The organism is Pontibacter chitinilyticus (assembly GCF_039748935.1).
In the GTDB taxonomy this organism is placed as follows: domain Bacteria; phylum Bacteroidota; class Bacteroidia; order Cytophagales; family Hymenobacteraceae; genus Pontibacter; species Pontibacter chitinilyticus.
Map to the genome: position 1 here is coordinate 1 of NZ_JBDIZJ010000016.1, position 57671 is coordinate 57671.

Here is a 57671-nt window from a genome sequence, read left to right on the forward strand (position 1 = left end):
AAATCACAACTCGGTGGCTGTCGGGTCCGTGGTCGTGATGACTTTATACTTTAAATCTCTGAAATCAAATCACAACTTCTGCACGCTCTGGAATCTTTTGGGCTTACTTTATACTTTAAATCTCTGAAATCAAATCACAACTTGGCCTCGTCTTCTGTACTGAAGATGAAAACTTTATACTTTAAATCTCTGAAATCAAATCACAACACTTCTACAAGGGCAACGGCACCCACCACCACTTTATACTTTAAATCTCTGAAATCAAATCACAACAATACCTCATCATCATTGAAGCACTTTATAACTTTATACTTTAAATCTCTGAAATCAAATCACAACTGCTCGAACTCCACGAAGTTGCGCAGCAGACTTTATACTTTAAATCTCTGAAATCAAATCACAACCGAAACAGGTCGTTAGGGCGATACCATCGCACTTTATACTTTAAATCTCTGAAATCAAATCACAACGCATAGTGTGGAGAATCGCACCTGCCGGCAACTTTATACTTTAAATCTCTGAAATCAAATCACAACGCGTGGAGTTCTACAACCAGTTCCGCCGCGAGACTTTATACTTTAAATCTCTGAAATCAAATCACAACTGGTATAGGTGTGGTTATGTGTTTTTCACTACTTTATACTTTAAATCTCTGAAATCAAATCACAACAAGCTCTCATGACTGGCAATAGTACCGAAGACTTTATACTTTAAATCTCTGAAATCAAATCACAACTCATGCCATGCAGGGGTGCCGAAATGCTGTACTTTATACTTTAAATCTCTGAAATCAAATCACAACACTCTACTCACTGCCTCGCTGCTGGGAACAACTTTATACTTTAAATCTCTGAAATCAAATCACAACTAGCGTAAGCACGTATCCGTCTCGCTCGTAACTTTATACTTTAAATCTCTGAAATCTCAATATATCAAATAACATTAGACCTCCATCAGTTGGTTGTCTGCCCCTCAATATAGTTTAAAAACATATAAATACAAATACTCGAATTATTCAGCTTCCCGTTTAACGCATCTTAGCTGTTACCCTTGCCGCACCGTGTGGAAAGGCACCAGCAACTTTTCTTTTTCCAGCGCCTAATTTTTTTCACCTACACTCAACAGGCACCAACTGCTCGTCGTTATACTACCAATATAATCTTTAAAGTTGAAGGACTATGAACACCCTCCCCGTCAACTGGCTTACCGAAGGGCTCATTGATTTTGAGTATAAAAAGTATTTGCTGCTGGCCTACCTGCAGGCTGCCCGGAATGAGTTTGGCAAGCAGCGCCTCTACCCTATCTTTTCGGACCTGATTATGCATTACCGTAACCTGCTGCAGGTAAAAGAGCACAAGCAGCTGGTATACGAAGCTTTTCCGCAGCGCATCAGCCGCGCCGACTTTGAAAAGCTGGAGCTGGTATATGAAAAGATCGTGCAGGATGATGAAACCATGCAGCAGATCGAAGAGATCATCCAGTTTGCCGCCCCCCTTTTCAACAACATCCTGGAAACAGGCAAGGAACTGTACGACTTTGTGGAGCGCCACCTCGAGATCAGCCCGGTTGGGATCACCCCGATGTACCGCAACGAAGGCTACCTGTTCCTGGAGGCATTTCCGGGCAAGGAAACCCAGGTATACGTGTACCGCATCACCGTATTTGAGAATACCTACGAAAAATACCGGGGTATTAATACTGAGCTCCTGCAGACGGTGCGCCGCGGTCTGGCGCTTACACATGAGCACCTGAAGGTGCAACTCTTGCGCGAGCGCCTGGAGTTGCCTAACCCGGCCACCTTTGTTGCCATCTCAAAAATTCCTGTCCCTTTAGAGCAGTCGCTGCTGCCCATTGCCAAGCGTTCGCTGGTAAAATACGTGACGCGGCTGGCCGCCTGATGCCGCTTTAGTAGCTGGATTCCAGCGCCTGCCGAACTTATTAGCACCTACTTAACGTATAATCCCTAGCAGCCATATAGAGTTTATATATTTTTATGCCTTCTGTATGGGATGAATCGTAAAAACTTGTACCTTTGTATTTCACAGAGTACAAGGACACGTTAACGTCTAAAGAAATTTATAAAGAAGAGGCGAGAGACTAGGCTCCCGGACCCTCTGGCAACCACCTTGGCGGGAAGGTGCCACATCCTAGCCCGGATTTGCCGGGACATATAAATTTTATACGCAATGCAAATTACCTCCAACACATCGCCATCAGTCTCGGGTAGTCACACACATACGGCTACCGCCTCTTTGCTATCTTTTCCGGTACATTACCTGCGCGCACAGCAGCAATGCTGTTGTTGCTGTTGTATGTGCTGATCGGCCAGTGCAGCACACCTTCGGATAACTTACCTGGGCCCTCCCGATGCGGCACCAGGTTATAGCACAGCTGTGTGAGGGCAGCGCCGCCCTGCTGCGACGCCACTTTCCTGAAGAAATTCATAACCCATACTAGCCTTGCATCCGGAAGTATAATTTTCAGCATTTTAATTTATTCCATAGATGAGCCAATTACTTGCTTTAGAAACCAGAATCCCGGCTTTGCTGGCCGACCTGCAAGGTCTTTCGGCAGCAGCGGGCTTACGGTACCTGGCTACAGAGTTTGCAGACACGATCGCCTTCTCTTCCAGCTTGGGCATCGAAGACCAGGTGCTCACGCATTATATCTTTGAACAGGAGCTGCCGGTGCGCGTTTTTACGCTGGACACCGGTCGGCTTTTCAACGAAACATACAGCCTGCTGAACCGCACCAACGAGCGCTACGGCAAAAAGATAGAAGTATACTTTCCGAAGCACGAAGCGGTAGAGCAACTGCTCAATACCAAAGGGCCGATCAGCTTTTACGAATCGCTGGCGAACCGCAAAGAGTGCTGCTTTATCCGCAAGGTGGAGCCGCTGAAACGTGCTTTGCAAGGCGTGGAAGTATGGGTGACCGGCATCCGGGCCGACCAGTCGGACAACCGCCAGAGCCTGCAACTGCTGGAGTGGGATGATAACTTCAAAGTGATCAAGTATAATCCACTGCTAAACTGGACGCTGGATGACGTGCGAGCGGAGATCAAAGCGCATCACATTCCTTACAATTCCCTGCACGACAAAGGCTTTGTAAGTATCGGCTGCGCCCCCTGTACCCGCGCTATTCGTGAGGGCGAAGATTTCAGAGCCGGCCGCTGGTGGTGGGAGGACAACTCCAAGAAAGAATGCGGCCTGCACGCGAGGTAAGCTAAGGAGTTAAAAAGTTAAAGGGTTAGAGAGTTAATGGCTGTATAGATCTTCTAGTTGGTTTGACCGGGAATTTAAGTTTCCTTCAAAGATCAATTTAACCATTCAGCCATTTAACTATTGACCAATACAGCAATTGAACAATTAAAATATGAGTAAGCAGTATCTTGATTACCTCGACCAGTTGGAGGCAGAAGCCATCCACATCATGCGCGAGGTAGCGGGGCAGTTCCAGAAGCCGGCGCTGCTCTTTTCGGGTGGTAAAGATTCGATCACGTTGGTTCGGCTAGCTGAAAAAGCTTTCCGGCCGGGCAAGTTCCCTTTCCCGCTGGTGCACATCGATACCGGCCATAACTTTCCGGAGGCCATCCGCTACCGCGATGAGCTGGCGGAGCGCCTGGGCGAAAAGCTGATCGTGCGCCACGTGGAGGATACGATCAAAAAGCAGAACCTGTCGGAGCCGACCGGCCGCTATGCCAGCCGCAACGGCCTGCAGACGTATACGTTGCTCGAAACGATTGAAGAGTTTGGCTTTGATGCCTGCATTGGCGGTGCCCGCCGCGACGAAGAGAAAGCCCGCGCCAAGGAGCGCATTTTTTCCGTGCGCGACGAGTTTGGCCAGTGGGACCCCAAGCGCCAGCGCCCCGAGTTGTGGAACATCTACAACGGCCGCATTGGCATGGGCGAAAACGTACGCGCCTTTCCTATCTCTAACTGGACAGAGCTAGACGTGTGGAATTATATCAAGCGCGAGAAGATCGCCCTGCCTAACATCTACTATACCCACGAGCGCGAGTGCCTGGTGCGCGACGGCAAACTGATGGCCTGGTCTGACTTTATTTACCGCGAGCCGGAAGATGTGGTAGTGAAAAAGCAGGTACGCTTCCGCACCGTAGGCGACATGACCTGCACCGCCGCAGTGGAATCTGTTGCGTTCGACATTGACGGCGTGATTGCCGAAATTCTGGAGTCCAAAATAAGTGAGCGAGGCGCCACCCGCATCGACGACAAACTGTCGGAGACAGCGATGGAAGACCGCAAGAAAGGAGGCTATTTTTAAGATGGATATATTACGATTTATAACAGCAGGCAGTGTAGACGACGGCAAAAGCACCCTGATTGGCCGGCTGCTTTACGACACCAAGCAGATTTATCTGGACCAGTTAGAGGCTATTGAAAGCTCCGGCCGCGTGAACGAAGACGGCGAAGTAGACCTCTCGCTGCTGACAGACGGCCTGAAAGCCGAGCGCGAGCAGGGCATTACGATTGATGTGGCCTACAAGTATTTCAATACGCCCCGCCGCAAGTTCATCATTGCCGATGCGCCGGGCCACATTCAGTATACCCGCAACATGGTAACGGGTGCATCCAACTCCAACCTGTCCATTATCCTGGTAGATGCGCGCAAGGGCGTGCAGGAACAAACGCGCCGCCATTCTATCATCTCTTCCTTGCTGGGCATTCCGCACCTGGTGATCTGCATCAACAAAATGGACCTTGTCGATTTTGACGAAGCGGTATACAACAAGATCGTAGAAGATTACCGGCAGTTTTCCAAGAAGCTGACGTCGAAAGATATCACGTTTATACCTGTCAGTGCACTCAAGGGCGATAACATTGTAGACCGCTCCGAAAAAATGCCGTGGTATAGTGGCCCCAGCCTTCTGGAGCACCTGGAGCAGGTGCCCGTATCGCAGGATTTCAATTTAGAGGATGCCCGCTTCCCGGTGCAATACGTGATCCGGCCGCATACGCACGAGCACCACGACTACCGCGGCTATGCCGGCAAGATCATCAGCGGCACTTACCGCAAAGGCGATAAGATTAGTGTGCTGCCTTCCGGACAGACCTCGACTATCAAATCAGTAGAATTGGGCGGCAAAGAACTGGAGGAAGCTTTTGCACCGATGTCGGTGGTACTGCAATTGGAGGATGCAGTAGATATTAGCCGGGGCGATGTACTGGTAAAGGAGGGCGAAGACCTGGATGTGACCAAAGAGTTTGAGGCGTTGGTATGCTGGATGAACACCAAGCCGCTAAAGGCTGGTGCCAAACTGCTGCTTCGCCACAACGTAACCGAAACCCGCGCCGTAATCCGGCAAATACAGTATAAAGTGGACGTCAATTCGCTGGACTACCTGGAGGACGTGGAGCAGGTACAGCTGAATGATATTTGCCGTGTACAGATCAAAACAGCCACGCCCCTGCTGCTGGACAAGTATGCCGACAACCGCGCGAACGGTGGCTTTATCCTGATCGACGAAACCTCGTTCTCTACTGTTGGAGCTGGCATGGTGGCCGCCGTTACACACGAGAGCGAGCTGAACTATATGATTTAGCCGCATCCGAAGAAGCTTACAAGTAATCCCACGGCAGCCACAGTGTTGTTCGTGGGATTATACTTTTATACCTTTGGAAAGAGAGATTGCTCATGCTGTTCCGGAGTTCTTAATGCGGAACCTATACTGCAGCGCATTTCCTAATCCGCGTTAGCAGCAACACGGAGATTAGGAAATCCCGGACAAATGCTTTCAGACCAGGAAGTCCGAAAGAGCAATATAGGAAATACTGCACGAGAACCGGTCTTTCGTCTTTTGTCTAACATCTTTTGTAAAAACATATGCAGGTAAACTTAACACGTGTAGACCAGGATTACCATTTTCAGGCGACAGGTTCCGCCAATGTCGCCATCAACATAGACGGCTCGCCGCAGATAGGCGGCCATAATGCCGGTGCCCGCCCGATGGAGCTCCTGCTGATGGGCCTGGGCGGCTGCAGCGCTATCGACATCATTCAGATCCTGAAGAAACAACGCCAGCAGATTGATGCGTTTAACATTAAAGTAGATGCCGAACGGGCAGAAGGCAAAGAGCCATCTGTTTTTAAAACTATCCATATCCATTTTATACTTGGCGGCCCGCTGGATGCGGAGAAAGTACGCAAAGCCATCAACCTGTCGCTGGATAAGTACTGCTCGGTAGCAGCTATACTTGATAAAACAGCCACCATCACGCACTCTTTTGAGGTGAACCCGGCCTAAGCTGTTCAAGTATTACAGGCGCAAAAGGCTTTTATACGTTAGTAGCGGTGCCTCAAAAGACATTGCAGCGTTTTATCCTTCTACTTTCTCCAGGGCCTGCGTAATGTCTTCGATGATATCGTTTATACTTTCTAGTCCCACGGAAACACGAACCAAGCCGGGTGTGATACCGGTAGCCTGGCGTTCTTCTTCCGTTAGCTTTGAGTGCGTGGTGGAGGCCGGATGCGTTACGATGGTGCGGGTGTCGCCGAGATTGGCACTGATGCTTACCAGCTGCAGGTTATCGATAAACTGCTTCGCCGCTTCGTAGCCACCTTTTACAGTAATGGTGATGATGCCTCCCCCCTGCCGCATTTGCTTTTTAGCCAGTTCATACTGCGGAAACGACGGCAGAAACGGGTAGCGCACCACTTCCAGGGCAGGATTTCCCTCCAGCGTCTGTGCCAGCTTCAGCGCATTTTCGCAGTGCTTCTCTACGCGCAACGCCAGTGTCTCCAGACTCTTGGAAAGTATCCAGGCATTAAACGCCGACATGGCCGGTCCGGTGTGACGCGAAAAGTAACGGATCTCCGCTATCAGCGCTTTGCTGCCTACCGCAATGCCTCCCAGCACACGCCCCTGCCCGTCGAAGTATTTAGTAGCCGAATGTACCACTACATCAGCCCCGTAATCCATAGGCGTTTGCAGGACAGGCGTGGCAAAGCAGTTGTCTACCACCAGTATTAAATTATGCTTCCGCTTCAGCTCTCCCAGCCACTCCAGATCGATCAGTTCCAGGCCCGGGTTGGAAGGAGTTTCAATCAGTATAAGCTTAGTGGCGGGCGTGATCAGCCCCTCCCACTCTTCGGGTTTGCTGGCATCGGCATACGAATACGTAATGCCCCACTTGGCCAGGATATTGTTGAGCAGCTGGTGCGTAGAACCGAACACGGCGCGGCACGACAGCACATGGTCGCCGGATTGGAGCAGTGCCGCTAAACTGGCGAAGATAGCGCCCATACCAGAGGCAAAGGCAAAGCCAGCTTCGGCGTGCTCCAGGTAACATACTTTCTCGATGAACTCATCTACGTTCGGGTTGGCATAACGGGAGTATACATTGCCTGCTTCTTCTTCGGCAAAGACGGCCCTCGCCTGTTCTGCATCATCAAATACAAAACTGGAGGTTAAGTATAGGGGCACAGAATGTTCGCGGTTTTGTGAGCGTTTTGCCTGTATCCGGATGGCATTTGTTTCTTTATCAGACACGTTTCTAAATTTTGAAAACCTTAATTTTAAATAACTGAATGCAGGAAACGGAAAGTCCGGTATCCTGCATTACAATACGCAAAGCCCCTGCTCAGAGCGGGCTTTGCGTCGTTTTTAGCGCACCTTGCAGTTCATATACGACAGTAGGGAGGCACTAAGATTGCTGTTATAATAAAGCCATGATGATCAGGCGGAGGCTGGCAGCAATTACCACGCAGCCCACAATCAGCATAGTTGTTTTTATCGGCAGCTTACGGGAGAGCATTGCCCCAATGGGTGCTGAGACCATGCCACCAAGCACCAGCCCGAGAATTACTTGCCAGTGCGAGATGCCAGCCAGCGAGATAAAGGTAGCAGAGCTGGCGAATGAAACAAAGAATTTGGCCATGTTTGAGGAGCCAATTGTATAAAGCGGATGCCGCCCTTTGGCAATAAGCGTGGAAGTAACAATTGGGCCCCAGCCGCCGCCGCCAATGGCATCTAAAAAACCACCAACGCCCGCCAAAACGCCCACCCGTTTCATCGGCTGCTTTTTGGTGCGCTTGCGCATAGTCTTCCGAAGGATCAGGATACCCAGCACCAGCGTATAGCACGCCACAAATGGTTTGACCAGGTGTAGGAATTCGCCGAGGTTGTAGAGCAGCACCGCACCGAAAACTGCACCACACATGCCCGGCAGCACCAGCGTACGCAGGAGCTTGCCGTTTACGTTACCCAGTTTGCGGTGCATCAGGCCTGAGGCACCGGAGGTAAAGATCTCAGAGGCATGCACACTGGCGCTGGCCACCAAAGGTGTCAGGCCCAGGCTCAGCAGAAACGTGGTGGCGCTTACGCCGTACGCCATACCCAGCGCGCCGTCGATCAGCGCGGCGACAAAGCCTGCCAGCACATACAGCAAGATACCGGCGTTCAGCTGCCCGCTTACATACTGCACAAAATCAGCCACCGGCACATAGCTGAACAGCAAATGGCCCATCACCATAAAAGCAAGTGCCGCTGCCAGCATCACCAGCACCAACCGGGGGCTAAATCGGGCAACTTTCTTAGGTACAGGGCTTACAAGCACCTCGGTTACTTCGTTCAGCCGCTTTACTTTAGAGGCGAAATCTCCGGTGAGCTGCGCACGAATTTTTGTTAGATTATTTAACACCTGCTCCAGCTCGTCGGGCAGGGCCTCGTTCAGCACTTCTTTGATGCGTTTGGCTACTGTCGGTGATTTGCCGTTGGTAGAGATCGCCAGCTTCAGGCTTCCCCGCTGCACAATGGAGCCGAGGTAAAAATCGCATTGCGTTGGCGTGTCAGCTACGTTCGTCAGTATCTTACGCGATTTGGCCAGGTCACGGATGGCGCGGTTCAGCACCGCATCATCTGTCGCTACCAACGCGATGTCCTTGCCTGCCAGGTCCTCTTCCCTGAACTCACGGTGCAGGAGTGTGAGGCCGACATGCGCCTGCGCCAGCACATAAATCTCTGGCAGAATTTCAGGGGCTACCAGCGTAACAGTTGCCTGCGGGCTGTTGCGCAGGATGGCGGTCAGCTTCTCCAGGCCCACCGCGCCACCGCCCACAACTAAGGTTTGTAGTTCCTCCAGCTTTAAGAAGATGGGGAACAGCGGGTTTAGCACCGGCGCGGCAGCACCTGCTACAGAAACTTCTGCTCCGGCTGCAGGCACGGGTATGGCCTCGTTATACTTGTCTTTAGACTGCGACACGCTGCTGGGCTTTCAGATTGAAATCCAACGTATAGCGCAGCGACGGATGGTAAGCCACCACCTCGCCCACCACGATGATAGCAGGCGCACCCACCTGGTTCGTCTCCACGCGCTCTACAATGTTGTGGATATTGCCAATGGCGATCTTCTCGTTGGGCAATGAGCCGTTCTGTATCACGGCTACCGGTAAATCAGCACGGCCCGCCGAAGTATAGATTTCCGCGATCTGCGCCAGTTTGCTCAAACCCATCAGGATGATCACACTGGCACTGGATTGTGCTGCCAGCCGAATATCTTCGGAGATCTCGCCAGAGCTGGTAGTGCCCGTAATCACCCAAAAGCTTTCATTTACGCCCCGTATCGTCAGCGGAATCTGCTGCAACTCCGGCACGGCAATGCTGCTGGAAATTCCCGGCACTACCTCCGTAGCAATGTTATACTTGTCGGCATAGGCCAGCTCTTCGTAGCCGCGGCCAAACACAAACGAGTCGCCCCCTTTCAGGCGCACCACATGGCCGTGCGTTTGGGCAAAGTTTACGAGCAGGCTGTTGATCTCACTTTGTTTGTAGCTATGCTTTCCGGCGCGCTTGCCTACGCATATTTTCAGGGCTGCCGCTGGCGCATGCTGCAGCAGTTCCGGGCTTACGAGCGCATCATACAGCACTACATCAGCCTGCTGCAGCGCCTTTACGCCTTTCAGGCTGATCAGGTCCGGATCGCCTGGGCCGGCGCCTACCAGGGTTATGCGGGGCTGTACTGGAGCCGTTGCTTGTACCGAAGCTTTTGTGTCGTCCTTTATTTCTTTTCTTCTTGATGCCATTTCAGTTTCATTGTGAAGGAGCGCATACTGCAACCATTGCCTGCGGTATGCTTCCCTTCTGGTAAGCGAATTATTTTGCCGCCGTTAAGGCTGACTGGGTGCGCTGCTGCTGCCGGTAACTGGTCGCCTCCTGCAGAAACAGCAGGGCTTTGCTGATATACTGGTTAGCAAAAGCCTCGTCCGGCTCGTGCTGGTTAAGCTGCAACACCTCTGTTTTAAAGTCCGGCTTAAAATCAAACAGGCCTTCTGCTACAAAATGCGTGTCAAAGTCTTGGATGATACCGGCCTGGGTATTACACTTCACATCCTTATCGAGCAACAGCGCTTTGGCAGTGCTGATGTAGGCGCCGTAGGCATAGTAAATGGCATCTGCAAAGCGCTTGTCCGCCAATGCTTCTGCTGCCCACTCCAATTTCTCGTCCGATTCATATAGCAGCGTAGCGACCAGGTCGATCATCACGCCGGCGCACTCGCCCACGCCGATGGCAGTGGAGAACGCCTCCTGGTGCCCCCAGTCGATCAGCTCATCTGCCGTTAAGCTGGTCAGGTCGGCCAATGGCTTCAGCATCTGGTAAAAGTAATCTTTGCCATTCCGGTCGAAGTACTCGTTAAAGCGCTCGTTCTCCAGCTTGTTGGCCTGGTAATCGTTAATGACATAGCGCATCACTTCCGGGCCCCGCTTACTGGGCACTTTCAGCACTTTTTGTGCAATGCGGCCTTCGCCGTTTACCACGGTACCACCGCCCAGCAGCACCTGCAGCGCTGGCACTACATTTTTACCGCTCTTCAGCGAAGACCCGTGGAAGCCGAGGTTTGCCAGGCCATGCTGGCCGCAGGAGTTCATACACCCGCTTATTTTTATTTTGATGTCGGTATTGAAAAGCAATTCGGGATACTCCTGTACAATCACGCTTTCCAGCACCTTGGCGGTGGTCATGCTGTTCGAAATGCCCAGGTTACAAGTGTCGGTACCGGGACAGGTGGTGATATCCCCCACACTGTTAAAGCCGGGCTCCGCCAGCCCCAGGGCATCTAGCTCGGAGAACACATACGGCAGCGCTTCCGCACGCACATACTTGAGCAGCAGGTTCTGACCTTGTGTTACCCTGATCTCATCCGCCGCAAAACCGCGCACCAGCGGTACCAGCGCACGTGCCGTATCACTGCTGATGTCGCCGATCTGTACTTTTATGTAAATGCCATAGTAGCCCTCCTGCTTCTGCTGGAACACATTTGTTTGCAGCCACTGGTTATACTTGTCAGTATCCTCCACTATAAAATCAGGGATCTCGCTTGCTTCCGGAATAGATGGAGTAAAGGAAACTTCTTTATCAATCTCAAACACGTGCGACTTGAGAGCCTTGTACTCTTCGTTTACCAGGCGCATCACTTCCTCTAAGCCTATCTTCCCGATCAGGTACTTAAAACGGGCTTTGTTGCGGTTGTTGCGCTCGCCATAGCGGTCAAAAACGCGTATTACGCCTTCAATAAACGGAATGACTTTGTCTTCGGGCAGGAACTCGTACGCTGTGTGCGCCAGCGCCGGCTGGGCACCCAACCCACCGCCAATCATCACTTTAAAGCCCCGCACAGGTACGCCATTCTCTTCCTGCACCTTTGCAATAAAGCCCAGGTCGTGCATGTAGGACATGGCCGTATCGGAATCGCTGGAGGAGAAGGAGATCTTGAACTTGCGGCCCATTTCCTGGCAAATGGGGTTGCGCAGGAAATAACGGAAGGTCGCATCCGCATACGGTGACACATCAAACGGCTCCTTCGGGTCAATACCAGCTTCAGGAGAGGCCGTGACGTTGCGCACCGTATTGCCGCAGGCTTCCCGCAGCGTTATATCATCCTCCTGCAGCTTGGCCCAAAGTTCCGGCGTCCTGTCTAAGCTCACAAAATGTATCTGAATGTCCTGGCGCGTGGTCAGGTGCAGGTTGCCGGTAGAGTATTCATCAGAAATTGCCGCAATGCGCAGCAGCTGCTGTGTGGTTACTCTGCCAAAAGGCAGCTTGATACGCACCATCTGCACACCCAGCTGCCGCTGGCCATACACGCCACGTGCCAGGCGCAGGCTCTTAAACTTGTCTTCCTGCATTTTACCCTCGCGGTAGAGGCGAATCTTTTTCTCCAGGTCGATGATATCTTTCTCGACAATCGGGTTCTCTATTTCTGATCTGAAACTTTGCATGTTCTGTTTTAAGTTAAGCGGCTTTTCAATTTCTATAAAACCTATAAATCTACTAGAGATTCCGAAACCTGGGAATGCCGCTACAGCGATAAAGTATTATGAGTAAAACATAGCCGGTTAAACGGCCTTGTGAGGTAATGGATCAGCAGGCTAACTTGATATGGATGCTATGCCTGCGGCAATGAAGCGCAGCAGGCGCAGGAGCCAGTATGTTACAATAGGGAGTTAGCGTGGCGCTTTGGCCAGGGCTGTTAACGGATGGGAAATCCTTAACAGGAGCAACAGCAACAACAACAGCAGGGCATCAGGTAAGATGCGGCAGTAGCAGCGGAAAAACGGTGAAAGGAAAAAGGTGTTCCGAAGCGTAAAGTACTGTTTTGTTCGTTCATGATGTTGTAATTTATATTTCCCCTTTGTTTGTTGGGCAGGACTTGGCACCTTTCCAAGCGGATGGTTGCCAGAGGGTCATAGAGCCTGTTCTCTCGCCTCTTCGTCTATAAATTTCTTGCGGTTAGCAATAGTATTCGTTACAAAAATAGAAAAGAAATCAACAAGTATCCTCATAGATGTTAATTTTTTTCAGTAGTAGGTCTGACCGACCTGGTGAAAAAAGGTTTTGCCGCGCGAAATAGTTCCACCACTGCTGTTCGTTTGCGGATTGCCCCGGCGCAACTCACAACCAGCAACAAAGCCCCACAGCTGATCGGGTTCCTGTGCCTCTTTATATGGAAAAGCATCGTGTTGGTATAATCTATTTTAGCAGTTCCTTCCAGCCGCTTTACTTTGTTTTCTGTAAAGTATAAACCCGCACGCTCCGTGCAGCAAGTATGGCTAAAAACGTACCCGATCATCACGCAAATCGAACAATCGCTAACTCTATGAAAAAAAGTTTTCTGCTGGCCCTGCTGGGGTTGAGCACCGCTGTGGTACACGCCCAGGCTCCTGCTGGCACCCCGGGTAATCCGCAGCAACACCAAGCCATACCCGGCACTACTGCCCCACGCGGCAACGCCAAAATATCCGGCATAGTACTGGATGCGGCAACCAAACAACCGGTAGAATTTGCCACCGTGGCCCTGATCAGCCTGAGCACCGGCAAACCGGTAGATGGCACGATGGCCGATGACAAAGGGCGGTTTACCATCAGTAAAATAGCCGCCGGCGAGTATAACCTCCAGGTTTCGTTTCTGGGGTATCAGTTGCAGAAAGTAGAGCATGTCCGTGTTGCGACGGATAATGCGGAGGTAACAGTAGGCACCATTACGCTTGTCTCCGATGCCAAAAAGCTTAGTGAAGTGGTAGTAACCGGCGAAAAACCACTAGTAGAAGAGAAGATAGACCGCACCGTATATAATGCAGAGAAAGACATCACCAATGCCGGTGGCAACGCGGCCGACGTGCTGCAGAAAGTGCCCGCCCTCTCCCTAGACACCGACGGCAACGTGCAGCTGCGCGGCAGCGGCAACGTGCGCATCCTTATCAACAACAAGCCCTCGTCTATTATAGCGGGCAGCGTGGCCGACGCGCTGAAACAGATCCCGGCCGACATGATTAAATCGGTGGAGGTGATCACGAGCCCATCGGCCAAGTATGACGCGGAGGGAACGGCGGGCATCATCAACATCATCACCAAAAAAGAGGGTCTGCAGGGCGTAAACGGATCGGCCTCGCTCACGGCGGGCACGCGCTCCAGTAACGGCAACGCCAGCCTGAGCGTGCGCCGCGGCAAGTTCGGCGTAAACGCCAACTTCGGGGCTAACATGTTCTACAACCACGGCGACATGACCAACACCATCCTGGTGCCTGCCCTGGACAGCGCCAGCTACCAGAGCGGCAACACCGAGATTAACGGCATGTTCCGTAACAGTCAACTCGGCTTCGACTATGACATTACGCCTAAAAACAGCCTGTCGGGCAGCGTGCGCCTGAACGGCGGTACTTTTAAGATGCAGAACGACCAGCGATCGTTTGACCTGGTGGGCGGCGAGGAGAAAAACGACTTCCTAAACGACATCCACAACCGCAACCAGCGCCAGGGTGTGGACTACAACCTCGACTTCACGCACCAGTTTGCCAGGCCGCAGCAGGAGCTCACGTTCCTGTCGCAGTACTCCACCACCGACACCAAAACGAAGAACTTCCAGGACAGGTATAACGCAGGCGAGGAACCGTTCCTGCTGCAGCGCAACACCAACGATGGCAGCAACAATGAGCTGACTTTTCAGGTGGATTACACGCACCCGTTTGAAAACAACACCACGCTGGAGGTTGGGGCGAAATCGATTTTCAGGGATGTGGAGAGCGACGGCCTGCGCCGTATGCTGTTATCCGATCAGACGCTGATGAGCGACAGCAGAACTGTGTTCGACTACGGGCAGGACGTGTACGCCTCGTACCTGACCTATGGCTTTATGCTGAAGAAAAAGCTGAATGTAAAGCTGGGCGGCCGCTACGAGTATACTGACATCAGCGCCGACCTGGTTTCCGACAACCAGCGGTTCTCCGACAGCTACGGCAACTTCATCCCAAGTATAGCCTTCTCTTATTCGCTAAAAGACAAGCATACGTTTAAGGCCAACTTCACGCAGCGCATCCAGCGGCCGTCGCTGTTTTACCTCAACCCGTTCCGGCAACAGCAGACCTCCAACACGGCCGTGCAGGGCAACCCGAACCTCGACGCGGAGCTGACCAACCTGTATGAGTTGGGCTACAGCACTTATTTCAAGACCACGTCCATCAGCGCCAGCTTGTACATGCGCCAGACCGACAACGCCATCGAAACGATGCCGTACCTGGAGGACAGCACCACGGTGATCACCTTCGCTAACATCGCGAAGAACAAGACCTACGGCATCAGCCTCTTCGGCAACACCAAGCCTACCAACGCCCTTACCGTGGGCGGCAGTGCCAACGTTTACTTCGTAGACCTGCACAGCCAGGACTACGCCAACAGCGGCTGGATGTACAACATCAATTTAAACAGCTCCTACGACTTCGGCAAGGGCTTCAGCGCCCAATTCAACGGTGGCTTCAACTCGCGGCGGCTTCAGTTGCAAGGCAGCTTCGCCTCCTTCTCCTACCATACGCTGGCGTTTAAGAAAGAGCTGTTTGATAAGAAAGGCGGCATCAGCGTGGGACTTGATAACCCGTTTCGGGCCAACATGCGCATGAAAAATGACGTGTATGCGGCGGAAACATCTCAAAACCCCCGCGCCTACGAGCAGCACATCCGCATCAACAACTATAACCGCGGCATGCGCGTGACGCTGGATTACCGCTTCGGAAAGATGGACCAGCGCAAGCCGCGCCGCAAAAAGACCATCCGCAACGACGATACCAAACAGGGCGACAGCAACGGAGTAGGATAATACGCTCCTTCTTCCCCGTTTTACGCGTACGCCTCTCCCCAGCCGGAGAGGCGTACGCGTTTCTGCCTACTTATACTTATACTTATACTTATACTTATACTTATACTTATACTTATACTTATACTTATACTTATACTTCTGGCTGGGCTCTCCGATTTGCCTTGCGCCTGCTTGTGCAAACAGGTACTATAGGGCCTGACTTGAGAAAATTGCAGCAAATAGAAGTATGGGAAATTCTTTTTCTCGATTATACTGCCTATTTTGAGAGGCTATCTGCTTTAGCTTTATCTGACAATCTTGTTACACACACTTATGGCACAGAACACCACCATTCCTAGATCTGAAGTGACGCAGGACACGCACGACAGCGGGTATATGCGTTCGATGGTTATTATTGGCGCACTTTTCTTCATTTTTGGCTTCGTTACCTGGCTCAACTCGGTTTTGATCCCATACTTAAAGATTGCCTGTGAACTGAATAACTTTGCCTCTTACCTTGTTGCGACCTCTTTTTATATCTCGTACCTGGTTATGGCGATTCCCTCTGCCTGGGTTTTGAAAGCGACCGGATTCAAGAAAGGCATGTCGGTGGGCTTGCTGGTGATGGCCGTGGGAGCACTGGTCTTTATTCCGGCGGCCATGTCGCGCACTTATGGCGTATTTCTGTTGGCCCAGTTCATTATCGGTACTGGCCTGGCAGTGCTGCAAACAGCCGTAAACCCCTATGCTACCATTCTTGGCCCACGCGAGAGTGCGGCCCGGCGCATCAGCATCATGGGTATCTGTAACAAAGTGGCAGGTGCCCTGGCTCCTATCATCCTGGGTGCCGTTATCCTCAGCGATGCCGATGCCCTGGTACAGCAACTCAAAACAATGGATGCGGCGCAACGCGTGGCAGAACTCAATGCGCTGGCCTCGAGGGTGATCACACCGTACATGATCATGGCTGGCGTGCTGGTGCTGCTGGCCGTACTGATCTACTTTTCTTCGCTGCCGGAGATAGATACCGACCAGGAAGATGAAAGTGTGGCCAGCGCGAACTCATCCAAGACAAGTGTCTTTCAGTTTCCGCACCTGGTGCTGGGGGTACTTACTATGTTCCTGTATGTGGGCGTAGAGGTGATGGCGGGTGATACCGTAATCAGCTATGGCGCTTCGCAGGGCATTGCTCTGGCAGATGCAACGTACTTTACCACCTATACTTTAATTGCCATGATCGTAGGCTATCTCATTGGTATCGCAACCATGCCTAAGCTGATAAGCCAGGATAAAGCCCTGCAGATCTCGGCGCTGCTGGGGGTTGCGTTCGTGCTGGTGGCCCTGTTCACTGACGGCTATACTTCGGTGCTGTTTATTTCGCTGCTGGGCTTAGCCAATGCTATTATGTGGCCCGCCATCTGGCCGCTGGCCATTGCCGATCTGGGCCGTTTTACCAAGATCGGCTCTTCGCTTTTGATCATGGGCATTGCCGGTGGCGCTATTCTGCCGCTCGTGTATGGCCACCTGACCGACCTTTTTAACTCCCAGGAAGCTTACTGGATCATGGTGCCCTGCTACCTGTTTATCTGGTATTTCGCGGCCTATGGCCATAAAGTGCGCACGCGGTAACGCGACGTGCAGCCGGAGTTGGTCTCATCTGCCGGACGTCCTCTCCGGCAGGCGCTACATAAGCTACCTTTACAGGTATTCTAAAACAAAAGGAGCAATGGCAGCTATGCCATTGCTCCTTTTGTTTTTAACAGTAAGTATAATAGCTCCGAACGCGCCTCTCCTGAAAATTATCCGGCAATTCAGGTACAAGGCTTTAAATTTACCTACACGAATAGCGTTAATCCAGCAGCCTGATTCATTAGCGGTTCGCTACAGTTAAGCCGGGCCAAGTATCGGTACGAAATGGTGAAGCAGGCAAGCCAGCACCATTATACAGGTTACCGACCGGGTTGTTGGCCCAGTCATACCGCACTGCTACCGGAGCGGCGACTTCCGGGCTTGATACTATTACCTCATTTCCTTCGATCCGGGCATTGGCCCAGTGAAACTGCTTGTCTGCGCCCGCTATGGCAAAGCCTTTTAGTTCGGTGCCATCTTTCACCTGCAACCCGCCCTTCGTGTGCTGAAATGCAAGGCGGATAGTATGGCCTTCTGTTTTATACGACTGAAAAACAGGACCGGAATACGGAATATCCTCGCCGTAAACCTTTGCCCGGGCGATCAGCGCCAGGCGGCGGCCCACTTCCTGCTTGTTCTTCGGATGAATATCGCCAGCCTCCCCAATGTCAATCGCGACGGCCATACCTGTGTTGGGCATGGTTAATGTTTTCAACTGTGCCTCCCGAAGCTCTGCCCACTCCGATTCGCCGGGCACATTGGTTTCATCCATAAAGTTTGCCAGCTGCACAAAGTAGAAGGGGAAATCACCCTGGCCCCACTGCTTGCGCCAATCGGCTATCAAGAGCGGGAACAGTTGCTGGTACTGGTAAGCCCGGTTGGCATTGCTTTCGCCCTGGTACCAGATAGCGCCACGTATAGCAAACGGAACCAGGGGCTGAATCATGGCATTGTACAGCACTGTTGGTCTGTTCGGGCCTTCCGGCGCTAGCGGCGCTGCCGGAAGTTCGCTGGCATTCACGCCTACTTTGTAGTGCCAGTTACCGCTTAATGCGATCGGTTTGTTGTTTGCTGCCGTTAATTTCAGCTGGTCGGGCTGTCCGTAAATACCGCCGCCACCCGATCCGTCAAATACCCGTACGGAGAGTATGTTTTCACCGGCTTTTACCAGCTTGGCCGGTATCGTATAGCTCCGGGGCTTGTCCCAGACTTGTGTTTGCCCTACTTCTACGCCATTGAACCAGGTAATGTCATCGTCATCCACCGGCCCTAGTGTCAGGGTCAGATCTTGGCCGGCCATACTTGCCGGAATGGTTATCTTTTTCCGAAACCATACCACGCCGTCAAAATCGGGCAGACCGGCATTTTCCCAGTTGGCGGGCAGCTTCATTTCTTTCCAGTCAGCCTCACTCAGGTTGGGGGTCGCCCAAATGGCTTTGTCCTGCTTATACCCCGGATCTTTTGCTGCCAGCTGCGCCTGCCACGCCTGCAACTGCTGCTGGTACTGTTGCATCAGCGCTGCCGGATCATTGGGGGCCTGCTCCATTTGCGTTACGGCTGGAGCAAAGTCGGGCATCTGCTTTAAAGATTGTCCGCTTGTCCAGGCCTCGGCAATGGTGCCGCCCCAGGAAGTATGGATTAGACCGATAGGAATGTGCTGGTTCTGGTAAATGTTCCGGCCAAAGAAATATGCGACAGCCGAAAAGTCAGCCACTGTTTCGGGTGAGCAGGGTTGCCAGCCCCCGTTTTCCACTTTCATATCCCGGAGCGGCACCGTACTGGTGGCTTTCTCTACCTGCAGCAGGCGAATGTTCGGGTAGGTAGAATTTGCAATTTCCTGTTTGTAATCCTTGATCTTTCCCCAGCCCTCCAGCGGCATCTCCATGTTAGATTGCCCCGAGCAAACCCATACTTCCCCGATCAGCACGTTTTGAAGCGTGAGCGGCTCCCCATCATCAAAGGTGATGGTGTTTGGCTTTTCGCTGGCAGTTGGCGTACTTACCTGCAGCTTCCAGTTTCCGGCCGCGTCTGCCTGAGTCTGGTAGGTTTTGTTGTTCCAGGAGGTGGTGATCCGGATGATTTTAGTAGGTTCGGCCATGCCCCAGAGCGGCGCATTCGTCTGTTGCTGCAGCACCATGTTATTACTGAAAACGGCTGGTAGGCTCACTTTAGCCACTGCCTGCTGCAGCGAACAGCAAGCCATAGCCAGGGACAAAAGAATCCGGGATAAAGGTTTTCTAGTATGCATAGTTGAAAATAACATATTTACAGCAGAACGACAGCATCAAACCAAGTATAAAGTATACATCCGGAAAGACATAACTTGCCTGATGTGCTCCTATCGCACGTCCAACTTTCACATCCTAATCTCTAGCTCCTCTACCTGCGTTGGCACTATGAAAGCAGCATCTATTTCCTGTAAGCCATACTTGCCTACTAGTTGTTCGGCTCAGTCATGACTTCTACTACGCCGCCGCTCTTAAACAGATCATGTGAGATGAAGTACCCGTTATGGCTCGCGCCGTTCACCTGGATCGCTGTCAGTTTTCGTCCCGAATCAGGTTTCTTTATGGTGAGAACCTTGCCGTTATCCAGCTTCCATTGCACCTGGTCAAACACAGGCACTGTCACGATGTATTTCGCATCGGCAGCGGAAAAAGGATACAGGCCAGCGGCGCTAAACACATACCAGGCCGACATTTCCCCCGCATCATCCATCCCGGAAAGCGCCAGGCCTTTCTCCCCGATTCCATAGTAGTTCTCTAGAATATTGTCGATCACTTTCTGCGACTTCTCCGGTTTATCGACAAAATAATAGGCAAAGGGCTCTTCATGGTCTGGCTGGTTTCCGTGGCAGTACTGGCCTATGAAACCCGACACGTTCCGGGCAATATAGTTCGGGTTCCATGGCACCGTGAACAGTGAGTCCAGCTTTGATTCGAACGCTTGTTTGCCCCCATACAGCGTTACCAGACCGGGCATGTCCTGCGGGGCGAAGAAAGACACCTGCCAGGCATTTGCCTCCCGATACATGTACTCGTAGTAAGGGTATTGGGGGTTGAAGTTCTGCACCCACTCCCCGTTCTCCAGCCTGCCACGCATAAAACGGGTGCCAGGGTCAAATACGTTTTTATAGTTTTGAGAGCGGGTCATCAGCACCCGGTAGTTGGCCGTATCGTGCAACGCCTTGGCCAGTTGCGCCACAGCATAGTCGTCAAAAGCATATTCCAGCGTTTTCGCCACGCCGGCTTTGGCTTTTGTTTCTACATTCGGAGCTGCTACCTGCGGTGTCGAGATGTAGCCTTTTTGGATATACTCCGAGATATAAGGACGGGTGCCCCCCTCTACAGTGGCATTGCGCAGCAGCAGGCGGTACACGTCAGGCACGTCAAAGTCGGTGATGCCCCGCTGGTACGCGCCCGCAATAAAAGCAGCGGCATGGTCGCCATGAAAGAACGTAGGGATAAAGCCGGTCTTGTCTCCGATGTCCTGCAGCGATTTGATGACATCGCGGGTTACGTTTGGCCGGAGGATACTGAGCAGCACCAGTTTGTTGCGGTACGTGTCCCACAACGACGGAAGGGTATAGTAGTTGAAATCTGCCCGAATGACGTTGCCTTTTACATCACGGTACTCCCCGTTCACGTCGCTGCGCAGAGCCGGCCACTGCATGGATCTATAGAGGGAAGTATAAAACAGCTGCTTTTGCTTCGCAGTCCCGCCCGTTACCTGCACCTTCGATAGCAAAGCTTCCCAGGTATTGGAGGCGGCGCTGCGCACCTGGTCAAAGGTCCTGTCGCCTATTTCTGCTTCCAGGTTCTGCTTTGCGTTCTGTGTGCTCACAAACGACAAGCCCACTTTCAGTTCCACGGGCTTGCTGCCGCCATCCCGGAGGCTGAGCACTGCCAGGCCATCTTTAGTGCCCTTCCCCCGAACATCCAGCTGCTGAATCACTTCGTTCAACACCCCGTAGAAGTATACGGTCTGGTCTCCTGTTTCCTGAAAACCTTGTACAGCCGTCTCCCCTACCTTTTCCATGTTCCAGTCTGTGACCCTTTCGTTTGATCGGGAAAGCTTGAAAACGATTTTCCTGTCTTTGCCGGCAGCATACCTATACTGATGATAGCCGCAACGCAGGGTAGAAGTCAAATCGACCTGCACCTGATCATCCAGCAGCGTAACGCCATAAAAGCCGGGCTTTGCTGTTTCAGAATCGTGTGAAAAGCGGGACCCATACTCGACATTTACGTTTGCTTCGCCTGATACAGGCAGGATGGGAAGGTGGCACAGGTTCCAATGCCCTTTGTTGGTATGCGCGAAACCATAGATCACCGTGTCCTCATACTCGTACCCGGCCCCGGTATGGAACTCCGTGATCGGACTCAGCTGTACCATGGCATTGGGCAGCGTGCTGCCCGGGTATACCAGCCCCGCCCATACGCGCCAGTCTTTGGGAGGCGTATAGCCAATGATCTTTGGATCGGTGAGCGGCGCCGTGCCAATCAGCGGATTAACGTATTGGGTTAGGCTGTGTTGTGCTGCCGGTAAGGTGCCACTGCTGTCCTGCTGAATCGTTTTAGCACAGGAAACCGCGGCCACGGCCAACAATAGAATTAGAAAGCGCTTTAACTTTATAGATGACTTCATATGCTTTGTTAAGTATAAATAAACCCAACATCAAGTATAAACACAAGCCTTTGCCAGGCACCTGCCATACTTCTATATTCCTTTGTTCCTCAATCGCAGCTTTGTCCGGTTACTTGGTATTGTCACATCTCCTCCTACAGAAAGTAATGCAGCCAGTTTCCTTTCAAGCAGCCTACGCCAGCAACCTAGGGTCCTGCTGGTAGGTTTTCCAGAGGAGCTCCCCGAAAAGAGTATTGGCCCAGGCGAACCAGGCGCGTGTAAACTTCTTCGGATCATCCTTGTTGAAGGCCTCGTGCATAAAGCCTGTACCTGCATCCGTATTTTTCAGCATTTGGATACATTTCCTGATTTCCTGCGGATCAGAGCTGGTCAGGCCCTGCATGGTGATTGCCATTGGCCAGATCATGTCTTGGCCCACATGCGGGCCACCGATTCCCTGGGCTGCTGTGCCGACAAAATAGAAAGGGTTTTCTGTTGAGAGCACGAACTTCCGGGTGTTCTGGTATACCGGGTCTTTTTCTTTTACCGCGCCCAGGTAAGGCAGCGACAGCAGGCTCGGCACGTTGGCATCGTCCATCAGGTTGTAGCTGCCAAAGCCGTTCACTTCATAGGCGTATACCTTGCCATACTGCGGATGCGTGACGATTGCATGTTCCTGCAGCGCCCCTTCCACCTCGTTGGCCAGCGCCTGGAGTTCGGTAGCCGTTTTATTGTCCTTAGCGACTGCCTGCATCATTTCCGCGGCCTGGCGCAGGCTTACGACAGCAAACAGGTTAGAGGGAATCAGGAAGGAATAAAGCGTGGCGTCGTCGCTGGGGCGAAAGGCGGAGCAGATCAGCCCGACTGGCTTTACGGGGTAGCCGTAGCCGCTCATGGGTTGTGTGTCGGTGGCGTTAGCGGTTTCCCGCTGAAACTTGTAAGGGCCTCTGTCCTCTTTGCGCTGCTGCTCCCGGAATGTTCGCAGGGTAGTTTTTATCGCTTCCTGCCAGCGGCCCTGCAGCGGGCTGGTGTCGCCTGTTTCCTTCCAGTAATGGTAAGCCAGGCGAATAGGATAGCAAAGGGAGTCAATCTCCCACTTGCGCTCATGCACGCCAGGTTGCATGGCCGTCAGGTCCGACTTCCACTCCCCTACTTTGTTCGGATCGTCATAAAACGCATTGGCATAGGGGTCGCGCAGAATGCACTCACTCTGCCGGTTAATCACGCCGGCGATCAGCTTCTTTAACGGCTCATCTTTTTTCACAAACTGCAGGTATGGCCATACCTGGGCCGAGCTGTCGCGCAGCCACATGGCATCAATATCACCGGTAATCACATATGTGTCGGGTCTGCCGTTCTGCATCGTGTAGGTCACGGTCGTGTCTAGGGTGCTGGGAAAGCAGTTGTTGAATAGCCAGGCGAGCTCCTTGTCTTTCACGTTTTTGCTGAATTCGCTGATAGCCTGCTCCACCGCCTTGCTCCTGAAGTTGCGTTTAGCGGCCGGTATCCGCACAACCGGAAAATCAGCGCTGGCCAGTACAGAAAAAGGGTTCAGCAAGGCGCCCGCTCCGAGTATGGCCGAGCTTTGCAGAAATGTTCTTCGCTTCATGAGTCGTCTTTAGTTTGGTTTATACCTGCCTGATACATCCAGGCAATGTGCCAACGCTATACCGCTATGCTGGGCCTGCTTTGCCCGGGCAGCAGTACTGTCGTTTCAATTTACTTAAAAAATGATAAACTCACTTAGTCCCTCTCCAATTAAAAGCTATACTTGGTTTTGGCTTAAGGGATTTTGATAAGGTGAATGATGCATTAAGGAGAATTAAATATTTTATAATTAATATATAATATTTAACTTGTACTTTAACCTTCCCAACTATTTAAAACAAACACGGATGTCAAACATTTTCTCTTTCAGCGGACGAATCCGCAGGACCGAGTACGCTGTTACACAAATCATTATCTCTTTTGTAGCAGGTATCATCTTCGCTATAGGTGGTGCTTCCCTTTTTGCCGGCGAGTCTGCTGCGGCCGGCGCAATGATCTTTCTTTTTATTGCCTTAGTTTTCCTAAGCTGGGTTAGCCTTGCCTCTGGCGCCAAGCGATGCCACGATCGCGGAAACTCAGGCTTCTTTCAAATCATCCCTTTTTACGGGCTATGGATGCTGTTCGGTGATGGAGACCACGGACTCAACAGTTATGGAAACGACCCTAAAGGCCGCATAGGCCAAGCTGACCTGTTCAGGACCGCCGCTACTTCTCAGGTTCCGTTGGAAGGCACTTCCGTAGGTCACTAAAGCCGAACACCCTGCCACAGGCAGGGCAGCCGTAAGCCGGTTGAATGATTAGCTACTAAAGCATCTTGAAGTGCCTGAATGTCCTTAGCTACTTCAAGCCAGTAAAAGCCACCTGTATAAGGTGGCTTTTACTTTTCGCTTCCGTCAAGTTTTAATCCTCTGTTTCATGCTCGTCTATTAAGTTTATGAGCTCGCGGATGAAGTTCACAAGACCTTCCCCCCTACCGATTGCCTTTGGTGCAAGCTGCACTTTCAGCTTTCTTTATATTAAATATAGGGATCGTACTAAAGCCGTCTAGTTTAAATGCGAGACTACAGGAGAAGGAGTATCTCTTTAGAGCTAAAGGAAAGGATATGATTAGCAACAGTAAACCTACCTTTTGACAGGCAGATCTCGCTACTCACTTTGTAATGGTAATCCCAAATGGAAATCAGTAGGATGATATAGGATGCTATAAATCCATATAAGAGCCTCCTACCATCTACACGAAAGGCTTAAAATAAGAAAGCCAGACAACATAGTGTTATCTGGCTTTATACCCTAAGTGATCCCGTTTGGACTTGAACCCACGAGCAACATAAGACATTAAGAGTCATAAAAACCCCTTATTTAGCCATTTTAAAGGGTTTTTATTTTAGTATAAAAAGCATAAGACAACAAAATACAATATAAAACTTGACCTATAACTTGACCTATAACTTGACCCGTATTACCTTTCAGAAAAAGTTGAAAGCAAAGAAATGGCAACTACCAAACTTATCATCCGAGAGAATAAACCAAATAAGAAAGGGGAATGTGTAATCTATGTCCGATACACCCACGATCAGAAATCCATCCAAATAAGTACAGGTGAAAAAATTCTGCCTGACTATTGGGATGCAGAGAACGAGAAAGTAAAAAGATCACTTCGTGGTTACACTACCCTTAACAGTGCCATTCAAGCTAAAGAGGATGAAGTTAAAGAGATTGCCAATATTGCTAAATCTATAGGTGTTGACCCTACTATAGAGTATATCAGGGAAAAGTTAAATGAATCCAAAGCACCTGCCAGTAAAAAAGAACCTGATTTTTATGCCCTATATAAACAGTGGGTAGAAGAAAACAAGGGCAGAAAGGTTGATGGCTTCCTTGCTCAGCAACTCAGTACATTGAACCTCATAGAGGAGTTTGAAAAAGAAAAAGCCTATAAGATTACTCTTGACAGGATTGACATGGCTTTCTACAATAAATTTACTACCTGGTTAATGGTAAATAAAGAGCGAACGGCAAATACAGTAGGAAAACATATTAAGCACATCAAAGCCTTCTTAAACCATTTAACGCATCTTGGTATCAACTTAAACCTTACCTTCAAGAGCAAGAGCTTTAAAAGGATTAGTACCAAAACAGATATTATTTATCTCACACGCCAGGAGCTAGACAAGCTGTATGAATTTGATCTTTCAAAGGATAAAAGGCTGGAGCGTATTCGAGATATCTTTATATTTGAGTGTGCAACTGGGCTTAGATACTCTGATATAGAAAATCTAAAACCAGAGAACATAAAGAAAGATCACATCGAGTTTACAACTATCAAAACTAGAGACAAGCTGATTATCCCTTTGAGTAAATATGCCAAGCATGTTCTAGCAAAATATGATGGGCAATTACCAAAAACAATCACTAATCAGAAGATGAATGAGGCCTTAAAAGATCTGGGAGAACATTGTGGCATAGATACTATGGAACAAAGGGTTACCCATGTTGGCAGTAAGCGAGTTGAGAAGAGCATTCCTAAATATAAGCTCTTAACAACGCATTGTGCTAGGAGAACCTTTATCACTCAAAGTTTGGAGCGAGGGCTTAGACCTGAAGTTATAATGAAAATAACAGGACATAAAGATCTTGCAACGATGATGAGATATGTAAAAATCACCCAAGATGTAGTCAAAACCGAAATGCTGAAGGCTTGGGATTAATATAATTATATGTTTTTTGGGATATGTGGTATCTGGATTTATTTAGTGGATCAGGGGAGTCAAAAAATATTGTATTAGACCAGCCTTACGTTAGCGAGTTTAAGAAAAAACATGAGGAATTCTTAACTCTAGACTCTATTTCTGAGAAGCTAAAGTTTTATGATGACAATAGGCATCTTTTCGAGTTTCCCTACAATGAATTTGTAGTAAAAGACTCCTTCGAGACGCACTATACTTTCAATTTTAAGCCTGCTCCACACTTTTTAGAAACCCATATTTATAATCCTTGGTTCATTGAACACAGCAAGGAATACCTTTTCCATATGGGCTATACAATAGATTTTCAATTTCACTCGTGTGAACAGCTCTGGGAAGAATTCATACAAATAAAGGATAGCTTACCTTTACTAAAGAAGTTTATTAAGCACGAAAAGAAAAAGTTAAAAGCATTATGCGAAGAAACTGCTCCTGGGAGGTTTAAGTATTGGTATGAATTAAAAATAGTTGATGCAAAAGTGCTTGCACCTAGATACGAACTTACAAAGGAGTATTGGAAAGAGCTTTTGGTTATGGAGATTGCTGATTATTTATTAAAGCTTGAAAGGTTTAAGGAAGGACAAGATGCCGCTCCACAAAAAGAGCAGGTCAACAGCACTGTCAATAATTCTTTAAAGATATCTGAAGGGACGGACAAAATAAACAAACTCTCTAAACGGGTAAAAGAGGACATTACATTTCTAGGTCTTTTCAAAAGCAATGAAAAAGCAATGGATGGCTTTATAAAAATAATGAAGAGTAAAGGCTACTTAACTGAGGATGAGAAATGGAATTTTGTAGACTTCGATAAAGGTGAAATATTAGCTATAATAAAACATCTTGAATTAGCTGGTATAATAAAAAAACTTAAATATAAAGCAGAGTTAGGGCGTGTTTTCAACAAGCGGTTTGGGAAAATATTGAGTATTCGTGCCTATCAAGATGAGCCCCGATATGATATTGAACCTAGCATTGCTATTGCATTGACCAATTTAAAAACACCTCTCAAAGCATAATTCTTTTTCGTTTCGCTTCCGATTGTTTCCAATCGGAAACAGTCAAATTCAAAGAAACAAGATAGGTCCATATTGCAACGCTAACAAACCAAAGCAATATGAACTTATTATCTAAAACCCTAGCAAATGAACTCGCCCTTATTATACGGCAGGAGTTCGAAATTACTTGTCGTAATATATTACGAGAGTCACAGCCAACACAACACCTACCTATCAAAGAATTCTTTACTGAGCCTGAGTCTCGTGAATTCCTCGGTGGCATCAGCCGTTCTCTCTTCCATAAGTTGAAGAAAGAAGAAAAGTTTAATACCTACCATTGTGGAGAAGGCCGCTGCCTTTATAGCCGCGAAGAACTCATTTTGTATATCAGGACAAACAAACCATCTGCTAAGTGAAAATAGCAGATGGTTTGTCAGATAACCTTTACATAATAAATTACAACTTTTCTTCAACTTTAAATTTACCTTCTATGGACTTATTACACCAGCAAGTAATGGATATGCATATGGCAGGACACCCTGTTCGCGGCATAGCGTCTGAACTGAACATATCCCACTCAAAGGCCCAACGTATTATCCAAAAGCACAAGCCAGCACCTATCTACGATGATACAGATGATGTACCCTGTAATGAAACATTTGATACACCTGATACAGCCGTTGAACCGTCCCTTGATACACTAAATGATACAGGCGATACAGGTCGAAAAACAGCTACTGATACACAACTTGATACATTTGGCCACATCATCAATGAGCAGAAAAACATTAAAAAAGAGCCTTTATCTAGTTTAAGAAGCTATACGCTCGCAGAAACGAGGCTTCTAATGATCCAAACAGCTCTTTTAAAAGAAGACATACAGGACTATGTATCAGAAGTAGTGGATCTACACTCTGGAGGCACGTCGATTATGGTTTCTACCTACAGTTTCTATCTAAGAAGAGCCAAAAGACTGATACAGTCTACGAAGCTTCTATCTGTTCAACTTCAGGAGGAACATAAGAATTTACCAGCCCTGAAGTTGCTGCAAGAGTTAAAAGATACGATACAGGACACTCTTTCCAATAGTGACAAATATCTGGAAGTAGGTCAAGTTTGGCTAAACATTGATGAGTACGACACAGCTGTTTGGCAGGACTATTTAGATGCTGATCTCTTTAACCCCGTAATCTAGCAAGTATGGTAACAGGAATACAGCAGAAGAATGATACTGTATCAGGCGCAGCCGTTGTAATTGCGTCAACAAGCAGCAGTGGCAACTCTTTCACTACAACAGTAAATGTACCTTCAGGCACTAACCTAAATAACCCTATTCCGTCTCAGCCTTGGGATGGAATAGGGTTTGAGGCCAGCAAAAGATTCCCAGAAGAGGTTTTCGAGAACCTACCCGAACTGCAAAGGCTACTTTGTCAGAAAATCGTTGACCCAAATGAACGAGAGGTGCTTTTTGTTGGGCTTTTGGGTGTTGTTAGCGGCATTCTTCCCAACGTATGTGGCTACTATGGAGGGAAAAAACTACAACCGAATCTGTATACCTACACGCTAGGTCCTTACGGAGAGGGCAAAAGCGGATTGATGTGGGCCAGAAAAATTGCAGAGGCTATACACCAAGAGAAAATTGAAAAGACGAAAGAGCTACGGAAAGTGTACAGAGACGCGATGGCCTGTTATAAGAAAGAGTTTAAGTTATTCGAGCAGGGGAAAACTGGTACTATGCCTGAACAGCCTGAACAGCCGCCCCATCTTAAGCATTTTATTCCTGGCAACATCGGGAAGACAGGCATGCTGCAGATACTAGACGGGAGCGGAGGTAGGGGCACTCTCTTTGAGACGGAAGCTGATACACTCGCGGAAGCCATGAAGCAAGACCACGGCGGTTTCTCGGATACTCTGCGGCAATCATTCGGGCATGAACCTATCAGCTTTTTCAGACGTACCAATAACGAGGATGTCGAGATACCTTCCCCTGCCCTATCCGTTGTCCTGTCCAGCACATTTGACCAACTCCTGAAGCTCATCCCTACCATTGAAAACGGCCTTTTCAGCCGCTTTCTGTACTATGAGCTTGACTCTACACCGGAATTTAATAATGTGTTTGATAAGAGCAAGAACAGCTACGGCAGGTACTTCGCTGACATAGGCCTCCAGTTCAAAAAGCTGCACGATGAGCTAGCCACCTTGAGCAATCCTATTATTTTTGAGTTGCAGCCGCACCAGGAGGAGAAATTCCTAAAGATTTTTTCAGAACAGAAGAGCGAGATGCGTGAATACATCAGCTCAAGTCTCGGGGGCACCGTTAACAGGATGGCGATGATCTGCTTCAGGATAGCAATGCAGCTAAGCATATGCAGAGCCTTTGAGAAAGAATACTTACCGCTTGAGCTGGTTTGCTCCGATCAGGATTTTGAAAATGCCCTGCAAATCATTAGCACCTTTACAAAACACACGATCGCTGTTTATGATAAGCTCCCCAGAACAAAAAGTATCTCTTCTGAGCAAAGTAATGATAAGGACGAAGTTAAACTGGCGCAGAAACGCCAGTGCCTTGAGCTGCACAGTAAGGGAGTAACCAGCGTCAGAGAAATATCCACAATTGTTTTTGGTTCAGACAGTCAAAAATCAAAGGTACACCGATGGATAAAGGGCTATTAAACAAGTGTGCCTGTCCTGTCCCAGAAATGGGACAGGACACAGCACCTTTTTCTGTATTGGATGTGAAAGTGAGTTGCTTTGCCAGCTACACCACTCCTACTAACCCAATCTCTGTTAACCTGATCACCTGGCTTTCATCTGCCAAGTACAGAACGGAAGTCGAGAAGATAAGAGCAACAGAGGAAAAAAGTATTCGTGATAGCCTAAAGAGCAAGCTTCCTGCCATTACGCCAAGTGGATTGTTTTCCTTCAGGAGTGAAAACAGCCTTATCCGTCACAGTGGCCTGCTGCAGTTCGACATTGACCTGAAGGAGAACAGGCACGTAGGCAACTTCTATGAGCTGAAGCAGCAGATAAGCAACATCCCCAACGTTGCCTACTGCGGCCTCTCTGTCTCTGGGCAGGGTTTCTGGGGTCTTATCCCCATCTCCTACACAGAAAAGCACAAGGAGCATTTCGGGGCGCTTAGGAAGGCTTTCCTACAACTGGGCATCACCATAGACGTTAAGCCAAAGAATGTATCGAGTCTAAGAGGCTACAGCTATGATGAGGCTCCTTATTTCAATCACCAAGCTGCCGTATTCACTCGTTTTGAGATGCTGGAAAGTAAAAGGCCTGTCTCCTGCCCCAACTTTAAAGCTCTGAATAGCTTTGCTTCACCAACAAAGGATAAAGTAGAGGCTTGCATTGCCGCAATAGTGCGCACAGGAGTTGATATTACCACCTCTTATGCCGCTTGGTTTGAAATTGGATGCAGCCTCGCTGCTGAATTTGGTGAGAACGGCAGGGGCTATTTTCACCAGATAAGCCAGCACCACCCGAACTATAGGCCTGATAGAACTGACCGACAATACGATCGCTGCTTGAAAGGGGGTTATAGTTACACCATAGCGACCTTCTTCAAGTATAGCCAGCTTATAATATGAACTTTGAATTAGATGATAATGATTAATTTCATATAAACCAAACTTAACTCACATCTCTTCGTCTGAGGCATTTCTCTGTGTTTGGCCGCCAAATCGGATGAAGAGCGGCTAGGAAATTTATTTCAGTTGATTATGTGCTTCAGCCAATAAATTAGTCTGATTTACCCTTCATTATTTAATCCTGTTAATAGATTCTTTAACACCTGCTTTTTCTGCTCTACACTCTCTTTGTCGCTGTCCAGCACCATATGGTCTGCTAAACGCGACTCTCCTGCAATCCCCCTGCTTAGGACTGCTGTTAGCCTAGTATGAAGCTTCGCATTTTTACCCACTATGTGCTGTATCTCCCTGCCTAGCCCGATCATGGCCACATCCTCATGCGATCGGTCATTGTCGTACAAGTCGAAATGCCTCGACCAAATATGCTCTTCCTCCAGGTATGGATAAACCCGCACAATACCAGCTATATCTTTTACATCCTTCACCCGATGCTCAGGACGGTCGTCGAATGCAATCAGCTTAAGAATAATGATGGAAGGGATATTGCATACGGCATACACCTCCTCTCCCAGCCTGACTCTTTCTAACCCCTGTTGGTATACTTCCCTGAACCCGTCCAGATTAATAGACACCAAACCTTTCCCCTGTATCATCACCTGCCCTTCTGCCTCAATTTCCCCAAAAGGCAGCAGGTCCACCTGATTACCGTTAGGGCTTAACAGGCAGTAGGCGTTCTCCGCGCTGTCCCGATAGCCATAATCCGTAAGGAGCCTTTCCCTTAACTGGTTATATTTATTTACATCGGGTATATACACAGCAAAATCTATATCTTTTGTACCCCTTGGAAATTCCTCATGGGAAGCAAACCATACGTTGCGGGCAACAGCTCCCACCATAAAAAAATCTATGTCTATGGCTTTGCATGTGGCGCTTACCTGTTCCAGTATCTCCTTCAGCCCTGGAGCCTGCAAGGCATCATACGATATTTTGGAGGTATTTTTCATAAATCGCTTTTGCGGTTTCCATATACCTTGGGTCATCACCTTCCATCAAATCGGCATAGGCAATCAACGGGGGCACATGACTTCCCTCGCACTTCTCTTCCCAGAACTTTTCCAGAACCTTTATGTTGCCGTTCGGATCCGGGATCCACTTCATCTCCTTCATGAGTGCTCCATAATCCTGCCTTGTATAGACCGTCCAGTGATCAGCGATTAGGTGGTTCGTCAGTAGGTCGCCAGCATTGGCTCCCCCCCAGCAGGTATCGGGTGGCAGTGTATATGCTTTCCAATCTTTCCCCTTTTCTAATGGCCGGAATGTACGCTGCTGCAATTTAGGTTTGAGCGTCTTGGTATAACCATCTGCCCAACTCACCAGCAACTGCTCTCTTTTATTCCACTTATACTCTTTGCTGTTTAGAGGGAGGATGTATTTCTCCTTCAACAGCGCTTTGTATACTTTATTGATGGTATCCAAACCTGTGTCTGCTTTTTCTGCGAGGAACCGATAAGGTTCATTGACGTATTCGGGATGCTGCAGCAACAAATTCACCACTTTCAAACCCGTTTTGGTGAACGCCCGATTATTTACCGCTGGGTAAACCCTTTCTGCTCTGTTCGTTTCAATGAGAAGCAGCAACTGGTCATCTGCTAAAAACACATTCCCAGCGGCATCCGCATAGGCAATGTTTTCCTGCTGCAGCAGTTGCTTCGTATTCGGTGTAATATACCCTGCCATCAGCAGCAATGGCTTGACATCCTGAAGCCGTTGCAGCAGGCGCGGTAGCATAGCAGGCGTTAGCTCCCACTTTACTTCCACGTACCAGTCCCGCAGATAGCCCTTCCTCCTGATCTGCATTATACCATCCACCAGAGGATGCGTTGACGTACTATTCTCCTTCAAAACAATCTCGTCAATACCCGGTATTTCCTCCAATCTCTTGATAATCGTATAAATGATATCCTTTTCCATGTTCGCAAAAATACAATGTTCGTGAATAACGAACAAAAATAAATAGCGAACGAATCATTTCAGTTAATTACAATCATAAAGCACACCTTAAACTTTACAAAGAAGGAGCTTAGATTGCCTGTATTCTCTTTTACAGCAATCCTGCTTTTAGGGGGAGGTTACCTCTGATAGGAGAGTGAAATTTAAACTCTTCTTCGCTCCTATTCTGTTACTCCTAGGTGCTGAGCTATAATTTCTACTAGATCTGATTCACTAGAAATGAAGCTAACAAGCTTTTCAAAGTTTTCTAATCTGCCTTCTACTCTGCTCTTTAAAATAGAATGAATTTCCTCAACTAAATCGTCAGATAAAAGCTCAGGAACAGAATAATTCATAACATTAACAGGTGCTTTAGTTAACTTAATTTCATCCTGATTATACATAGTGAATATATCATAATTAGTCTGCTCAATGCTTTTATTAAGCTTCTTAGAGATTCTGGTGACCATACCATTTATCGATGCTTCTTTCATAATGTTAAAGAGCCCGCTTCCGTTATTTTCAAAGCAATCAAAAAATTGAACGCCCTTCCCATGCAGCTTAACAACACCATACTGTAGCAGAAAAAGAAAAACAATCATTTCTGAATTATCTTCTTTGATATCCATTTTACTTAAAGAGTAAATCTTATCAGCTACACTGGTATCTTGATTGAGGGTCTTTCTTTTTGTACTCGTATTTGATGTTGGCTTGATTGTAGTTTCGAAAATATCTAGGATCCTATTTTCCTTAAGTAGTGATTTCTTAATTAAGTCTCTCCTGATTTTAAAATTTGTTTGGGAGTATAAAAGGTAACCATAAGCAGCTTTACCATCTCTCCCAGCTCTACCTACCTCTTGATAGTATTGTTCAATACTTTCCGGTATTAAATAATGAACAACCACTCTTATATCCGGAATGTCAATGCCCATCCCAAATGCACTTGTAGCAAAAATAATTTTGATATGGCCATTCTCGAACTTCTCAAGAATAGATAACTTATCATTATCCTGCATATCAGCATCAAAATAATGGCAGTTAAAACCTAAGCTACTAAATGCTTCTGACATCTCCCTTGTGCCATAGTCTCTTGTTTTTATATGGGTGTACACAATGACTTTTTCATCTTTGTGTTTATTCAAAATTTCTACTAATTGAGCTTTTTTCTGTTCATTGTTATCCACTTGCTCTAATATAGACAAGTGCAAATTGCTTCGTAGAAGTGTATTGCTAACAAATATATTTTCTTGAGAAATGTTCAGATCGCCACATATCTCAACTTTATCGAGAGGATTCAATGTAGCAGTAAGGCATAGAACTGGAGGTATGTTATATGCTCCAAAAACATTTTCAATAAATAGAGGAAGGGTTTTATAAGCTGGTCTGAATGTGTGTCCCCATTGAGAAATACAATGAGCCTCATCAACTACAATTAAACCTATTTTTGAATGATACTTTTTAATCAAATATTCTAAATAACCATCAGAAATAATTTTCTCAGGTGATACAAAAATAAATTGCGGAAAATCATTTCCTGAAAATGCTTTCTTTAGCTTGTTAAACTGAGTTTTTAAATCGCCTAAGCTACTATTATATGACATTACATTTATTCCTTGCTCCGCCAGTCTTTTATTCTGCTGCTTCATCAAAGCAAGTAAAGGTGATATAACTATTGTTATTTTACCTGTTTGTAATCCTGCGACTTGATATATAATGGACTTACCTCCACCGGTTGGCATAAGGCATAAGGTATTCTGCCCTAAAAGAAGGTTGTTTATGACATCTTCTTGAATATCCTTAAAAGTATTGAAGCCAAAATATTTTTGAAGTACTTCAGAGTTTGTCATTTTGCATCCTCCTGATCACCACCCATCATTGTGTTAATGGTATCTAACTTCATTTGCCATATATGAGACATAAAAGTATTTAGATGGACAAAGCGATATTCTTCATTCAGTTTGTACTGGTGTTTCATACAAAGTTGTTCTAGTAGCCTGTATGCTTTAAGACCATATAGAACAAGAAGATCATAAGGGTACCAATAGTTTTGGTCAATCAACATATTCCGATTATACTTTCTATTACTTTCGCTATTCATATCGTTTATCATAACAAACTCATTACTTCTACTTGGTAAATAGAAATGGTCACAGTCTGTTAGGAAGTAGAAACCATACAAAGTATTTTTGTTAGCAGGTAAAAAGTATCGAGGGTTTAGAAAGTATAAAACAGACGATTTGATTCCCATACCAATTACACCTGGAACATTGTAATCATCATCGTCATTAAGCACAACAAGGTTCTCTAGATCATATAGATCGTCATATTTAGAAAATTCTACTGCTGTAGTATCGTCTATAAAATCATTCATAAATGATACTAGATTAAGAAATATAGAATATACATCAGCCGGTTTAGAAGCAGCAAACCTTGTCTGCCATTCGTGCATCATCTCCCGTTTTGAGTTTCTAGCTTTAAGTATCACAGGTACTTTAGTACTTAAAGCAGACTTAAAAGCTTTTGGATCATCTTCATCCTCAAACTCCTGTATACTATCATCGTCAAAGAATATCTTATACTTTACATCTTCCTTCTTATAGTTCTTTAATCCATCTTCAAAAATCTTTGCAAGCCGTTTTCTAAAATCTGTAGCAGTAGTTTTAACTTTAAAAGAACCGTTAGTTTTAAGTTCCACATACTCATCATCCCCTGCTATCATCCTGTTGAAATAATCAGGAATGTTCTTCTTCATTATTTGCCATACTTCATCTATATGATCATCATCTTTAATGTCAAAAAAATCTGATCTGTCGGTATTGATGTTAGAACGTAGCATAGGAAGTTAATTATAGGTGAAATTCAGTTACAGCTAGTTTATGATAGAAATTGGTACGGTTTTTCTTTATCTTCTTTTTCGTTTCAAGCATGTTCATAGCAGTCTCAAAATCTACTTCATCTGGACTGTTTAATAACATATATAGACCCTGTTTTGCTCTTGAACAACCAATGTAAAGCCTGTTCTTATAAAGGTTATCACTATAATTAGCTACGATAATGTCAATGAGAATTAAATATCCTGCTTCAAGCCCTTTAAACTCATCAACAGTATTAAAACATATTTTACCTATTTGTAGAAATTGAGATAACTGTTGATGACAAATGCTTTTTACATTTCTTAATATTGAATTATCAATATCAGACATAGTTAATACTACAATATCTTCCGGTTTGGCTTTTTTATCATTTAGTAAATGATTCACAATCTTCTCGACTGTATTTAACCCAGCTTCTTCAGACTTATACTCCGCTATAAAAGACTGTTCACCTTTTACAGGTGAATTGATGAATGTTTTACTATCTAGTCCTATGTTACGAGCTGAAGTTCTTGCTATTTCCTTTGTGTTTCTACAGTTAGTATGTAATGTTAGCTTACAATCAGCATTGTTAGCCCAAGTTAATTCGCCCTGTTGATGTATACTTTGATTTTTATCATAGAAAGCATAAAAACTTCCTTTAGTTATGTCTTTCAAAACTTCTATAAAGAAAGAATTAAAGTCTTGTGCTTCATCTATGACTACATTTGTATATGGCCATATTGTGGAATTACTCAATAAATGATAGGCTAAAGAATCTGTTACTTCATTTAAGTTTTTAGAATTAATACTTATGTTAAAACTTCTTGCTAATTCATGTATAGTTTTGAAACGAACACATGTAATTGGATTATTATCTTCTAAGTGTTTTCGCAGAGCTTCATTATAACATAAGAATAGCGTTTCTTCATTTCTAACACCGAGTCGGTTAGCCTTTTCTAAAGCCAACATTGTTTTTCCTGTCCCAGCACTACCCGATATAACTGCTGTTTTTTGCTCATCAAGAAAATCCATTATTCTAGCCTGATCTCTTGTCAGCGTAATAAATTGTCTCTCTCGCGATTCGAAATTAGCTCTAACTGATGGAACAGCGGAAAATTCAGGCGCAATGATAAATTTCAGTTGCTCAAAAGCTGCATTGCCATAGGTTGACTTAAAAACAGAATTCCCCCAATAGTTGAATGCTGCCTCTATTGCTTTCTGGGGCTTTGAAAGAGTCTCTGAATCAAATACTATTTCAGGAGAGTAATGTGGTGGATATGGAAAAGTCCATTGAATTGAAGGATACCAAACCGCATGACAAACGAGACATCCTTTTATAGAGGGGTTTGATTCTTTTAGCAGTTCAATAAACTTAAATTTGCTACCATCGGCTTGGCTTAAAGGATCTTGTATTTCCTTTTCCACAAGAGTATTACGGTTTTTTTGAAACCATCTCCTACCTTCACACCTGATATAACCTGATTTTACTTCAAGTACTAATAGTCCTAAACTTTTATGAAGTATTAGATAATCAGCTTCGCCTTGTGATTTATTTGATGATGATACCCATCTTACAGAATGAAAAACTATATAGTCATTATCTAGCCCTTGTTGTAAAGCGTCAAATATAGCTAGTTCCCCTTCACTCTGCGTGTCGTAGGGTTTATGCGGTATCATCAAGGCCATATTGTATCTTTTGAAAATTTGACTTGCGCTATTAAATCAAATTAATATCTTATTTTGATTAAAAAAACAAACAGTAACCTAATTAGAATTTATATAATACTATATTATACAAATATTGTTTTAAATATATATTATTCTATTCATTGTATTCTTATTTTTTAAATTTATTCTATTAACTTAAATCTTAGTTAGGCTGGAATGCTTCTAAATACAGTTATTACTTAATCAATGAATAGTAAAACAGTAGGCAAAAATACTAGTAGTTTAGAAACACTATCTAAGGCAGACAGTGTAAAAGCTTATGAAGCTTTGAAAGTGAATGCTGAGGCACTTTTCTCAACTGCCAAAGATGCTTCTTCTAAAGGAAATTATGGAGTAGCAAGATCATTACTGGTTTTAGGATCAGAGGAGTACATAAAGGGTGCAGTACTCTTCCTGAAAAGCATTGGTGTAAATGCTATAAAAATACCCGAATTAAGTGGTGTATTAAAGAATAACCATAAATGTAGACACGAAGCAGCAATGTTATTAAAGCTGTTGAATGCTGTATTGTACTTCATCGAGTGGGAAGAGTTTGAGGCGCAACCAAACAGAAAGTCTAGTAAGGTTACCAAATTCTTATTCTATGCAGAACAAGTGATCATTAAAGTTCAATCCGCATTAGAAGAAGCTGAAGATCTTTTATGGTGGGAGCAAGTAGATAATTATAAAAACAGTGGCTTTTATGTTGGTTATAGTGAAGGTTTGTTGATTCCGCAGAGTATTACTCAGCAAGATTTTGACATAGCTGCAGCTAAAGTCAGAAAACTTGTAAAGAGACTAAGATTATTCCAGATTGCTTATGAAAGAAGTAATACTAATGAAAAAAGGCTTATTGTTCAGAACCTAAATGATGCCGTTAAGCTGCAGATACGTATTAACAAAGAAGGGAAAATCGGATGATACTGATCTGTCATTTTATATCTTGACTATTACACATTGATACCTACCCGCTCTACCTTCATGTTATTATGATGTAATATCTAAGCTAAGGTACTTTCCAATTTGTCCTTCCATTTTTTCCAATCCGGTAATATCAAACTCTGAAGATTATGGAAGGCTTTAGTGTGATTGTGATGCACCAAATGAGATAATTCGTGAATGATCACATATTCAATACTGCCTTTAGGCGCCTTGATTAGTTGCGTATTCAGAATGATCTTACCAGTAGGTGAACAACTACCCCAGCGCTTGCTCATATAGCGGATGGCCAGAGATGGCTTCTTAATTTTGTACTGATTAAATTTTGGCAGTAATTCTTCAAGTAACTCAGTAAACACAATATCTGCTCTGTGTTTATACCAGTTATCAAGCTGTTGCTTTAATGCATCCGGTTTTGTATTTACTGCATGCATAAATAACTGACCACGATAAAGCTTTACTACATTTTCGCAATCAGGCACAATTTTCAACCTGTATTGTCGACCGAGATACAAATGTGTTTCCCCATTCACAAACCGTCGAGGTGGCGTAGCGGGTTTATAGCTACTGAAAAAATCTATCTGTTTAAATATCCAAGGTGCCTTTTTACGTACCTTTTTCTCGATCTCTTCTTGCTTTGCAGCCAGTGGAGCAAATACCTCCACTATTCCTTCAGGATGAACTTTAATGCCTAATGACTTGCGTTCTCTATGATATAGTGTAATGTCAATTACCCTTTCTCCAAACTTCAGTTGATATTCCACTAACTTTTATATCTTGTTTCCGCAACTTTGATACATCCGGCAATTAATTTGTCTATTTGATCAAAGCTTATCTCCAGATCATATTTAGCTTTAGTTTCAAAAAGAAGATCATCAATTTCTATACGCACCTTCCCCTTGATATCATCATTTTTCTGCCAGTCTATTACAGGATGCCCATTATCAAAAACATTCATTTTGACCACCTCATCTATCCCAGCAGCAATCTCTGCTGCAATGTCAATACTATTTGTTTTTAATGCTAATCCATCTTTAAGTTCTTCTGAAGTCAAATTGTAAAAAGCTACAGATGTCGGATTATCTTTGATAATTGAAGGAACGTTGGTACGCCTTCCATTGAAAAAAGCGTCTTCAAACTCCGTCGTTCTAGCCAGGTATTCGGCTTCATTTATTCTTTGCTGATGATAATCATCTATAGTTTTTTTAATTAGCTCAGATAGCCGCTTATATTCAACAGGGTCATCGTTCCACCTTATATTGATCGCCTTTAATGTTCTACTGGCAATATGATCTGCTTTAGCTGCCTTGCCTGTGACCTTTTCTAGTTCTGCTTGACGCTCCTCTTTATTAAATATGTTCACTAGGTCAGTTATCTTCAATACATCACCATGAGAGGTAATATGCTTATCAATAAGCTTTTGCACCTGTGCTTCATATTCTTTGTAATCCAGTTCATCAGAGTAACGTCTTTTTACTGATACTCGCAAAGCCAAAAAGAATTCAGCATCTTTTCTATACTTTTCAATTTGCTTTTCTGGTGTATTATTATTAAAGTCTAAGCTGGATAAGGCTAATTTTAGAATTCGCAGGTATACAGATAACTTGTCATAAAAGCTGTGCCTTTTTGCTTCATCAGATAAAAGCTCTTCGTATGCCGGCTCATCATATTTATTCTTTACTTCCTTAAAGATGTCCCATAATTCAGAGTGCGTCTGAGGTAGCTTTTCTATTTCTTTACCAACATTTGTAAGGGTGCCAATCAACTCTTCTTTATCATACTCTTCCAGCCCTGCATAAGTATGCAGAGCATCATCAAGGTTCTCGAGATTGCCGTAATAGTCAATAATGTAACCATAATCTTTACCCGGATACAACCTGTTCACCCTTGCAATTGCTTGTAATAATGTATGCTCTCTTAAGTTCCTTGTGAGATATAATACCTGATTTCGTGGTGCATCAAAACCAGTCAACAACTTATCTACAACAATAATGATCTCAGGCTCATCCTGTTTCTTAAAGCTGTTGATAATTGCCTTTTCATATTTCTCTTGGTTCCCGTATTTATCCATCATGGCTTTGTAAAAAGCCTTAACTTTTTCATCACTTTCTTCAAAAGCATCTTTTTCACCTTCGCGGTCATCTGGTGCTGAAATAAGTAACTCAACTGAAACCTTAGCAATGTCTTTAAAAACTTCTCTATATCTTATAGCTGATAGCTTGTTTGGCGCAACTAACTGACCTTTAAATCCCGTTCCTTGTATATTATCCGTGAAATGCTTTACTACATCCCAAGCCGTATTTTCTATGAAGGATGCAGACTGAACAATTTTATTTCTGGAAGAAAACTTGCGTTTTAAAGCTGCCTTACCATAATCAGTAAGTGGTTCCGCCACACGTTCAAAAAATGTATCAAGCGGCTTTTCATTTACATGCATAATATTATGCCTTCCTTCATATAATAGAGGCACAACTGCTTTATCTTCTACTGCATCTGATATTGTATATACAGTCCCTGGTATAATACCACCAAACTTTCCTGCAGTACTTTTATCTTTCTTCAATAAAGGTGTACCAGTAAATGCTATGTAACAGGCTTGCGGAAAAACTTTCTGCATTTTTACATTGAAAGTGCCATACTGAGTACGATGACTTTCGTCTACTAAAACAAATATATTGTTGCTGTTAAAAACATCCTTTGCTTTAGTAACTGCAGACTGGAACTTGTTGATGATAGTAGTAATGATAGCATCGCCATTCGTTTCTAATATCTCAATCAGCTTTTCCCCAGTAGCGGCATTCACCACCGGTTTACCACATTTCTTAAATGTTTCAGTAATTTGGTCATCAAGGTCAACCCTATCAGTTACCAAGACTATCTTGGGATTCTTAATTTCTGGATGCATTGCAATTAACTGCGCCAGCATTACCATTGTCAATGATTTACCACTTCCTTGGGTATGCCAGATAACACCTCCTTGTCTTTTTCCATCAGGTTGTACTTTACTGATTCGTTCCAGTGTCCATTTTACAGCGAAGTATTGCTGATAACGGGTTATTTTTTTTATTCCATCATCAAACAGTATAAAATGGTGCATAATGTCTAACAATCTGTCCTGACGACAGAGATTGTAGAGCATTTTATCCTGTTCGGTAATAGTTAAATCCTCCTGCTCCAGTTGATTAAAATATTGAAGCACGTTCAGAAACCTCTCTCTAAACAACAAGGTTCTGTCGTTATTAGGTAAGGGGGCATTTTTAAGCTGTTGCAAAGTTTTTTGATACTCCTCTTCCTCATCTTTGTGCCGGAACTGCTCTTTCCAAACACTCCAGAATTCTTTGGATGTTGCCGTAGTTGCATACTTTGCTTCATTTACCGCAACGCCTATCACCAAATTGGAATAGTAATACAACGAGCGAATACCATCTTCCTGTTGGTTTCGCAAATGCTGTTCTATTGCCTGGTCAATAGGATGTTTAATTTTGGGACTCTTACATTCTATTACTACTAATGGAATGCCATTAATAAATAATATTATATCTGGACGATAGGTGTCAGATCTTTCAAAGCGAAGAACAGAATATTCCTCGGTGACGTGGTAAACGTTGTTTTCCGGATTCTCCCAATCAATGTACTGGAAAGAAAAGCTTTTCTTATCACCTAAGACACTTTGCTCCAAACTCTTTCCCAGTGTTACTAAATCATAAAAGGCTTGACTTGCCGCCATAAAGCCATCTTGTAGCGGTAAATCTCTTAAAGCAAGAATGGCAGTATTGATATTAGCTTCACTAAAGGGAAACTCTTTACCCTTATATTCAATCTTATTGATCTCTTTAAGTTGCATTTTAAGGATGGCTTCCAACAATACATTAGAGCTCCGGTTACCTCTGGCTTCCAAAGCCTCGTCTGGCGTTAGGTACCGATAACCCATCTTCATAAGCAATTGAAGTGCAGGTATTTGGGATATGTAATCCTCTTTAAATGAAGGTAGTTCCATTAAACTATTATTTTACTGCAATTTTTACCTGTTTGGCCTTTGGCTTCTCCCAATGCAGAATTAACACGATCTATAATTGACTGATAATTATCACCTTTCTTATATTCAGTTATACCGCAAGATACTTTTAAATAATACGATTTGTCATTAACACTAAAACCAGTACGTTCAATTAGTTTCCTTTTTCTTTCTGCAGCTAAAAGAGCATCATTGGCTGATGTTTCGTTTGCAACAATTAAGAACTCATCGCCACGATTAAAAAATCTGAAAGTTTCATCTGTTACTCTTTTATCGTTCCCTAGTAGTTCTCCTAGCTTTTTTAAAACTTGATCAGAAGTTATGTAGCCATAATCTGTGTTGAAGTGTTTAAAATTGTCAACATCTAAAAGTATTATTGATAAATTCTTCCCAATAGATTTACTGCTGTCTTCTAATTGTTTTTCTAAATAATATTTTAGAGCCTTATGGTTTTTCAAGCCTGTTAGTTCATCAGTAAAGTTATCCGTTTCTACTTTCTTATACTTTTGCTTAAAAGTTAAGAATGCTAAAACCACAGAAGCTAGAATAATGACAATTGTATAGATTATTACCCAGTAAAGTGAAATTTGAAATTTGTAGTTTATTATACTGAAATAGTTTGTATCATTTGGGATAAATCTGGCAAAAGCAAATACAACTAGAGCAATAAATAACCATTTAAGCACGTCATAGACACCTTTAGCTAAAGCATCAGCTTTAAATTTCTTAAATGATTCTTTAAAATAATTACTCATACCGTTGGATTAAACTACTATTGAAAGAATGTTTGGATGATTTCATTACCATTGTTTTGAAAGGCTACCTGCGCCTTTTCCTTAAGTTTGATTAACTTCTTCTTATCTTTTTCATCCAGTTCGATAATACAAGTTTCATCCAATTCTGTATCGATTCTCTTGTAAACAAAGTTTGGTTGCTGCCCTTGCTCTCTGTCAATACCGTTTTGAAGAAGGCTGACAAGGTTTTGCACAAGTTGAGACTGTCCCTGCATGAATAACTCAATCAATCTCTTTCTGTCACTTTCAAGCATCCAGTATTTTATCCCCCAACTTTTCCGTTCACACGCATCAGCAAAACGCTGATAACCTGTACCTATAGAAAGCACTTGCAATTCAGATAATTGTTTGTTAAAAGCTTTTTGAGCTTCTATTAAGGTAAGTAAAGTTGGGTTATTTGCCATTACTCCACCGTCTACTTTGTTGCTGAATGATTGCTTCATTCCATTCAGATCAGTATAACTTGCAGAATAAGGGTCAAAATAAGTAGGGGCTGCGGATGTTGCCAGTGCTGCTTGGTACGCTGGAATATGATAGTCTCGAATAAAACGAGGATGATAATTGTTCTTCAAAACAGATGGCTTTCCTTGCATCAAATCATAGATAGGAATACATACATTTGTTTTGCAATCTTTTAATGTGGGTTCTGATCCCCCATTAGCCTCCTTAAATTTCTTTCTAATCAAATTCTCTAAAGCTGTTCTATCGTGTGCAGAATTAAAAAGTCTACCAAAGCCATTTCGTTTTTTTCCAAAAATCATGGCTGCATTATCTAAATAGAGATCAAGTATATCTATCGCTGGAACACCTAGTGCTAGAGCGATTGCTATAATACCTCCTGTAGATGTACCACTTATCAACTGGAAATTTTCATATATTTGGTATTTTTCAACCCCTCTGGACTTTAACTCTGCTTCAATAGAAGCTAAAAACATTGCAGGAAATATTCCACGAATTCCACCGCCATCTATTGTTAATATATTAAACTTTTCTTCCACTTTATCCTTCAATTTTCACTCTTACCTCACCTGTTAATAATTTTTGCATTAAACCTTTCTTCTGGTGTTGTAATGCAAATAACTTTTGTTCGTAAGCTTTTATTTCAAAATGTGCTGTATTAAGAATATTAGCAATTGCAACTTGTGCCTCGTATTCAGGCACTTCTACTTTCACTTTAGCAAAGTCTTTAAATTTGCAGTTAAGTGTATCCTCAACTAAGCCTTGGGAATTTCTGAAGAACTTATTTATAACTGAAGGTAACCTAAATAGGTATGCATAGAATTTGGAATATTGATTTTCTTTTGGTGTAACAATTGTATAAGCTGGGCTAACAATTCCTTCCAGGCTAGATAAGGCACTTCTGCCCTGCCACATCCTCATTGTATTATACCCAATATCTCCAGGACAAATTCTCTTATACTTTGCCTTATCACTGTTTGAAGTATCTCTTTTCTCTGATTGCGATTGTGGATAAATACCTAACGAACCTACTGACAATAAATCTAAATTTAAATAACCAGTTTCATTCCGTTCAATAAAAGCTTCAGCCAGATGTATTTCTTTCCATGGCTTATTAAATCCTTTCAGCTTTTTTTTACCAGTAAGTAATTGCAGCGTTAATCCTTTATTTCGTTCTAGTAATTTATAAAGGATCTGTTGGGTATATAATATCGCTTCATCCCAACAATAAAGAATTGAAGCTATTTTCTTTTGCTCTGATAGCTTTGGGAGTATTGTATAAAACTTTCGCTGTGTAGTAATAGGCACTTGGTTTCTTGTAGATTGGCCCATTACTCGTGAATACTGATTTATAAAATAGTCTGAAGTAAAATATTCCCTCAAATAAAGATTGCTCAGTAAGTTAGGATTACACCTAAAATATGTTGCAGTTGTACTTAGTACAACATACTCCAGTTCTGTGTTAAGAATCGCAACTGGACCGACAGTTGCATTATGAGCAAATAAAACGTCACCATTCTTTGCTATACCTTTTCTAAATTGTTTAGCTCTTTCAGGGTGCAGAAATTTACAGCTGTTAAAGTCTACGTACCCGTTAAAGAAATTATTTGCAGAAAGGTATGGCACACCTGTTGAGACAAATTCCTCAGATCTTGGATAAAGTTCACCATGATTGCCATCTAAATGATCAACCAAGATACCCTTTGAAAGCAGTTCTCCAATTTTGTACACTTCCCATTCTTGAGGTATCATACCTAATGGTGAAGGTTTATAGCCGGGTTTATTACTCATGTTCGTTTTGTTTTTTAGGTAAATTATTTCGCGCATGCACACCCCCACCTGTCCATTCACCTGTGCCTAACCAAATCTCATAATGGTAAAGCCATTCATATGTCCAAGGTATAATAGTTGTGGCCAAAAGCATTGTTTTGTTCCACTCTTTTCCGTCAGGATAGTACAGACACAGTTGCTGTTCCTTCTGATCATAACAATGAGGGAGCTTTGTTTTTCCCTTAGCCAATGGCAAAGGCTTAGGTTTAATTACATAAACCTTAGGAGGTTGGTTAACATGATACTCAAGCTTTACTTTATACAACTCCCCTAAAGGTGAAGATGAAATGGTGTCCGTCCAGGTTAAGTGATTATCACGAAAGGTAGTAACATTGCTACCAGTGAAGATGCGTTTAATGTTTAACGCCTGAACGCCTATTGGTAAAGGTTTAATCTTCTGAGCCATAAAAGTTATGCGGTTTAATTACATTTGCAGCACCGGCTGTAATACCCAGCTTTGTGTCAAAGCGGTTCTTACCCTGCTCAGTTAATAATCTTTTGCGTTCTCCTATGTTAGTGAACGTTCTAGTAATCTCATTTTTACCGAATGCTTTAGACAGACTTTCCATGATGTTATGATTACCACGTTGAGCCGTTGCATTTGAGATGTCTTCTTTCACCTTCTCTAACCACCTCATGAATTTCGTTTCTTTGGCAGGTGTTTCTCTCCATTTATCAGCAAAGTTTTCTTTGTCATTAACCGGGTTCTCAACACATCTATAAAACTCTCCTGTTATAGGGTCATATTTTGTTTTAATAAATAAATGCATCCGGTCAATTACATCAACCAGCGCTTCTAATACATTGGTCTGCTTTTCATATGCATATGCAGCAAGGGTAGTTATTATAATCGAAATTGGCTTCTCTTTATCATCCTTGAACATCATATCCCTGTGGCGTTTAAGAATTTGAACTACTCTTTGCAAAGGCATTCTTTCCCGCTGATACTTAGGGGTCGGCTTTACAGCTTCGTTTAGGGAGAACATTCTGATACTAGAACCAGGAACTGTGGCTTGGTCTATAAACCATTTTGCATAACCAAACGGATTACTCTTTAACCAATATTCAGGCCTTTTTTCTGTATTGTAATTACCTTCTTCTCTATCTGTAATACTGATAGCAAGGTGATCTACATGATTGGTAGTTACATTTGAAAAAGCTTTCTCTAAAAGAACTGTATAGCCGAAGGCAATAACCGCAGGAAGTATATCCATGTGGTACTGATCGTTTCTTTTCGAATTCTCCCGGTATTTTAATGTCCAGCATCTTCTGCCTTCTTCATCCAATAAGCTTCGGTAGGTTTTGTGCTTTTCCAGCTGTCCACCTACTATAACTTTTAGGTCTTTTTGTGTCCACCTTTCATTTTTACCAGACAACTCACAAACCAAATCAATATCCAGATCCTGATTTTCGTCGTATGGCTGTATAGTAGTACCAATCAAAAATGATCCTTGCGGCTTGATAGTCGGACTGAAGGGTTTTAATAAAGAATCATCCGCACATAGCCAATTTCCAACTGCGTTGTAGCTTTCTACCGCAGCATTAAATTGAGTTTCGGATATGTCAAGAGTATTACCAAGCTCCTCCAGTATTTCGCTAAATTCTGTTTTTTGTTCTTTTGTAAGCATCTTAGATGAGGTTTAATTCTTTTAAATAATTTTCCATTTGAACCTCAACGTCGGATAATTCTGCCTTCAATCGGGATATCTCGGCTTGTGTTGAGGCAATATCTACTGGCACTTCCTCCTCAAATGTGTCCACATAACGAGGGATATTCAGGTTATAATCGTTCTCCTCGATCTCTTCAAGGGTTGCTCGGTAAGCGTATTTATCTTCTATTACAGCACCTTCATTTGCTATTAATGGAGCAGCAGCCCTAAAAGCTTTATAAGTATCAACAATATGTTTAATGTCTTCAGGTCTCAGCCGGTTCTGGTTTTTGCCATCCTGATATTCACGGCTTGCATCAACAAACAGCACATCTTTATTATCACCTTTACCTTTATTAAAAATGAGGATAGCTGCAGGAATACCAGTACCAAAGAATAGATTAGCAGGTAACCCTATAACTGCCTCCAGCATGTTTTCCTTGATTAACTGCTCTCTTATTTTTCCTTCGCTGCTACCACGGAACAAAACCCCATGTGGAACAATAACCCCAGTTTTTCCAACATCTTCAAAGGTGGTTTCAATCATGTGTGTAATGAAGGCATAGTCACCTTTGCTTTTAGGTGGTGTACCTCGATGAAAACGATTGTATTGATCTGCTAAAGCGTTGTCAGCACCCCATTTATCTAAGGAGAATGGAGGATTGGCTACTACGATGTGGAACTTCATTAGCTGGTCGCCTTCGAGCAGACGAGGATTGTTCAATGTATCGCCCCACTCAATGTCTGCATTGTCCATTTCATGCAGGAACATATTCATCCGAGCCAATGCCCAGGTGCTGCCGTTGTTTTCCTGTCCGTATAGAGAGAAGTTGTTAGTACCTACTTCTTTTGCCACCTTTATCAATAAGGAACCAGAACCACACGCAGGATCACAGATACGATTCCCTGGTTGTGGATCTACCAGCTTGGCAAGCAGAGTTGAAACTTCACCCGGTGTATAGAATTCTCCAGCCTTCTTACCAGCATCGCTTGCAAACTGAGAGATTAAAAATTCATAGGCATCACCTATTATATCATTACCTTCTAAGTGCGAAGGCTGTAAATCCAACATAGAAAAATCAACCAGCAGGTTTTTCAGACGTCGGTTACGGTCTTTGGTTTGACCAAGATTAGCTTCGCTATTAAAGTCAATGTTACGAAACACCCTTTCCAGCTTGCTACGGTTAGCATCTTCTAATTTTTCCAGGGCAATATTAATTAGCTCACCCAGGTTATTTTCATTGCGCTGTTCAAAAAGAAAATCGAATGTACATTCCTTAGGCACTTGAAAACGTTCGTTACGTAGTGCCCTTTCAATTCTTACTTCATCTCCATTATATTTTTCTGAATAAGCAGCTCTTTTATCTTTCCAGACATCAGTTAGATACTTAAGGAAAAGCATTGTTAAGATGTAATCCTTATACTGAGTAGCGTCGATGGTACCACGAAATGTGTCGCATGCTTTCCAGACAATGTTATTGATTTCTTTTTGTGTTAGTTTCTTCTCCATTAGAACTATTTTATAAGTTTAGAAATGATTGCTTTATACATATTTTGTTTTTGAGTCAATAGCTGTTGGGTAAGTTCGATTTCCCTGTGGTGCAGCATTGCTATGGCAGCTATCTGCTTTTGTTGCTCCATAGATGGTAAGGGTATTTGAAAAGCACCTAATTCAGATATTCGTATAGAAAGAATGTTTGTCCCTCCGCCAATTTGCATAAATGCAGCTCTACTTTGGGGGGAATTCAGAAAAGCAGCCAGATATTCAGGATCTATTACTTCCTTTTTAGGCCTAAGAACAAAGAATGTGGATGAAGCCACTGCAGGCTGATTTGTTTCATGGTAACACCATGCAAATAGTCGGCTACCCTTTCCTGCGAAAAGAACATCTCCTTCCAATAATACATGTGAAGCCGATTTTTTATTTATCATAATGTACTCGTCAGCCTCAGTGGTTAGCCTACCATCCTCGCTAAATTGACGAGCCTGAAGATAGGCAGCAATTCCCATCGGTTCTGGTTTCGCATACAATCCAATGCGTATATCACATATGGAATTTATATTTTTAGTTCTTATCATTGTAGAGTTATTCGATTTTGACAAAGGTAAGTTTAAAGATGATAATCACAAATTTAAATTGTAGAGTTTTTCAATTTTTATAATTTTTGTATTTATTAGTTTAAAATTATGATTTTAAACGCCTCTATTCTGCTTAATATCAAAGCACCCATGGATTAGGCCTTAAGAATAACTAAAAAACAAAAGCCGTTTTAGCTAAGCTAAAACGGCTTTTGTTTTTTAGTTATTTGCAGAAAAAGCACTTACCATATTCCATTATGTATGTGCTCGGTTAGCAAGTGCGGCCACCTGGAATCGAACCAGCCACCTACTGATTATGAATCAGCATATAGTTTATGAAATTAAATTAACCTCTTAATACTGACTTATACTTAACACTATTTGTTTATTTACAACTTGACCTATAACTTGACCCAATAAAAAAAACGCCTGTAAATACTTGATTTACAGGCGTTTAAAATGATAAATGTGATCCCGTTTGGATTCGAACCAAAGACCTACTGCTTAGAAGGCAGTTGCTCTATCCAGCTGAGCTACGAGACCATTGTTGAGGAAAATTTACAAACTTCCTTAAACAAAAAATTTCGGAATTGCTTCCGAAATTTTTAAGTCGGGGTGGCAGGATTCGAACCTACGACCTCCACATCCCAAATGTGGCGCGATACCGGGCTACGCTACACCCCGAACTGGTAATTCGCATTAAATTGCGGTGGCTTTGTGTGCCATTGCGTTTTATTGCGATGCAAAAGTAAGCGAAGAATTTAAAGTTTCAAACTTATTTTCAGCTTTTTTATTCGCTTGCGGAGAAGGGGGGATTCGAACCCCCGGTACCGTTTCCAGTACGGCAGTTTAGCAAACTGCTGGTTTAAGCCACTCACCCACCTCTCCGGGCTCTTCCTGCTAAAGAGATTGCAAACATACTACATTCCCTTTTATGGCGCAATAGCCGCCCTTACTTTTTCGGGCCTTTATTCCTTTAAATTCTCTCGCCTGCACTCCCTTTTCCTGCTAAGCTGCTGATTTTATTCTGCTTGCTCCGGCGAACCTGCCCCAAAATAATTAAGCTTGGGCTGCCAGCTAATTTGTGCAGCGCCTGTGGTAGTGGCCTTTGCCAGCTCATTCGCTATAATAGTTGGCCTGGCAGCACGTTCTCTCACCAGAAGTACAGCAGGCATTTGTATATTTGCGCCTGCACCGCGGCGCATTGCCGACACAGGCCGCCGCTGCCATACAACACCCTATGACCTGGTACCAGCATATTACTTTGCTCGAGCTCCTGTTCGGCATCCTGTTTATCGGGTTGTACATCGGCTACCTGTACCGGGTGTGGCGTGTAGCCCGCTTTTTTAAGCAACGGCCTCATGCTATCTGGATCAAGTTTCTGCTGCGCAACCTGTATGTAGGGCTGCTGCTTGTGGCTATACTTGGTCCCTCGTTTGGCGCAATGAAAAAGGAGATCCGCACCATCGGAAAGGACCTGTACATTGCGGTTGATCTTTCAAAATCGATGGATGCGACGGATGTGCAGCCTTCGCGGCTGGAAAAAGCCAAACATGAGATACAACGCCTCATTACCCGTTTTAACTCCGACAAGATTGGGCTGATCGTGTTCTCCAATGAGGCTTTCATCCAAAGCCCCCTTACCTACGATCAGAATGCGCTCCAACTATATACCAAGACCTTACGCACCAGCCTGATGCCCTATGGCGGCACAGACTATGCCCCTGTGCTGCAACTGGCGCTCGATAAGCTGGGGCAGCCGCGGCAGATAGCAGCAGCTGAGCAAAAGGCCCGGGTGCTGGTGCTCATCAGTGATGGCGAAGACTTTGGCGAAAATGTGGAAAACCTGGCCGAACAATTGCGGGAGCAGAACATCCGGGTGTACACCGTAGGAGTTGGCACCATCGAAGGCAGCCGCATTCCGGTAGGCAAGGGTTTTAAAAAGGACGAAGAAGGAAAGACTGTGATCACACAACTCAACCCGGGCCCGCTGGCAGTGCTGGCAGAACTCACCGGGGGGCGTTATTTTGAAGTTAACAACCGGGTAAGTGAAGTCAGCCGCCTGATTAGTGCCATCAATAACATGGAGGGAGAACTGCGGGAAAGTAAGATGGTGGATGTAACTGCCAACAAGTATGTGTACCCACTAGCGCTGGCGTTGTTCTTTATTCTGCTCGATGCCTTTATTACCGTTAAGCTGATCCGGATATGAAAGTGCTGCTGTATTCTGTCGTCCTGATCAGTTTCCTGAGTGGTGGCCTGCGCACCATTTCGCGCATCAACATCTACTCACAAGAGGCCGCTATAGCGTACCGGCAGCAGGATTACGCCAAAGCCATGGCCGCTTATGAGTACCTGCTCAACGACCTGGAAGTGCAGGACGATCAGCTACGGCTGAACCTGGCGCACACATACTATAAACTAGGTAAGCTGGATGAAGCCCAGGCAACCTACCGCCTCCTGGCAGATCATCCTTATAACCACCTGCGAGCGGTGGCACACCTGCAGTTGGGCAACATCGCCGCTTTGCAACACAAGTATAAACAAGCCCTTTCGCTTTACCGGGAAACCCTGATCATAGAGCCAGCCAATGAAATGGCCCGCTACGATTACGAATTACTGAAGAAATACCTGGTGCTGCATCCCGAAAAAGTGGAGCAGGCCCCGCAGGAGAAACTGCCGCCACCGGCAGCCAAAGCACCGGATAGCCTGCAAGCGCCTCCTCCTGCCGAAGAAAACATGGAGCCACAGCCGAAGCAAAAACCGGATACTCAGGGCAGCGATAAAGCGGAAGTGGATAAACCGGAGCCATCTCCCACGCCAACAGATCAGCAGCAACAGGGTGGTAGCCATGGTGACCAGCCACAAAATGGCAGTAGCAACGGCGACAGCGAGCGGGAACAAGCCAGCGGCTCCTCTGACGGCGATACCAAAGGACAGAACCTGCAGGATGTCTCCGAAACAGACCAGCCGTTGCAGCGGGGTAGCTCTCAAAACGCAACCGACCAGGACCAGCGTGCCCAAACACAGCGGAGCCGGCTGCAACAGATGAACATGAGCCCTGAGAAAGCACAACTGCTGCTCAACGCCATGCGAAATGCCGAATTACAATACATCCAGCAACTTCCGAAGAAGTCTGCTCACACGCCAGCTCCCGGCAAGCCCGACTGGTAAAACAGCTATCTTACCTGCTGCCTGCGCTATACTTATAGCTATACTTCCAGTCAACAGTTTGATGCCCTTATAGTATAACTGGTCAGGCATAGCAAGCTTTTGGCGTTTGGGCTGCAAGTCTCCTGTGCAGGAGGAGGTAACTGTTCTGAGTATTATGTATACTTGCGTGATCTACCCCGGAAATATGGACGTACAAGAACATTATCGCCGCCTGGAGCAGCTGTATTATAGTGCCAATATACAACGCTTTTACAGTAACAGTCAGCTAACGGTAAGTTATGAGCAGGCCGAGATTATTCTTCCTCTGGACCCGGCCTTCCATCATGGCGCGCATGCTGTTCACGGCAGCGTATACTTTAAACTTCTGGATGATGCCGCCTACTTTGCTGTCGCCTCGCTGGTGCAGGTTGAATTTATTGTAACGGCTGCCTTCCAACTGAACTTGCTGCGGCCGGTTACCAGCGGCACGCTGAAAGCCGTAGGCAAAGTCCGCTCGAAAAGCAAAAGTCTGTTTGTGGCAGAAGCCACGCTGTACAATGAGAAAGGCAAAGAGGTCGCTTTCGGCTCTGGGCAGTTTATGCGCACCCAACAATTGCTGGAAAGCTTACCAGGATATCATGATAATGACGCATGAGGGCCAACACAACTGCTGCCTGCCTTGAGAAGAATTAACCAGGGGCCGCACTTTCAAGGCTACCAGAAAAATAGCAGGAAAATACTTTCTTGCTCCAATCGCCTGCCACAGCACTGCCGCAGGACTTAGCCTACTGTCCTATCGACGGCGGAATATCTTCTGGAGGCGTACCAGCCCACAAAAGTGCCCCAGATTACCACATTAAAAAAGAAAGGCATCAGAAGGCCTTTTACAGTGAAGTCGTTGAACAGCGGCTTGCCCAAAACAGGGTTTACCACCACCCAAATCCAGAGGCAAGGCAAGATACCGAATATCATTCCCTTCGGGATTGTAGGATTTTTTACAAAGGCAGTAAAAATAAGACCCCAGATGCCGCCGCTGATCATAAACAGGATAGCAGCGATTACCTGGGCGCCGGCATCATCCCCGCCAAACATCCCCTGATACATTTTTACAAAACCGGGAGCACCCATTCCCGCTGCCTGCAAAATATACATGATCACAATGAGGAGAAGCGCCCCCAGTGCCCCGCCAATAAAGCCTGTTGCTAACCGATTGTTCATAGTTGTATGGGTTTAGTGATAGATGACCATACTCTTTACAAAGTCACCCTTTGTATTTAATTATCTGAATATGTATACTTTATATCAACAAAAAGAGTTTTTTAGCGCCTTTACACAGCGCTTAAGAGAGGAGAGCCTTACAATTTTGCTATTCAGTTATAGGTGCTTTTTCTGTAGCATGCCTCACTAGCTGAAAGTGCTTAAGAATTATAAAATTATTCATCCTGCCTTTCTGCTAAAGTATAACACAGCTTGCATGTGTTGACGGTCTCCACCAGCATCTTAGCTTAAGGTAAGTGGCTGTTTACCATAAACAAAGAACATTCATAAGTTTTGCGGCTTATAGATTAGCACATTATTTCACTAAATAAAATTATATACAAAAATTATACACCTCGATTACCCGCTTCGCTGCCAGTTTAATGTTATTTTCTGCCTGTTCTGATGACAATGCATTACCAGGAGACATGTCCTTAGCCAGCCAGACACAACAGGATGCACGTTCTGCTAAATCATTAAATCAAATTAAAACATATGTGGTCGACCTGACGTCTCTGAACAACTCAGGTGTAATGGGTACTGCTACACAGACGCTAAATGGCGACATGCTCACCGTACACATCACGGCCAGTGGCCTGGAGCCAAACAAACTGCACCCGCAGCACATCCATGGCTTTGTAGAGAACAACCAAAATGCGGTTTGCCCGCCCATGTCGGCTGATAAGAATGGTGACGGCTTGATCGAATTGGGTGAAGGCTTGCCGTATTACGGAAATGTGCTGATACCACTCGTAATGGACTTCAGCAACCTGCTTTTTTTCCCGACGGCTGATGCCAGTGGCAACATTGACTATACCCAAACAATTGACCTTACAAAGGATAACAATGGAGACGGTGTGGCCGACTTAGTGGTATTACCTCTTCAAAACGATGCGATTGTATTGCATGGCTTAACAGTAGACGGTAGTTACATGCGCACGCTGCCTGTAGCCTGTGGTGAGATCAGACCTTATAACGGTAAGTAAACCACTTAATACCTAAAATGAGCAAGGCCCGCTGTACTTCTGGTACAGCGGCCCTTGCTCATTTTTAAGCACCCGTTACTACTATATTACCAGTGATAACTTCTCTCTTCTGCGCCCACTGCTTACGGGTAATAGCGATAGTGGCAAGTATAACCATGGTGCTGATGATAGGTAAAGATCCGATCGGGTTAAGCGGAATAATAGGTAAACTAAAAGCAATGATCACAAAGCTCACCTGTTTTAGTTATTGATACCCGCTAGCATCTCCGCGGAGCATGGACAGGATGCACCGCAGTTGCTGCAGGATCAGTAGCAGAAAAACCACTCCCATCAACATCAGGGAATAGAAACGGAAGCTATACACAAAGCTGCCCTGTAGTATCAGTTTTACATTTACATAAGATACGGCAACTAAATGGCCAGTCCAGTTAAAGAGGCTCCAGAAGCAGAAAGCCATTACCAGGAACAGCGGCAAGCGCTTCACGGCCACTTGCTGTGAACGACAAAGCAGTTGAGCAAACAGCATACCGCTCAGCAGTGAGAGTATGATCAGAGCAGCATCTACTTTCTGGGTATCAATCATATGTTTACTGTTTTAAAAGATCTATTTTTTACTACTATAATACAAAATATAATTCAAATAAAATCTTCTTGTAAGAAATATTTAGCTAAGAATAAACAACTGGAAGTCAGTTGTTTATTCTGGAAGCTGTAAAGCGATAAGAGCGCAACTGGTAAGTATAACCAGGGCTTTTAAAAGCAACAGCCGCTGCACCATCAGGTACAGCGGCTGCCAAGTATAATACGCTTCTGGTTATTCTTTTGCTTCGCCGGCTACTTCGGGCTTTACCAGTTCAAAGCCGTAATCTTTGCCCTTTACCACTTGCGGCACGCCCTGCTTCATCCACTGCGGCATTGGAGCGCCTTTCAGGTAATAATCGAAGTACTGCGACATGCGCACCGAAAGGTCTTTGCGGTTTTTGCGCTGCATCAGGTTGTGGTCCTCGCCATTATACACCAGCATCCAGACAGGCTTGTGCAGGCGGCGTAGCGCCATAAAGTACTCAATGCCCTGGTACCACGGCACTGAGCCATCGGCGTCGTTGTGCATGATGAGCAACGGCGTCTCCACGCGGTCGGCAAAGAATAGCGGCGAGTTCTCAATAAACTGCAGTGGTTTTTCCCATAAGGTGCCACCGATGCGACTTTGTGTATGCTCGTACTGGAACTGGCGGCTCAGGCCGGTGCCCCAACGGATGCCTCCGTATGCGCTCGTCATGTTTGATACCGGAGCGCCTGCCATAGCTGCTTTGAACAGGTTGGTGCGCGTTACCATGTACGCAATCTGGTAACCGCCCCAGCTCTGCCCCTGCAAGGCCATGTTCTTCTCATCCACGAAGCCTTTTGCCACCAAGCTTTGCACACCCGGAATCACGCAATCCATGGCACTCTCGCCGGGGTAACCGTTTTTATATACAATATCAGGCACGAAAACCAGGTAATCATTGCTTACAAAGTATGGGATGTTGATAGTAGAGGCGCTCGGCGCCGGTACACGGTGCTGGTGGATACCGTCGGAAGAGCGCTCGTAGAAGTACACCATCATCGGGTATTTCTTGTTCGGATCGAAGTTCTCCGGCTTGTAGAGCAGGCCCTGCAGCGGTACGCCGTCTGTTGATTTCCACTCCACCAGCTCCACTGTTCCCCATAGGTAGTCCTTCATCTGCGGGTTAGCATCGCTCAGTTTCTCCACCTTGGCAAAGCCCAAGTCTGACGTATACAGGTCGTTATACTCGCGGAAGGCACCTTTGCGGAACGTCACGCGATCATCGTTCTTTGCCTTGCTGAGATTAGTATAGGCATGATCCGAGAAAATCAATTGCTCCGGCAGCGCCTGCTTGCTTACGTAGTCGCGGAAGTAGCCATTAGCTTTGGTCTTCAGGTTAAAACCGCTCAGGTAAATGGTTGCGCTCTCCGGAATGAACTTCTGCTCCGGATCGAGTTGCTCATAGCGGAAGCGCAGGTCATGTTTGCGGCCGTAGCCGTCGGTCAGGTTCTCCGGCGCTTTTTTGCCGCTGGGGTCCAGCAGCCACATATCATACTTGTCGTACACCAGCAGGTAATCGTCGTGTTTGCCTACCCAACCGGCTATGCCATACTCGTCAGGCAGCACAGGCATATCGTTCGTCTCGTCGTAAAAAGGTAGGCCTACCCGCTTGCTAAGGTTTTCTTTGTGACCGTTTTTGGTGGCCAGCGCATACCAGCTGCTGTCTACGGGCTCATACCAGTACACGTAGTCGCCCTGCGGAGAGAGGCGCGGCATGCCCCGGGTTTCGTTCAGCACCTGCTTCCGGGTACCTTTTTTCAGGTCGAGCAGATAAGCATCTTTGCGCGTAGGTGTTTCGTAGCCGATGGTGATTTTATACTTCTCATCGCTGACACCTAAGGCCACATCGCCTGTTTTATAGGCATCCAGGTATACATCCGGCACCTCCAGCGTCGCTAGTTGCTGCATCTTGTCTCCTTTCAGTTCATACATCGCCAGAAACGAGCGCTTTAGCTCCTTGTCCTTCTGCTTGAGCTGCATCGGCTGAATAAGCGGATCTTTGTAGGTCCAGATATCTAGGCTCACTTTATCCTCCTCCAGCTGTGTGGTGTCTTTCTCGTAGCGGGTCGGGCGCGGAAAGGTGCCGAAGAACAGGCGCTTGCCGTCTTCCGAGAACAGCAGTTCCCCATTTTCGCTTACCATCCAGTCCTTTGGCATCCCTTTGGAGGCGGTGTCGGCCAGCACCTGGCGCTTGTTGTCTTTGCGGTTCCAGTAATTGAGGTTAAAATAGCGGATGTCGGCCCCGGCGCTATCCATGGTGGCAACATACGCCAGTTGGTCGCCGGTCTTGTCAGTGCTGAGTCCATTATAGCTGGTGCGGCCCGTATCCACAGGTATGGCTTGGAGGTCGGCAGTATTCACCGCAAAAACGCCGGCGTTGTGCAACGAGTCGAGCTTATCCTTTACAAAATAGAGCATATTGCCCTTCTCGGAGAAGACATAATCCGTTACGCGGCTGTAGCGCTGCTCCTGCCGTGTCTGCAGGTTGCGCAACACGAGCTCGGTACCTTCGGCTTTTTTGTTTTTCTTCAGAGTCGGCTTCTTAGCGTCTGCTTTCTCTTCCGGCTTCGCTTTATCGTTCTTTTTCTGGGGCAGCGGTTTTTCCAGTTGGTAAGCTACAAAGCCGCTTC

Annotated in this window: 48 protein-coding genes, 3 tRNA genes, 1 pseudogene, 1 CRISPR repeat array and 2 riboswitches (1 of these 55 running past the window's edge); of the genes and pseudogenes, 20 read left to right on the forward strand and 32 right to left on the reverse strand. The window is 45.4% G+C overall.

From position 1 onward, the window contains the following. The first annotated feature begins 40 nt into the window (after positions 1-40). Positions 41-934: a CRISPR direct-repeat array (repeat unit 36 nt; unit sequence ACTTTATACTTTAAATCTCTGAAATCAAATCACAAC). A gap of 244 nt (positions 935-1178) precedes the next feature. Then, positions 1179-1898 (forward strand): hypothetical protein, encoded by a 720-nt coding sequence (locus tag ABDW72_RS18510; RefSeq protein ID WP_347160096.1) that lies wholly within the window; start codon positions 1179-1181, stop codon positions 1896-1898. A 175-nt stretch (positions 1899-2073) separates the two neighbouring features. After that, a riboswitch (SAM riboswitch) is annotated at positions 2074-2177 on the forward strand. A gap of 64 nt (positions 2178-2241) precedes the next feature. On the opposite strand, the gene ABDW72_RS18515 is transcribed toward ABDW72_RS18510, so the two are convergent. Beyond that, positions 2242-2487 (reverse strand): hypothetical protein, encoded by a 246-nt coding sequence (locus ABDW72_RS18515; protein WP_347160097.1) that lies wholly within the window; start codon positions 2485-2487, stop codon positions 2242-2244. Positions 2488-2504: 17 nt separating this feature from the next. On the opposite strand from ABDW72_RS18515, the gene ABDW72_RS18520 reads away from it, so the two are divergent. The 4 genes from ABDW72_RS18520 to ABDW72_RS18535 all read left to right on the forward strand — a co-directional run bounded on the left by ABDW72_RS18520 (position 2505) and on the right by ABDW72_RS18535 (position 6264). Further along, entirely contained in the window at positions 2505-3224 is a 720-nt protein-coding gene (locus ABDW72_RS18520; protein ID WP_347160098.1) for a phosphoadenylyl-sulfate reductase, read from the forward strand. 151 nt (positions 3225-3375) lie between these two features. Next, positions 3376-4284 (forward strand): sulfate adenylyltransferase subunit CysD, encoded by a 909-nt coding sequence (gene cysD, locus ABDW72_RS18525; protein WP_347160099.1) that lies wholly within the window; start codon positions 3376-3378, stop codon positions 4282-4284. Between the two features lies 1 nt (position 4285). Then, positions 4286-5563, forward strand: a complete 1278-nt coding sequence (locus ABDW72_RS18530) for a sulfate adenylyltransferase subunit 1 (RefSeq protein WP_347160100.1) — start codon at positions 4286-4288, stop codon at positions 5561-5563. Positions 5564-5844: 281 nt separating this feature from the next. Then, positions 5845-6264, forward strand: coding sequence for an OsmC family protein (locus ABDW72_RS18535; RefSeq protein WP_347160101.1), 420 nt, complete (start codon positions 5845-5847; stop codon positions 6262-6264). Between the two features lie 72 nt (positions 6265-6336). Here the strand turns inward: ABDW72_RS18535 and ABDW72_RS18540 are convergent, their stop codons facing one another. From ABDW72_RS18540 to ABDW72_RS18555, 5 genes and pseudogenes are all read right to left on the reverse strand, one after another. Next, on the reverse strand, positions 6337-7509 hold the full coding sequence (locus tag ABDW72_RS18540) for a trans-sulfuration enzyme family protein (protein WP_347160102.1): 1173 nt from the start codon (positions 7507-7509) through the stop codon (positions 6337-6339). Between the two features lie 166 nt (positions 7510-7675). Next, positions 7676-8515 (reverse strand): sulfite exporter TauE/SafE family protein, encoded by an 840-nt coding sequence (locus tag ABDW72_RS20395; RefSeq protein WP_430438166.1) that lies wholly within the window; start codon positions 8513-8515, stop codon positions 7676-7678. Positions 8516-8569: 54 nt separating this feature from the next. After that, positions 8570-9133 (reverse strand): annotated as a pseudogene (locus ABDW72_RS20400) (precorrin-2 dehydrogenase/sirohydrochlorin ferrochelatase family protein); the annotation flags it as partial. A gap of 73 nt (positions 9134-9206) precedes the next feature. Next, positions 9207-10040 carry a uroporphyrinogen-III C-methyltransferase gene (cobA, locus tag ABDW72_RS18550; protein ID WP_347160104.1) on the reverse strand — a complete coding sequence of 278 codons (834 nt, stop codon included), beginning with the start codon at positions 10038-10040 and terminating at the stop codon, positions 9207-9209. A 70-nt stretch (positions 10041-10110) separates the two neighbouring features. After that, on the reverse strand, positions 10111-12234 hold the full coding sequence (locus ABDW72_RS18555; protein WP_347160105.1) for a nitrite reductase: 2124 nt from the start codon (positions 12232-12234) through the stop codon (positions 10111-10113). A gap of 397 nt (positions 12235-12631) precedes the next feature. Continuing rightward, positions 12632-12737, reverse strand: a riboswitch (SAM riboswitch). A 100-nt stretch (positions 12738-12837) separates the two neighbouring features. Between ABDW72_RS18555 and ABDW72_RS18560 the strand changes: the two genes are divergently transcribed. Both ABDW72_RS18560 and ABDW72_RS18565 read left to right on the forward strand, forming a co-directional pair. Beyond that, positions 12838-12984, forward strand: a complete 147-nt coding sequence (locus tag ABDW72_RS18560) for a hypothetical protein (RefSeq protein ID WP_347160106.1) — start codon at positions 12838-12840, stop codon at positions 12982-12984. A 128-nt stretch (positions 12985-13112) separates the two neighbouring features. Continuing rightward, a complete protein-coding gene (locus ABDW72_RS18565; protein ID WP_347160107.1) occupies positions 13113-15602 on the forward strand; it encodes a TonB-dependent receptor in 2490 nt (829 codons plus the stop codon). Positions 15603-15622: 20 nt separating this feature from the next. Here ABDW72_RS18565 and ABDW72_RS18570 read toward each other — a convergent pair whose 3' ends face one another. Beyond that, the gene (locus tag ABDW72_RS18570; RefSeq protein ID WP_347160108.1) at positions 15623-15781 is read right to left on the reverse strand and encodes a hypothetical protein; all 159 of its coding nucleotides are present in this window, start codon (positions 15779-15781) and stop codon (positions 15623-15625) included. A gap of 133 nt (positions 15782-15914) precedes the next feature. Here ABDW72_RS18570 and ABDW72_RS18575 point away from each other — a divergent pair, with 133 nt between their 5' ends. Further along, on the forward strand, positions 15915-17210 hold the full coding sequence (locus tag ABDW72_RS18575) for a sugar MFS transporter (RefSeq protein ID WP_347160109.1): 1296 nt from the start codon (positions 15915-15917) through the stop codon (positions 17208-17210). 241 nt (positions 17211-17451) lie between these two features. Here the strand turns inward: ABDW72_RS18575 and ABDW72_RS18580 are convergent, their stop codons facing one another. The 3 genes from ABDW72_RS18580 to ABDW72_RS18590 all read right to left on the reverse strand — a co-directional run bounded on the left by ABDW72_RS18580 (position 17452) and on the right by ABDW72_RS18590 (position 23445). Then, on the reverse strand, positions 17452-19413 hold the full coding sequence (locus ABDW72_RS18580) for a sialate O-acetylesterase (RefSeq protein ID WP_347160110.1): 1962 nt from the start codon (positions 19411-19413) through the stop codon (positions 17452-17454). 233 nt (positions 19414-19646) lie between these two features. Next, complete coding sequence (locus ABDW72_RS18585; RefSeq protein WP_347160111.1) at positions 19647-21857, reverse strand: GH92 family glycosyl hydrolase; 2211 nt, start codon at positions 21855-21857, stop codon at positions 19647-19649. Between the two features lie 172 nt (positions 21858-22029). Further along, on the reverse strand, positions 22030-23445 hold the full coding sequence (locus tag ABDW72_RS18590) for a glycoside hydrolase family 125 protein (RefSeq protein ID WP_347160112.1): 1416 nt from the start codon (positions 23443-23445) through the stop codon (positions 22030-22032). 286 nt (positions 23446-23731) lie between these two features. Between ABDW72_RS18590 and ABDW72_RS18595 the strand changes: the two genes are divergently transcribed. From ABDW72_RS18595 to ABDW72_RS18625, 7 genes are all read left to right on the forward strand, one after another. Then, on the forward strand, positions 23732-24133 hold the full coding sequence (locus ABDW72_RS18595; protein WP_347160113.1) for a DUF805 domain-containing protein: 402 nt from the start codon (positions 23732-23734) through the stop codon (positions 24131-24133). A gap of 741 nt (positions 24134-24874) precedes the next feature. Continuing rightward, positions 24875-26092 carry a tyrosine-type recombinase/integrase gene (locus tag ABDW72_RS18600; protein ID WP_347160114.1) on the forward strand — a complete coding sequence of 406 codons (1218 nt, stop codon included), beginning with the start codon at positions 24875-24877 and terminating at the stop codon, positions 26090-26092. 23 nt (positions 26093-26115) lie between these two features. Next, positions 26116-27144 (forward strand): hypothetical protein, encoded by a 1029-nt coding sequence (locus tag ABDW72_RS18605; protein ID WP_347160115.1) that lies wholly within the window; start codon positions 26116-26118, stop codon positions 27142-27144. Between the two features lie 98 nt (positions 27145-27242). Beyond that, positions 27243-27539 carry a hypothetical protein gene (locus ABDW72_RS18610; RefSeq protein WP_347160116.1) on the forward strand — a complete coding sequence of 99 codons (297 nt, stop codon included), beginning with the start codon at positions 27243-27245 and terminating at the stop codon, positions 27537-27539. Next, the gene (locus tag ABDW72_RS18615; RefSeq protein WP_347160117.1) at positions 27536-28318 is read left to right on the forward strand and encodes a hypothetical protein; all 783 of its coding nucleotides are present in this window, start codon (positions 27536-27538) and stop codon (positions 28316-28318) included. The genes ABDW72_RS18610 and ABDW72_RS18615 overlap by 4 nt, the downstream gene beginning before the upstream one ends. Before the next feature lie 5 nt (positions 28319-28323). Next, the gene (locus ABDW72_RS18620) at positions 28324-29796 is read left to right on the forward strand and encodes a DUF3987 domain-containing protein (RefSeq protein WP_347160118.1); all 1473 of its coding nucleotides are present in this window, start codon (positions 28324-28326) and stop codon (positions 29794-29796) included. Next, positions 29778-30722 carry a BT4734/BF3469 family protein gene (locus tag ABDW72_RS18625; protein WP_347160119.1) on the forward strand — a complete coding sequence of 315 codons (945 nt, stop codon included), beginning with the start codon at positions 29778-29780 and terminating at the stop codon, positions 30720-30722. Before ABDW72_RS18620 ends, ABDW72_RS18625 begins: the two co-directional genes overlap by 19 nt. Before the next feature lie 161 nt (positions 30723-30883). Here ABDW72_RS18625 and ABDW72_RS18630 read toward each other — a convergent pair whose 3' ends face one another. The 5 genes from ABDW72_RS18630 to ABDW72_RS18650 all read right to left on the reverse strand — a co-directional run bounded on the left by ABDW72_RS18630 (position 30884) and on the right by ABDW72_RS18650 (position 37252). Beyond that, the gene (locus ABDW72_RS18630) at positions 30884-31726 is read right to left on the reverse strand and encodes a hypothetical protein (protein WP_347160120.1); all 843 of its coding nucleotides are present in this window, start codon (positions 31724-31726) and stop codon (positions 30884-30886) included. After that, on the reverse strand, positions 31698-32693 hold the full coding sequence (locus tag ABDW72_RS18635) for a type IV toxin-antitoxin system AbiEi family antitoxin (RefSeq protein WP_347160121.1): 996 nt from the start codon (positions 32691-32693) through the stop codon (positions 31698-31700). The genes ABDW72_RS18630 and ABDW72_RS18635 overlap by 29 nt, the downstream gene beginning before the upstream one ends. Before the next feature lie 200 nt (positions 32694-32893). After that, positions 32894-34558, reverse strand: coding sequence for a RecQ family ATP-dependent DNA helicase (locus ABDW72_RS18640; protein ID WP_347160122.1), 1665 nt, complete (start codon positions 34556-34558; stop codon positions 32894-32896). Next, positions 34555-35547 carry a hypothetical protein gene (locus ABDW72_RS18645; protein ID WP_347160123.1) on the reverse strand — a complete coding sequence of 331 codons (993 nt, stop codon included), beginning with the start codon at positions 35545-35547 and terminating at the stop codon, positions 34555-34557. Before ABDW72_RS18645 ends, ABDW72_RS18640 begins: the two co-directional genes overlap by 4 nt. A gap of 10 nt (positions 35548-35557) precedes the next feature. Further along, positions 35558-37252: a nuclease-related domain-containing DEAD/DEAH box helicase gene (locus ABDW72_RS18650; protein WP_347160124.1), complete on the reverse strand. Its 1695-nt coding sequence runs from the start codon at positions 37250-37252 to the stop codon at positions 35558-35560. A gap of 228 nt (positions 37253-37480) precedes the next feature. Between ABDW72_RS18650 and ABDW72_RS18655 the strand changes: the two genes are divergently transcribed. Then, the gene (locus ABDW72_RS18655; RefSeq protein ID WP_347160125.1) at positions 37481-38194 is read left to right on the forward strand and encodes an AbiV family abortive infection protein; all 714 of its coding nucleotides are present in this window, start codon (positions 37481-37483) and stop codon (positions 38192-38194) included. 80 nt (positions 38195-38274) lie between these two features. Here ABDW72_RS18655 and ABDW72_RS18660 read toward each other — a convergent pair whose 3' ends face one another. The 13 genes from ABDW72_RS18660 to ABDW72_RS18720 all read right to left on the reverse strand — a co-directional run bounded on the left by ABDW72_RS18660 (position 38275) and on the right by ABDW72_RS18720 (position 50213). Next, positions 38275-38976, reverse strand: coding sequence for a M48 family metallopeptidase (locus tag ABDW72_RS18660; RefSeq protein WP_347160126.1), 702 nt, complete (start codon positions 38974-38976; stop codon positions 38275-38277). Next, positions 38976-42209, reverse strand: a complete 3234-nt coding sequence (locus ABDW72_RS18665; RefSeq protein ID WP_347160127.1) for a type I restriction endonuclease subunit R — start codon at positions 42207-42209, stop codon at positions 38976-38978. Before ABDW72_RS18665 ends, ABDW72_RS18660 begins: the two co-directional genes overlap by 1 nt. Beyond that, positions 42209-42982, reverse strand: a complete 774-nt coding sequence (locus tag ABDW72_RS18670; protein WP_347160128.1) for a GGDEF domain-containing protein — start codon at positions 42980-42982, stop codon at positions 42209-42211. The genes ABDW72_RS18665 and ABDW72_RS18670 overlap by 1 nt, the downstream gene beginning before the upstream one ends. 17 nt (positions 42983-42999) lie before the next feature. After that, positions 43000-44019 carry a CBASS cGAMP-activated phospholipase gene (locus ABDW72_RS18675; RefSeq protein WP_347160129.1) on the reverse strand — a complete coding sequence of 340 codons (1020 nt, stop codon included), beginning with the start codon at positions 44017-44019 and terminating at the stop codon, positions 43000-43002. Between the two features lies 1 nt (position 44020). Next, positions 44021-45271, reverse strand: a complete 1251-nt coding sequence (locus ABDW72_RS18680) for a restriction endonuclease subunit S (RefSeq protein ID WP_347160130.1) — start codon at positions 45269-45271, stop codon at positions 44021-44023. After that, positions 45264-45716 carry a type II CBASS E2 protein gene (locus ABDW72_RS18685; protein WP_347160131.1) on the reverse strand — a complete coding sequence of 151 codons (453 nt, stop codon included), beginning with the start codon at positions 45714-45716 and terminating at the stop codon, positions 45264-45266. The genes ABDW72_RS18680 and ABDW72_RS18685 overlap by 8 nt, the downstream gene beginning before the upstream one ends. Then, the gene (locus tag ABDW72_RS18690; protein WP_347160132.1) at positions 45700-46938 is read right to left on the reverse strand and encodes a cyclic GMP-AMP synthase DncV-like nucleotidyltransferase; all 1239 of its coding nucleotides are present in this window, start codon (positions 46936-46938) and stop codon (positions 45700-45702) included. Before ABDW72_RS18690 ends, ABDW72_RS18685 begins: the two co-directional genes overlap by 17 nt. A 1-nt stretch (position 46939) precedes the next feature. After that, positions 46940-48469, reverse strand: coding sequence for a type I restriction-modification system subunit M (locus ABDW72_RS18695; RefSeq protein WP_347160133.1), 1530 nt, complete (start codon positions 48467-48469; stop codon positions 46940-46942). A 5-nt stretch (positions 48470-48474) separates the two neighbouring features. After that, a complete protein-coding gene (locus tag ABDW72_RS18700) occupies positions 48475-49062 on the reverse strand; it encodes a restriction endonuclease subunit S (RefSeq protein WP_347160134.1) in 588 nt (195 codons plus the stop codon). Between the two features lie 445 nt (positions 49063-49507). Then, positions 49508-49581, reverse strand: a tRNA-Arg gene (locus ABDW72_RS18705). Between the two features lie 67 nt (positions 49582-49648). Next, positions 49649-49722 (reverse strand) — tRNA-Pro (locus ABDW72_RS18710). A gap of 117 nt (positions 49723-49839) precedes the next feature. After that, a tRNA-Ser gene (locus ABDW72_RS18715) sits at positions 49840-49926 on the reverse strand. Between the two features lie 134 nt (positions 49927-50060). Then, positions 50061-50213, reverse strand: a complete 153-nt coding sequence (locus ABDW72_RS18720) for a hypothetical protein (RefSeq protein ID WP_347160135.1) — start codon at positions 50211-50213, stop codon at positions 50061-50063. A gap of 8 nt (positions 50214-50221) precedes the next feature. On the opposite strand from ABDW72_RS18720, the gene ABDW72_RS18725 reads away from it, so the two are divergent. The 3 genes from ABDW72_RS18725 to ABDW72_RS18735 all read left to right on the forward strand — a co-directional run bounded on the left by ABDW72_RS18725 (position 50222) and on the right by ABDW72_RS18735 (position 52846). Then, positions 50222-51250, forward strand: coding sequence for a VWA domain-containing protein (locus tag ABDW72_RS18725; protein ID WP_347160136.1), 1029 nt, complete (start codon positions 50222-50224; stop codon positions 51248-51250). Then, the gene (locus ABDW72_RS18730) at positions 51247-52212 is read left to right on the forward strand and encodes an aerotolerance protein (RefSeq protein ID WP_347160137.1); all 966 of its coding nucleotides are present in this window, start codon (positions 51247-51249) and stop codon (positions 52210-52212) included. The genes ABDW72_RS18725 and ABDW72_RS18730 overlap by 4 nt, the downstream gene beginning before the upstream one ends. 184 nt (positions 52213-52396) lie before the next feature. Then, positions 52397-52846 (forward strand): PaaI family thioesterase, encoded by a 450-nt coding sequence (locus ABDW72_RS18735; RefSeq protein WP_347160138.1) that lies wholly within the window; start codon positions 52397-52399, stop codon positions 52844-52846. 125 nt (positions 52847-52971) lie between these two features. On the opposite strand, the gene ABDW72_RS18740 is transcribed toward ABDW72_RS18735, so the two are convergent. Beyond that, entirely contained in the window at positions 52972-53409 is a 438-nt protein-coding gene (locus ABDW72_RS18740; RefSeq protein WP_347160139.1) for a hypothetical protein, read from the reverse strand. Between the two features lie 467 nt (positions 53410-53876). Here ABDW72_RS18740 and ABDW72_RS18745 point away from each other — a divergent pair, with 467 nt between their 5' ends. Further along, positions 53877-54434, forward strand: a complete 558-nt coding sequence (locus tag ABDW72_RS18745; RefSeq protein ID WP_347160140.1) for a hypothetical protein — start codon at positions 53877-53879, stop codon at positions 54432-54434. 64 nt (positions 54435-54498) lie between these two features. Here the strand turns inward: ABDW72_RS18745 and ABDW72_RS18750 are convergent, their stop codons facing one another. The 3 genes from ABDW72_RS18750 to ABDW72_RS18760 all read right to left on the reverse strand — a co-directional run. Further along, complete coding sequence (locus ABDW72_RS18750; RefSeq protein WP_347160141.1) at positions 54499-54669, reverse strand: hypothetical protein; 171 nt, start codon at positions 54667-54669, stop codon at positions 54499-54501. A gap of 9 nt (positions 54670-54678) precedes the next feature. Beyond that, the gene (locus ABDW72_RS18755; RefSeq protein ID WP_347160142.1) at positions 54679-55017 is read right to left on the reverse strand and encodes a hypothetical protein; all 339 of its coding nucleotides are present in this window, start codon (positions 55015-55017) and stop codon (positions 54679-54681) included. Positions 55018-55248: 231 nt separating this feature from the next. After that, on the reverse strand, positions 55249-57671 hold the 3' portion of the coding sequence (locus ABDW72_RS18760; RefSeq protein WP_347160143.1) for an alpha/beta hydrolase family protein. The gene runs 439 nt beyond the window's last position; 2423 of the gene's 2862 nt are visible here — the last part of the coding sequence; the start codon falls outside the window, past its right edge — the gene reads right to left on this strand; its stop codon occupies positions 55249-55251.

What these genes read in the sequence shown, in the direction of transcription:
- ABDW72_RS18510 (WP_347160096.1), top strand. Translation starts at nt 1,179, where the DNA reads ATGAACACCCTCCCCGTCAACTGGCTTACCGAAGGGCTCATTGATTTT.
- ABDW72_RS18655 (WP_347160125.1), top strand. Translation starts at nt 37,481, where the DNA reads ATGAATAGTAAAACAGTAGGCAAAAATACTAGTAGTTTAGAAACACTA.
- cobA (WP_347160104.1), bottom strand. Translation starts at nt 10,040, where the DNA reads ATGGCATCAAGAAGAAAAGAAATAAAGGACGACACAAAAGCTTCGGTA.
- ABDW72_RS18630 (WP_347160120.1), bottom strand. Translation starts at nt 31,726, where the DNA reads ATGAAAAATACCTCCAAAATATCGTATGATGCCTTGCAGGCTCCAGGG.
- ABDW72_RS18755 (WP_347160142.1), bottom strand. Translation starts at nt 55,017, where the DNA reads ATGATTGATACCCAGAAAGTAGATGCTGCTCTGATCATACTCTCACTG.
- ABDW72_RS18620 (WP_347160118.1), top strand. Translation starts at nt 28,324, where the DNA reads ATGGTAACAGGAATACAGCAGAAGAATGATACTGTATCAGGCGCAGCC.
- ABDW72_RS18740 (WP_347160139.1), bottom strand. Translation starts at nt 53,409, where the DNA reads ATGAACAATCGGTTAGCAACAGGCTTTATTGGCGGGGCACTGGGGGCG.
- ABDW72_RS18610 (WP_347160116.1), top strand. Translation starts at nt 27,243, where the DNA reads ATGAACTTATTATCTAAAACCCTAGCAAATGAACTCGCCCTTATTATA.
- ABDW72_RS18720 (WP_347160135.1), bottom strand. Translation starts at nt 50,213, where the DNA reads ATGCCTGCTGTACTTCTGGTGAGAGAACGTGCTGCCAGGCCAACTATT.
- ABDW72_RS18665 (WP_347160127.1), bottom strand. Translation starts at nt 42,209, where the DNA reads ATGGAACTACCTTCATTTAAAGAGGATTACATATCCCAAATACCTGCA.
- ABDW72_RS18650 (WP_347160124.1), bottom strand. Translation starts at nt 37,252, where the DNA reads ATGGCCTTGATGATACCGCATAAACCCTACGACACGCAGAGTGAAGGG.
- ABDW72_RS18670 (WP_347160128.1), bottom strand. Translation starts at nt 42,982, where the DNA reads ATGAGTAATTATTTTAAAGAATCATTTAAGAAATTTAAAGCTGATGCT.
- ABDW72_RS18565 (WP_347160107.1), top strand. Translation starts at nt 13,113, where the DNA reads ATGAAAAAAAGTTTTCTGCTGGCCCTGCTGGGGTTGAGCACCGCTGTG.
- ABDW72_RS18515 (WP_347160097.1), bottom strand. Translation starts at nt 2,487, where the DNA reads ATGCTGAAAATTATACTTCCGGATGCAAGGCTAGTATGGGTTATGAAT.
- ABDW72_RS18535 (WP_347160101.1), top strand. Translation starts at nt 5,845, where the DNA reads ATGCAGGTAAACTTAACACGTGTAGACCAGGATTACCATTTTCAGGCG.
- ABDW72_RS18730 (WP_347160137.1), top strand. Translation starts at nt 51,247, where the DNA reads ATGAAAGTGCTGCTGTATTCTGTCGTCCTGATCAGTTTCCTGAGTGGT.
- ABDW72_RS18605 (WP_347160115.1), top strand. Translation starts at nt 26,116, where the DNA reads ATGTGGTATCTGGATTTATTTAGTGGATCAGGGGAGTCAAAAAATATT.
- ABDW72_RS18635 (WP_347160121.1), bottom strand. Translation starts at nt 32,693, where the DNA reads ATGGAAAAGGATATCATTTATACGATTATCAAGAGATTGGAGGAAATA.
- ABDW72_RS18575 (WP_347160109.1), top strand. Translation starts at nt 15,915, where the DNA reads ATGGCACAGAACACCACCATTCCTAGATCTGAAGTGACGCAGGACACG.
- ABDW72_RS18590 (WP_347160112.1), bottom strand. Translation starts at nt 23,445, where the DNA reads ATGAAGCGAAGAACATTTCTGCAAAGCTCGGCCATACTCGGAGCGGGC.
- ABDW72_RS18735 (WP_347160138.1), top strand. Translation starts at nt 52,397, where the DNA reads ATGGACGTACAAGAACATTATCGCCGCCTGGAGCAGCTGTATTATAGT.
- ABDW72_RS18645 (WP_347160123.1), bottom strand. Translation starts at nt 35,547, where the DNA reads ATGCTACGTTCTAACATCAATACCGACAGATCAGATTTTTTTGACATT.
- ABDW72_RS18640 (WP_347160122.1), bottom strand. Translation starts at nt 34,558, where the DNA reads ATGACAAACTCTGAAGTACTTCAAAAATATTTTGGCTTCAATACTTTT.
- ABDW72_RS18745 (WP_347160140.1), top strand. Translation starts at nt 53,877, where the DNA reads ATGTCCTTAGCCAGCCAGACACAACAGGATGCACGTTCTGCTAAATCA.
- cysD (WP_347160099.1), top strand. Translation starts at nt 3,376, where the DNA reads ATGAGTAAGCAGTATCTTGATTACCTCGACCAGTTGGAGGCAGAAGCC.
- ABDW72_RS18555 (WP_347160105.1), bottom strand. Translation starts at nt 12,234, where the DNA reads ATGCAAAGTTTCAGATCAGAAATAGAGAACCCGATTGTCGAGAAAGAT.
- ABDW72_RS18685 (WP_347160131.1), bottom strand. Translation starts at nt 45,716, where the DNA reads ATGGCTCAGAAGATTAAACCTTTACCAATAGGCGTTCAGGCGTTAAAC.
- ABDW72_RS18625 (WP_347160119.1), top strand. Translation starts at nt 29,778, where the DNA reads ATGGATAAAGGGCTATTAAACAAGTGTGCCTGTCCTGTCCCAGAAATG.
- ABDW72_RS18695 (WP_347160133.1), bottom strand. Translation starts at nt 48,469, where the DNA reads ATGGAGAAGAAACTAACACAAAAAGAAATCAATAACATTGTCTGGAAA.
- ABDW72_RS18600 (WP_347160114.1), top strand. Translation starts at nt 24,875, where the DNA reads ATGGCAACTACCAAACTTATCATCCGAGAGAATAAACCAAATAAGAAA.
- ABDW72_RS20395 (WP_430438166.1), bottom strand. Translation starts at nt 8,515, where the DNA reads ATGCTGGCAGCGGCACTTGCTTTTATGGTGATGGGCCATTTGCTGTTC.
- ABDW72_RS18580 (WP_347160110.1), bottom strand. Translation starts at nt 19,413, where the DNA reads ATGGCTTGCTGTTCGCTGCAGCAGGCAGTGGCTAAAGTGAGCCTACCA.
- ABDW72_RS18680 (WP_347160130.1), bottom strand. Translation starts at nt 45,271, where the DNA reads ATGAGTAATAAACCCGGCTATAAACCTTCACCATTAGGTATGATACCT.
- ABDW72_RS18585 (WP_347160111.1), bottom strand. Translation starts at nt 21,857, where the DNA reads ATGAAGTCATCTATAAAGTTAAAGCGCTTTCTAATTCTATTGTTGGCC.
- ABDW72_RS18530 (WP_347160100.1), top strand. Translation starts at nt 4,286, where the DNA reads ATGGATATATTACGATTTATAACAGCAGGCAGTGTAGACGACGGCAAA.
- ABDW72_RS18595 (WP_347160113.1), top strand. Translation starts at nt 23,732, where the DNA reads ATGTCAAACATTTTCTCTTTCAGCGGACGAATCCGCAGGACCGAGTAC.
- ABDW72_RS18690 (WP_347160132.1), bottom strand. Translation starts at nt 46,938, where the DNA reads ATGCTTACAAAAGAACAAAAAACAGAATTTAGCGAAATACTGGAGGAG.
- ABDW72_RS18520 (WP_347160098.1), top strand. Translation starts at nt 2,505, where the DNA reads ATGAGCCAATTACTTGCTTTAGAAACCAGAATCCCGGCTTTGCTGGCC.